Origin of the sequence: Streptomyces capitiformicae (genome assembly GCF_002214185.1) — a bacterium.
Classification (GTDB): Bacteria; Actinomycetota; Actinomycetes; order Streptomycetales; family Streptomycetaceae; genus Streptomyces; species Streptomyces capitiformicae.
In genome coordinates this window covers 1,658,269-1,715,939 of record NZ_CP022161.1, presented here as the reverse complement: position 1 = coordinate 1,715,939, position 57,671 = coordinate 1,658,269, and the positions used below count along the sequence as shown (strand labels likewise).

Here is a 57,671-nt window from a genome sequence, read left to right as displayed (position 1 = left end):
CCGCCAGGAGTGGATCGGCTGCCGAGAAGGCCGAGCGGGCCACGGGCGCCGGCGCTTCCGGGCAGGGCGCCGGCAAGCCGGTGGCCGGGGCCGTCGGGGCGCGTGGCGGGGACGTCGGCGTGGGCAACTCCGTTTCGGCGGGACGGACTTCGGGGTGGCCCCAGATGCCGCCGCCGGATCTGCCGCCGCGGCCCGTGCCCCGGGCGCCGATCACCGATGTGGTGTCGCGGCGGACGTTGGCGCTCATCGCGGTGGCCGTGGTGCTGGTCGTCCTCGGGACCGTACTGGCGCTCAACCTCGGTGGCGACGACGGCAGTTCGGACAACAGCAAGGGCACCGACACCAAGGTCGCCGCGTCCAGCGGGGCGGCCTCGGGGAGCAGCGGCGAGGACGAGAGCAAGGACCAGGACAAGGGGTCCGCTCCCAGTCCTGACGGTCACACGACGCAGGAAGCCGGCGGATCGGCGGGGGTCGCGAGCGGTTCGCCCAGCGCCGGTTCCGGTACGTCGAGCGGGTCGGCGAGCGGCGACGGCTCCGGGGACTCCGGGGACCTCGCCACCGAGACGTACCAGAGCAGCCAGGGGTTCTCCATCGGGCTGCCGCAGGAGTGGAAGTACCAGTCCACCGACGCGGCGGGGGCCCGTTTCACCGGCCCTGACGGACAGAAGCTGCTCGTCGGATGGACGAGCACCCCGAAGGACGACCCGGTCGCGGACTGGAAGAACCAAGAGGGCGCGATGAGGCGCTCGCAGTACCAGCGGATCCGAATAGAGGCGGTGAACTTCCGGGGCTGGAACACGGCCGACTGGGAGTTCACCTATATGGAGAGCGGCACGAAGTACCGGTCGATCGACCGGGGATTCGTCGTCGACTCCCAGCAGGGGTACGCGCTGATGTACACCGCCAAGGCGTCGGAGTGGAGCGGCGAGCTGCGCAAGGACACGTGGCAGACGTTCACGAAGACGTTCGAACCGAAGTCGTGATGCGGCTCGCCCACGGGGTGTGATCCGTGGGGGTGCGTGCGAGGGCATGCGCCCGTGCGACGCCATGCGCCCGTGCGACGCCATGCGCCCGTGCGGTGGCGTGAACGTGGGTGACGGCGGGCCGTCGAGGGCTGCCGGAGGGCCGTTGTGCGCCGGTGCTCATCTCGTTATGGACATGTGAGAGTCCGTGTTTTGGTTCGGGGTGCCGTACAGGGGCGTGTGGGGGCGCGGGGCGGTGTGAGCTCCAGCGATGTGAGTTCGACGTCGGGAGTTGGGGCCGGCGTGTGAGTTCGGAGACGGGTGTTCCGGGGAAGATCGAGGGCGTTCGAGCGCTTTCGAGGCGGGTGAGATGTCGCATCCCCTCAATGCCTGTTGCCTCCGGCACGTATCGTGAATGGCTGCGGACCGTACGCATCCAGAACGGAACGGGACGCGCAGCGAACGGACTTGACCGACCGGGCGGCCGAGGGAGGGCATCGTGGACGAATACGCGGGACGAGTACTCGCGGACCGCTATCGCCTGCCGCTGCCGCCCTCCGACGAGTTCGAACTCGCCGAGACCAGGGCCTTCGACACCTACAGCGGACAGGAAGTCCTGGTACGGCAGGTGCCGTTGCCCGAGGTCGTCGAGGCGGAGGTACTCGACTCCGACGGCTTGCCCGAGGGGTACGTGGCGCGGGACGGCGGGACGCGCCGGAGTGCGGCGCGGACCACGCGCCGCCCGACCGACCCGGCCGTACGACGGGCCATCGAGGCGGCGCAGGCCGCCGCGCAGATCCCCGACCATCCCCGGCTCGACCAGGTCTTCGACGTGTTCGCCGAGGGCGGCTCGCTGTGGATAGTGAGCGAGTTGGTGTCCGCGCGGCCGCTCGCGGCGCTGCTCGCGGAGCAACCGCTGACCCCGTACCGGGCGGCCGAGGTCGCCTCCGACGTACTCACCGCGCTGCGGGCCCTGCACGCCCACGGCTGGGTGCACCGCAACATCACCGCCCGTACGGTGCTCGTCTGCGACGACGGCCGAGTGATGCTCACGGGGCTGGCGGCCGGGGCGGCGGAAGAGGCGCTGTGCGGGTACGACCCGGTGCCGGCACGGGATTTCGAGGGACATTCGGGTTCGGGGGCGCCGCCCGTCGGTGACTCCCGTGGGTCCGGAGGCGTCGCAGGTCCGGGTCCAGGTCCGGGGACGCCCGGTGGTTCCGGCGTGCGCGGGGCTCTGGCTCCCGGTGGTGCACTGCCCGGTGGTGGTGCCGGAGCCGGTGCCGGAGCCGGGGATCCCGAGGCCGCGCGGCGGGCCGCGATAGAGGCGCGGGCGGGCAGCGCGGCGCCGGTCACGGACCCGTCCGGAGGACAGCGCGCGCTGGACGCCGGCGGTGACGCCCGGGCGGCGCGGGCGGGCGCGATCGCCGCGTACCGCGCGGGGGCGAGGGCGGCGGCCCGTGTGAACGTCGACCAACGGGGCGGCAGCGGCACGGGGTTGCCGGCGCAGCGCCCGGCACCAGGGGCGGGCCAGGACGGAACGGGGCCGTCGACCACCGGATACACCGGCGCCCTGAACTCCGGCGCCCTGAACCCCGGCCTGGAGACGACACCCGTACCGCCGGGCCAGATCGCCGACCCGTACGGCGTCGGCTCGCGCGGCGGTGCCCCGAAGGCCTGGCACGGTGCGGGGCCGCGCGGCGGTAACGGGCCGAACGGCCCGGCGCTTCCCGCCGCCAACGACACCTTCACCCTCGACGGCCATGGCAACACCCCTGTCGGCACCCCCGCGCAGGGCAACGGGGCTCCGGTGAGCGACGCTCCCGTCCCCGCCGGTGGCGCGGACGGCACCCCCTGGGACCGGGGCGTCGGCGGTGCTGCACCCCGGAGGGGTCCCGCCACCGCGCTCGCCGCCGAGCGGGCCCGGCAGGCGCGGATGGCCGTGGTCGGGCCCGTGACGGAGCGGTGGGCGCCGGAGCAGGCCGGGCCGGTGCACGAGAACTGGCAGCTGGCGGCGCCGATCGGGCCCGCGACGGACCTGTGGGCGCTGGGGGCGTTGCTGTTCCGCGCCGTGCAGGGGCATGCGCCGTACCCGGAGGAGAACACCGCCGAGCTGGTGGAGATGGTGTGCTCGGAGCCGCCCGCGTTCGCCGAGGAGTGCGGACCGCTCCGGCCGGTCGTGGAGTCGCTGCTGCGGCAGGACCCCACCGAGCGGCTGGACTTCGAGGAGCTGCGCGGCTGGCTGCGCTCTCTCGTGCGGTCGGCGCCGGAGCCCGAGGCCGGCACGCATGTCATCGCGGCACCGCCTGTCGACGCGAGCCGGCTGCCGATCGTACGGCGCCGGGGCGAGCTCGTCCGCCGGCGCCGGGCCGGGCTGCCCGCGACCAGCGCGCACGCCCGTCACCGCCGTGCCCGGGAGAAGCCCCCGCAGCCCCGCAAGCTCGGCCGGAACCTGCTTCTGCTGATCCTGCTCGCGCTGGCCGCGGCGGTCACCTACGCCATGGTGTTCATGCCCAAGGCCCAGCCGAGCAGCGGAGCCGACAGCGGTACGGGCACGCGTACGGACACCGCCGCGCAGCCGAGCGCCGAGCCGGAGGCGAGCAGCCAGGCGCGGCCCGACCAGAACTCCAGCTCGCCCGACGGGGGCGAGAGCGAGGCCAGCCCCTCGGAGTCGTCCGGCTCGACGCAGGCACAGACCGGCAACTCCGACGTGGCCCAGGGGTTCACCCTGCGCAAGGACGCCGAGGGCTTCGAAGTGGCCGTCGCCAACGGGTGGGACCGCAGCCCCAAGAACGGGCGCGGCCAGGTCGTGTACTCCCAGGGCGACTTCGAGCTGATCCTCGTGCCCGGGCGGGACAGCGCGCAGAGCTACGGCAGCGATCCGCTGAAGTACCAGCGGGAGGACGAGCGTGAGTTGCAGCCGTTCCGCGACTCGTCGTGGGCCACATCCGGAGGGATGCGGCTGATCGAGGTCGGCGGAGTGACCAGCGCCGAGGGGCAGTTCACCTGGCAGGACGCCGAGGGGCGCGGCATCTTCGTACGGAATCTCGCGATGCTCCTCGACGGGCGTTACCACGTGGTGCAGTTGCGCGGGCCGGAGGCCGAGCGGGACGAGGTGACGCGGTTGTTCGAGCAGGCGTCGGCGACGTATCGGGTGACCGGCTGAGCCGGCTGTGCACCGCTTCGGCGGCGGTGTCCGACCGGCGTGTATCGCCCAGGCGCCGGAAGGTTGCGCTCCGTTGGCGGAAGCGATAACCGTCACAGTGCGGTCTCTGTGCGGGCGGGCCGGTTTCCCGGGGTGACGGCCGCTCCTTAATCTGACCCTGTCAAGAACATTGCGGGGCAACGTGAATCAGATGCAGGGCCTGCTCCTCGCGGAGCGTTACCGGCTTGTCGACACGATCGGCAGCGGCGGTATGGGCAGGGTGTGGCGCGCGCACGATGTGGTGCTGCACCGGGCCGTCGCGGTCAAGGAGCTGACGGCGGCGCTCTACGTCTCGGAGAACGAGCGGACCGTCCTGCTGAAGCGGACCCGGGCCGAGGCGCGCGCGGCGGCGCGGATCAACCACTCGGCCGTCGTCACCGTGCACGACGTGCTGGAGCACGACAACCGGCCGTGGATCGTCATGGAGCTGGTCGAGGGTGTCTCGCTGGCCGACGCGGTCAGGGAGCAGGGGCGCGTCGAGCCGCGCGAGGCGGCGCGGATCGGCATGTGGGTGCTGCGCGCGCTCCGGGCCGCCCACGGGGCCGGTGTACTGCACCGCGACGTGAAGCCGGGCAACGTGCTGCTCGCCGAGGACGGCAGGGTCATGCTGACCGACTTCGGCATCGCCCAGGTCGAGGGCGACACCACCATCACGCGGACCGGGGAGATCGTCGGTTCCGTCGACTACATCGCCCCCGAACGGGTGCGCGGACAGGAGCCCGGGCACGCCTCCGACCTGTGGTCGTTGGGCGCCACGCTGTACACGGCGGTGGAGGGCAAGTCGCCGTTCCGGCGCACCACACCGCTCACCACCATGCAGGCAGTGGTGAGCGAGGAGGTCGCCGAGCCGGTGGCCGCGGGGCCGCTCGGGCCCGTCATCACCGCGCTGCTGTGCAAGGACCCCGCCGTACGGCCCGGTGCGGAGGAGGCCGAGCAGATGCTCGCCGAGGCGGCGGAGGGGCGGCGGCCGCGGATGGCTCAGGCGTACGTGCCCACGCAGGCCACGCAGGCCACGCAGGCCACGCGGGAACAGGCGGGGGACGCGGGGGGAGCGTCGGGGCGGCACACGTCGCCCGTGACCGCCGCCGGGGACGACGCGTCCGCGGCCCCCGGCACGCCCGTCACTCCGTTGGTCACCGTCCACCGGGGCGACGCTGCCGCGCCTGCTCCCGCTTCTGTCGCCAAGCGGCGCCGGTGGGTCCGTACGATCGCTCTCGTCGTCCTGTTGGCCGCGCTTGTCGGGGCCGGGGGCGCCGCCGCGATGTACTACGCGAACGAGTGGCGTCGGGGGGACAGTTCCGCCCAGGGGGAGCAGCCGACCGACGGCGTTCCCGAGGGGTGGGTTCGGGTCGAGGACCCGGAGGGTTTCAGCCTTGCGCTGCCCGAGGGCTGGAAGCGGCAGGTGGAGGGCGCGCAGATCGACTACACGCCCGACAACGGTGAGCACTTCCTCCGGGTCGCCGTGGACGACTCGCCGGACTTCGACAGCCCGTACCACCACCAGCTCGACCTGGAGGAGCAGGTGAAGGTGCGGTCCGAGTACCGGCGGGTGCATCTGGAGGAGAACATCTACCGCGACCGGCCGGGCGCGCTGTGGGACTTCACCTGGACCGCGGTGGCGAAGGACACGAAGTTCCCCGGGCCGCGCCGGGCGATCGAGCAGATGTATCTCGCCCGGGACGGCGTCGAGTACACGATCTACATGTCCGCGCCGGCGGCGGACTGGGAGACGGCGGAGGAGCAGTTCTACGCGGTGCTGCGCAGCTGGCGGCCGACGCGGTAGCGACGGCAGCGGGCACCACGGCTCCCGCGCGCCGCTCGTGAGACGTGCGTACGTCGCTTGTCGGCCAGCCCGTGACCGGGCACCGGAGGGTTCCGGTCCGGTGGGGCATGATGGGGCGCATGGGGACCGAGGGGGAAAACGTCCGTGTCGTAGCGGGTCGTTACCGGCTGGAGGCCAGGATCGGCCGGGGCGGTATGGGCATCGTGTGGCGTGCCACCGACGAACTCCTCGGCCGTCAGGTGGCGGTCAAGGAGCTGGCCCTCGATTCGTCGCTGCCGGAGGAGGAGTCCCGGCAGCTGCGCGAGCGCACCCTGCGGGAGGCCCGGGCGGTCGCAGGGCTGAGCCACCCGCACATCATCGTCGTGCACGACGTCGTCGAGCAGGACGAACGCCCGTACATCGTGATGGAGTTGATCGACGGCGGCTCGCTCGCGGAGCGGATCGCGAACCATGGTCCGGTCGACGCGCGCGAGGCCGCCCGGATCGGCCTCGACCTGCTGGCCGCACTGCGGCGGGCGCACGACGCCGGGGTGCTGCACCGTGACCTCAAACCCGCGAACGTCCTGCTGGAGGCGGGCACCGACCGTGTCGTCCTGACCGACTTCGGCATCGCCCAGGTCGCGGGCGCGACCACGCTCACCGAGACCGGGTCCTTCGTCGGCTCACCGGAGTACACCGCGCCCGAACGGATGTCCGGGGTCCGCGCCGGGCCGGAGTCCGACCTGTGGTCGCTGGGCGCGCTGCTGTGCGCCGTGCTGAGCGGGGAATCGCCGTTCCACCGGGACTCGTTGGGCGGCGTCCTGCACGCCGTCGTCTTCGACGAGATCCGCCCGCCGACGCAGGCCATGCCGCTGCTCCCCGTCGTACGCGGGCTGCTGGAGCGCGACCCGGACCGACGGCTCGACGCGGCGGAGGCGGAACGGCTGCTGCGGGCGTTCCGGGAGACGGGCCGTACGCCGACGTCGTCCATGGCACCGAGGGCATCGACCGGTTACACGCCGACCCGGCGGGACGTGCCGCACACGCCCGCGGCCGGGGCTCTTCAGGACGCGCCGCCGGCCGGGCAGCCGGGGCCGCCCGCACCGGACCGGGTGGCGGCCCTGCGCGAGCAACCCGCGGAGCGGCCGCCGGCGCGCTCCACCCGGAGCGTGCTGCTCGCGGCCGCGCTGGTGGCGGCGATGGCCGGGGCAGGGGTGTCGGCGGCGGCGCTGCTGATGCAGGACGGCGGCGACGGGGGCGGCGGTACGACGCCGACGAGTTCGGCACCGCGTACGCCGGGGACGACCGGGACCGTCGGTACGCCGGGGGTCTCCGACGAGCCGAGTACGCCCACCGTCACGCGCTCGCGGGCCGCAACCGCGCCGACCGTGCCCTCCGGGTACCGACTCGCCGAGGACGAGCGGGGCTTCAGTCTGGCCGTGCCGGAGGGCTTCACGCGGGAGCCGCAGGGGGAACGCGTCTTCTACGAGTCGCCGGGGAACGCGATCCGGATCGGGATCAAGCTCGGCGACGCGAAGGAGGGCGGGCCGCTCGCGGTGATGCGGCGTGCGCACGAGAGGGGGCCCTCCACCAACCCCGGCTATCGGTACGGGCGGGTCGCCGAAACCACGCACGACGGATGGAACGCCGCGCTCTGGGAGTTCACCTGGGACGGCTTCAGCGCGACGGAGGGACCCAGACACACGTACGACCTGTGCTGGGAGCAGGACGGACGCCTGTATGACGTGTGGGTGTCGGCGCCGGTCGGGGACGTGAGCGAGGCGAAGGAGTACTTCGACGTTGCGGTCGACACGTTCGTACGTAACTGAGGGACGTAACTGAGGGACGTAACTGAGGGACGTAACTGAGGGAGACGTAGCTGAAGGACACCGCTGAAAGACGTACCAAACGGGAGATAAGCGGTGTTCCGCGTCACGGGTCTGTGACCGGAAAGCGACCGGGGTGGAAGCTCAAGGGCTTGCCGCGATACAGATAAACGTATGAGCAGCAACGGGGGAGCCCCTTACGGATCCGGCTATGGACCCGGCTACGGAGCCGACGAACCGACGAGTTTCGGACTGCAACCGCCGCAGCCGGGTGTGCAGTACCCGGGCAACCCGTACGCGCAGCCCACCCAGGTGGTCCAGCAACCGGCACCCACGCCCCCGCAGGCCTCGCCCGACCCCGGCACCGGCCGCCTGATAGCGGGCCGTTACCGGTTGCTTGCCAAGCTCGGCCACGGCGGCATGGGCACCGTGTGGCGGGCGAAGGACGAGACGGTGGACCGTGAGGTCGCCGTCAAGGAGCCCCGCGTACCGGACCATCTTCCCGAGCGTGAACGGGCCAACGCCTTCGAGCGGATGCGCCGTGAGGCACGCGCGGCGGCCAGGCTCGATCACCCGGCGGTCGTGAACGTGCACGATGTGGCGGTCGTGGACGGCCAGCCGTGGATCGTGATGGAGCTGGTGCAGGGGCGTTCGCTGGGCGACGCGCTCCAGGAGGGCACCCTCGGGGTGCGTGACGCGGCGAGAATCGGCCTTGAGGTGTTCGGCGCGCTGGAGGCCGCGCACGCGGCGGGCATCCTGCACCGTGACGTCAAGCCCGACAACGTCCTCCTCGGCCGCCACGACCGCGTCGTCCTCACCGACTTCGGCATCGCCCAGATCGAGGGCGAGACCAACCTGACGGACACCGGTGGCTTCGTCGGATCGCCCGAGTACATCGCCCCCGAGCGGGTGCTGGGCCAGCGTCCCGGCCCCGCGTCGGACCTCTGGTCGCTCGGTGTCGTCCTCTACGCGGCCACGGAGGGGGTCTCGCCCTTCCGCCGCAGCAACACCCCCGCGACCCTGCAGTCGGTGCTCAACGCCACGCCCGCGCCGCCCGCTTCGGCACGCGGCCCGCTGGCCGAGGTCATCAACGGCCTCCTGGAGAAGGACCCCGCGCGTCGCCCGACCGCCGCCCGGGTCCGTGAGCTGCTTCAGGCGGCCGCGAACCCGCCGGCTCCGGCGCCCACCCAGGTGGTCCACCAGGCCGCCGCCGGGCAGGCTGTCGCGTCGGCTGCCGGCAAGGGCGTACACCTCGGCCCCAAGGCGCTCGTCGGCCTGGGCGCGGCGGTCGTCGCGGCGGCGGTGACGGCGTACCTGGTGATCGCGAAGCCGTTCGCGGGTCCGCTGCCCGAGGGATGGAAGCAGCGGAACCTCGGTCCGAAGGTCGCTGCGAGCGTCGGCGTGCCCGACGGGTTCGTGAAGTACAAGTTCGAGCCGGACGAGATGGACGGCCCCGCCGCGCGGTTCGTCGACCCGAGCGGCCTGATATGGATCACCGTCGACCGCGACGTCAAGAAGAACGACAAGAAGAACGACAAGGAGAACGAGATCCCGGGCGCCGCGCTGGACAAGGCGTACGTGGACTGGGGGCTGCTCAAGGACGGCGAGTACAGCTGGGACATCGCCGACGAGCCCGCGCCCAAGGGCGAGCCGCACGAGACCACGTTCCAGGACCGCAAGGCCGCCGAGAACACCATCGTCTACACGACGACGGACAGTCAGAACCCGCGGGTGCGGGAGGCCCGGGTCCTCTACTACCGGGCGAGCAACGGCGACATGTACCGGCTGTGGGTCGACTACCCGGGCAAGGGCCACTTCACCGAACAGGGCCGCGAGATCGCCGGTACGGCGCTCGCGACCCTGGAGATCGACAACTTGTAGAAGATGTCCGCCGGGATGTCGTGCTGGGCACACGCCCGGCGCCCATCGCTTTCTCGCGCCCTCTGGCCCTAACATGCCGTGTCAAGTGCATGATCGGCGGGAGTGAGAAGGGCCAGCGCGCGTGGGCATCGAACATTTCGACGTACGGGCTCACGCCAGACAACGCTGGGCGGCCCGGGTCGCACTGGCCTGTGCGGTGTCCGCCGTACTGCTGCCGCTCGGTTACGCGCGCGAGGCGAGTCTCTTCCTCGTCGCGGGAGTCCTCGTGGGCGTCGGCGTCACGGCGGCCTCCCTCTGGTGGGTGCTGACCCACCGGGGCGCCGCCCGGATCGCGGCGGGCGCGCTGGCCGTGGCCGCGCCGGTCGCCGTCATCTGGTGGTTCGCCACCGTCAACCTGTTGTGGGTCGTGGTCGTGTCCGCGGCGCTGTGGGGCGCCGCCGTCTGGTTGGGCAAGTTCACCCTCAGCAGCACCAAGTCCCACCAGGTCGACGTACCGGAGCACCCCACGCCCGCGCCCACCCGGCCGTTCCTCATCATGAACCCGAAGTCCGGCGGCGGAAAGGTCGACCGGTTCCGGCTGAAGGAGAAGGCCGAGCGGCTCGGCGCCACCGTCCATCTGCTCGACCCCTCCCACCCCGAGGACGTCGCCGTGCTGGCCCGGGACGCCGTCCGCGCCGGCGCCGACCTGCTCGGGGTGGCGGGCGGCGACGGCACCCAGGCCCAGGTGGCCGCCATCGCGGCGGCGTACGACGTCCCCCTACTCGTCATCTCCGCCGGCACCCGCAACCACTTCGCCATGGACCTCGGGCTGGACCGCGACAACCCGGCCGCCTGCCTCGACGCCCTCACCGACAAGGGTGTCGAGCTCCACGTGGACCTCGGGTATGCGAGCGGCCACCCCTTCGTCAACAACGCCTCCTTCGGCGCGTACGCCGCCGTCGTACAGAGCCCCGCGTACCGCGACGACAAGGTCCGCACCACCCTGGAGCTGCTGCCCGAACTGCTCACGCACCAGCGGGGCCCGAGGCTCACCGCGCGAATCGGGGACGCCGTCATCGACGCGCCCCAGGCCGTGCTCGTCAGCAACAACGTCTACCGCAGCGACGATCTCGTCGGCCTCGGCCGCCGGGAGCGCCTGGACGCCGGGGTGCTCGGGGTGGTCGGCATCCGGGTCGACAGCGCCGCCGAGGCCGCCGGACTGGTCCTCGGCCCGAACGCCCCCGGGCTCAGCCTCCTGATCGCCGACGAGATCGTCGTCGAGGCCGACCGGCCGGAGATCGAGGTCGGGATCGACGGCGAGGCCCTCGTCCTGCCCACCCCCGTCCACTGCCGGGTCTCGCAGAAGGCGCTGCGCGTGCGGGTGCCACGCGACCGCCCCGGCGTCCCCGAGCCCAAACCGCCCCTCGACTGGCGCCGGTTGCGCAAGCTCGCCGCCGCGGTCGGCCGTACGGCCCTGCCCAAGCACCGCGAACGGTACGGGTGGCTGCAGGACCTGTGGAACCGGTGGCGCTAGCACTTGTCAGAACTCGTCGAGGCCCTGTCGCGTCCTGGCGATACGTCGACAACTTCCGCCCCCGCACGGTACTGATGTGGCATGAAGGACGACGGTGAACATCCGTACGGTGGACTCCTGGACGACGACCGCCCGGAGGAAGCGGTACGGGAGAGCGGAGTTCGGGAGAGCGGAAGCCCGGAGAACGGACGACGCCCGGAGAGCGGAGTCCCACGTGGCGGTCGGCTGATCGGCGGCCGTTACCGACTCGCCGAACGCATCGGCTCCGGCGGTATGGGCACCGTCTGGCGAGCCGTCGACGAACTCGTGGACCGGGAAGTCGCCGTCAAGCAGCCGAAGTTGCCCGGTGACGCCGACGACCCGGACGGCCCCGAGGGCGAGATGCGCCAGCGGGCCGCCAACCGGCTCCACCGCGAGGCCCGCGCCGCCGCCCGTGTCGATCACCCTTCGGCCGTCACCATCCACGATGTCGTGGTCGAGGACGGATATCCGTGGATCGTCATGGAACTCGTCCGCGGCGAATCCCTCCACGAGGTGCTCAAGCGCGGTGCCCTTCCTCCCGCCGAGTCCGCCCGTATCGGTCTCGCCGTCGTCGGCGCCCTGCGCGCCGCGCACTCCGTCGGCATCGTGCACCGCGACGTCAAACCCGCCAACGTCCTGCTCGGACCGCACGGCCAGGTCGTCCTCACCGACTTCGGCATCGCCCATGTCCAGGGCGAGGAATCGCTCACCGTGACGGGCGAGTTCATCGGATCGCTCGAGTTCGTCGCCCCCGAGCGCATGTCCGGGCCCGGCGCCGCCGGTCCGCCCTCCGACCTGTGGTCGCTCGGCGTCCTCCTGTACGCCGCCGTCGAGGGCTGGTCCCCCTTCCGCCGTACGACGCTGGAGTCCACCCTTGCCGCGATCCTCTCCACCGAGCCCCCGACGCCCGAGCGCGCGGGCCCTCTCGGCCCTCTCGTCGTACGGCTGTTGACCAAGGAACCGGCGGCGCGCCCCGACGCCGAAGAGGCCGCCAGGATCCTGGCGGACGTGGCGGAGGACCGGGTCCCGGAGATTCAGAGCCCGTCCGATCTCCAGCAACTGGGCGAGGACGTGGGGACGGTACGGCTCGGGGGCGAGCTCTCCCGGGCGGCCGCGGGATCGGGTGGCGCAGAGAGCGGTGAGCCGGAGGCCGCGCGCGGGACTGCCGTCGTGCGCCCCGGCCCCGGGTGGAAGCCGGGCCGGCGTGGTTCCCGGCGGCTTCTCGTCGTCGCGGCCGTCGCCGGAGCCCTGCTGGCCGGCGGGGGAGTCTGGGTCGGGACGTACCTCGGCGGGGGCGGTGTCTACGCGGTCGCCGAGCCCGAGATCGGGTCATTTCCTGCCCGGAGCGAACCCAGCTCCAGCGCCAGTGGGACGACCGCTGCCGACTGGGTGGCCCACAACGAGAAGGCCATGAACGCCGTCCTCTCCCTCCCGCGCCCCTACGAACGGCTCCGCGCGCAGGGCGGGAAGAACGACCAGCCCCGCACGGTCACCTACGACGGCGAGGACGTCATCCAGGTGCGGCTCACCCAGTGGGACAAGGCGCCGGCGACCCCCATGGCCCAGGCCAAGGACTCCACCGACATCGTGGAGGGCGACGGGAAGGTCGGCGCCCAGTACACACGCACCAGCTTCCAGGAGCAGGAGGCCGTCCTCGCCGACACCACCCACTACCTGGACGGCACGCCCACCCGGGTCATGGAGCTGATCATCCGCACCGACGACAGCCGGATGTACGAGCTGCGCGTGGACATGCCGAAGGGGACGGCGGACGAGAAGAAGGGCACGGCGGTGTTCAAGGGCGCCCGGGAGCGACTGAAGATCCTCGGGATGTGACCAATCCCGCGATCACCTGCACAACGAGCTGATCAGCGTATTCATGCCACTGATCACTGGCGTGGTGTGCGCGCCCGGTGAAAGCCTGTTACCGCCGGGTATCCAAAGTCGTCCGCTCCGGAATACCCTGCGCGTCATGACGGACTCGCAGGCCCCCGAAAAGACCGGCACGGTACGGACGACCGGCACCAACCCCCTCGCGCCCGCCCCCGCCGGCGCCCGTACGGCCGCCGACGTGGTCACCCCCGAACTGGTCGCCCAGCTCACCAAAGGCGTGGTCGGATCCGGCCGGACCGCCAACCACACGCCGTTCACCGGCGAGAAGCTCGCCGACCTGCCCGAGTCCACTCCCGAGGACGTGGTGAAGGCCTACGAGCGGGCCCGCGCCGCCCAGGCCGTCTGGGCCCAGGTGCCCGTGCGTGAACGCGCCGCCGTACTCCTCCGCTTCCACGACCTGGTGCTCGAACGCCAGGCCGAGGTCCTCGACCTGATCCAGCTGGAGACCGGCAAAGCCCGTCTGCACGCGCATGAGGAGGTCCAGGCCGTCGCGGTCGCCACCCGCCACTACGGCCGCAAGGCCCCCTTCTATCTGAAGCCGAAGCGGCACGCGGGCGCGATGCCGACCCTCACGAAGGTCACGGAACTCCGCCACCCGCGCGGTGTGGTCGGCCAGATCGCCCCCTGGAACTACCCCCTCGAACTCTCCGTCGGCGACGCCATCCCCGCCTTCGTCGCGGGCAACGCGGTGGTGATGAAGCCCGACACGGAGACGTGCCTCACCGCGCTCTGGGCCCGTGACCTCCTCATCGAGGCCGGTCTGCCCGCCGAGGTCTTCCAGGTCGTCATCGGCGAGGGCCCCGTCGTCGGCCCCGAGGTCGTCAAGCACGCCGACTACGTCTCCTTCACCGGCTCCACCCGCACCGGCCGCGAGGTCGCCCAGGGCGCCGCCGCCCGTCTCGTCGGCGTCTCCCTCGAACTCGGCGGCAAGAACGCCATGCTGGTCCTGGAGGACGCCGACATAGAGAAGGCGGCCGCGGGAGCAGTCCGCGCCTGCTTCTCCTCCGCAGGTCAACTCTGCATCTCGATCGAGCGGTTGTACGTCCACGAGTCCATCGCCGACGCCTTCCTGGAGCGCTTCGCCGCCCGCACCAAGGCCATGCGCCTCGGCAAGTCCCTCGCGTACGGCGCCGAGATGGGCTCCCTCGTCGGCGACCGTCAGCTGGAGACCGTCACGAGGCACGTCGACGAGGCCGTGGCGAAGGGCGCGAAGGTGGTGGCCGGCGGAGTGGCCCGCCCGGACATCGGCCCCTACTTCTACGAGCCCACGATCCTCGACGGCGTCTCGGAACCCATGTCCGTCTGCACGGAGGAGACCTTCGGCCCGGTCGTCTCCATCTACCGTTTCAAGGACGAGGACGCCGCGGTCGAGGAGGCCAACTCCACCGCGTACGGTCTCAACGCCTCCGTCTGGACCAAGGACGGCCGCCGGGGCCGCGCCGTCGCCGCCCGCCTGCGCGCCGGCACCGTCAACGTCAACGAGGGCTACGCCTCCGCCTACGGCAGCGTCCAGTCCCCCATGGGCGGAATGAAGGACTCCGGCCTGGGCCGCCGCCACGGCTCGGAGGGCATCCTCAAGTACACGGAGGCCCAGACGGTCGCCCAGCAACGGCTGTTGCCGATGGCCCCGTCGCTCGGGATGGACGACGAGAAGTACGCGCAGGTCATGAGCCGCAGCCTGAGGGCGATGAAGGCACTCCGTCTCAGGTAAGGCTTTGCCCGCACGGACACTCAACGAGGAGCACACGTGCCCCAGGACGCTTACGACTACGACGTCATCGTCGTCGGCTCCGGCTTCGGCGGCAGCGTGACCGCCCTGCGCCTGACCGAGAAGGGCTACCGAGTCGGCGTCCTGGAAGCGGGCCGCCGCTTCACCCGGCAGTCGCTCCCCAGGAACTCCTGGGACCTGAAGAACTACCTCTGGGCCCCGGCCCTCGGCATGTACGGCATCCAGCGCATCCACCTGCTGGGCAATGTCATGGTCCTGGCCGGGGCCGGTGTGGGCGGCGGCTCCCTCAACTACGCCAACACCCTCTACGTACCGCCGAAGCCCTTCTTCGAAGACCCTCAGTGGAAGGACATCACCGACTGGCAGGAGGAGCTGAAGCCGTACTACGACCAGGCCCGCCGCATGCTCGGCGTACGGCTCAACCCGACGATGACCCCGTCGGACGTGCACCTCAAGGCCACAGCGGAGCGTATGGGCGTCGGTGACAGCTTCCACCTCGCCCCGGTCGGCGTCTTCTTCGGTGACGGCGAGGACGCGGACGGACAGGCGAAGGCCGCGCCCGGCGATCAGGTCGCGGACCCGTACTTCGGCGGCGCGGGCCCCGCCCGCAACGCCTGCACCGAGTGCGGCGAGTGCATGACCGGTTGCCGCCACGGCGCGAAGAACACCCTCAACGAGAACTACCTCTACCTCGCCGAGAAGGCGGGCGCGGTCGTCCATCCGATGACGACGGTCGTCGCGCTCACCGAGGACTCGCAGGGCGGCTACGCCGTCACGACCCTCCCGACCGACGACCGCCGCAAGGGTGAGTCCCGTGTGCTGAAGGCCCGCCGGGTCGTCCTCGCGGCCGGCACCTACGGCACGCAGACCCTGCTGCACCGCATGAAGGCGAACGGCCAACTGCCGTACATCTCGGACCGTCTGGGCATGCTGACCCGCACCAACTCCGAGGCCCTGGTCGGCGCCCAGACCGACAACCGCCGCTACCGCAAGGCCCATGGCGCGCCCGAGGTCGACTTCACCCGCGGTGTGGCGATCACCTCCTCCATCCACCCCGACGAGAACACCCACATCGAACCGGTGCGCTACGGCAAGGGCTCGAATGCGATGGGCGGCCTGTCGATCCTCCAGGTCCCGTACGCGGGCGGTACCGCGTCGGGCACGTCACGCGTCCTGGGCTGGCTGGCCCACGCGGCCAAACACCCCTGGCTGGTGGCCCGTTCCCTCTCCAACCGCCGCTGGTCGGAGCGGACCATCATCGGCCTGGTGATGCAGTCCCTGGACAACTCCCTCACCACTCAGTTGAAGCAGAAAGGGCCGGGCAAGGGCCTGTTGACGGCACGTCAGGGCCATGGCGCCCCCAACCCCAAGCAGATCGAGGCCGCTTCGACGGCCGCGTCGGCACTCGCCGCCGAGATCAACGGTTTCGCCGGCAGCAACGTCGGTGAACTCATGGGCACCCCGCTCACCGCGCACTTCCTCGGCGGCTGCCCCATCGGCGCCACCGCCGACGACGGCGTCATCGACCCGTACCACCGCCTCTACGGCCACCCCGGCATCTCCGTCGTCGACGGCGCCGCGGTCTCCGCGAACCTGGGCGTGAACCCGTCCCTGACGATCACCGCCCAGGCCGAGCGCGCGATGTCGTACTGGCCCAACAAGGGCGAGCCCGACCACCGCCCCGCCCCCGGAACGGCGTACGAACGCCTCCGCCCGGTGGAGCCCCTGAATCCGGCGGTCCCGGCGGACGCCTTCGGCGCGCTGCGGCTGCCGCTGATGCCGGTGCCCACGGTGCCGCCGAAGAAGCACCGGTCATGAAGAAGTGAAGCCATAGGGGGGAAGGACCCGCACCCCCCTCCGAGCGCGGGTTCTTCCCCCGTGTGCGATGTGTGACCGGCGAGTGGAGGCAAGGGTTGCCCTCGTGATCACACTTTTCTTGTGTGTTCTGGGTCACAGGTGAATAGGTGGGGCGCGTGGTGTCGCGTCCATGATGAGATGGCCCCTGGCCTAAACATGACTGTCTGTGGCCTGAGAACCCCTTGTGGAACGCGCAGGGGTTACTTGTGATGCGTGAAGCGAAGTTTGTGAGGGTGGGGAACGTGAAGTCGAAGATGTCGCGAGCAGCGGTGGCCGTCTCGGTAGTGGCCACGCTGGGGCTCACCGCGGCGTGCGGTGGGGGCGGCGACGAGGTCAAAGAGGCGGAGAAGAAGCCGTCGGCGTCCGCCTCGGCCTCCGAGAAGGCGAAGGACACGGCCGGGCAGGCCGCGCTGACCGAGGCCCAGCTGAAGAAGGCCGCCCTCGTGGACGGCGAGGTCAAGGGCTACACGATCGCCGACATGCCCGCCGACGAGATGCCCGCCGACACCGTGCCCGCGGAGCCGGCCGCCTGCCAGTCCATCGCGAACATGTTCTTCTTCACGTCGGACCCGAAGGCGAAGGCCCGCGTCGGCCGCACCGTCACCCCGAAGGACGAGCTCTCTGGCAGCGTCATCTCCCTCGCCCTCGCCGCGCACGAGCAGAGCGACGCCGAGAAGGTGATGGCCGAGCTGCGCACGGCGACCGAGAACTGCACGAAGTACGAGCACGTCGGCAACAAGTACTCCGGCATCGAGGCCCTCACGGCCCCCGAGCAGGGCGACGAGGCCGTCTCGTACAAGATGAAGGGCGACATCGAGGGCACCAAGATCCCGATGTCCTTCACGGTGGTCCGCAGCGGCTCGACGCTCATCGGCTTCTACTCGATGAACATGCTCGACGCGGACAAGGCGCAGGTGCCGGCGGAGGTGCTGGAGGCGCAGGTCGCGAAGCTGGAGAAGGCAGCCGGCTGAGCCACCGGCCACTGGCTTCCGGCCACCGGCTGAGGCCGGTTCGGACTGGCGTGACGAAGGGCCCCGCGGGACGGAAGTCGCGGGGCCCTTCTGCGTCAGCACCGACGTCAGGGCAGCGCCGGTGCCTCGAAGCAGCGCCGGGGGGTTGCGCCGCTGGCTCGGGGTGGATCTGGGGCTGGGCTGGTGCCGGGGCTGTGGTTTTGCGGTGGTGTGGACCAATGGTCGCGATCTGTTCCGGCATCGTGCTGGACCGACAACGGCCTCCGCAACCGTTTCGACCACCCTTGAACAGATTCCGCCGGTCGGCCCCGGGCGTCCCCGGAGCCGACCGTTCTCTTGAGTGACCGGGCTGCTGTCCCCTGCCGTCCGGTCACATCCCTGGAGCGAGGTCCCACGGCGCACGGCACGATCCGTGCGCCTCATCGCTCCAGCGGAGCCACGCGTGGTTCTTCGGGCCCGGACCTGGCTGGCCCGGACACCGCTACCAACGAAGCGTGTCGTACGGCGGTCACGCGCCGTACGGGTGAGACGGCAGGCGCACGTACGTCCGCCGGTCAGATGCGCCCCCGGCACAACTCCAGCAGGGTCATGGCGAGCGCGGTGCCGGGCTTGCCCAGAGCGTCCCTGTAGTGGGCGAGGACCTCCATCTCCCGGGAAAGGTTCACCCGGCGGCCGCCCGACTCGATCCGCGCCTCCTGGATCACGGCCGACACCGCCATCCGCTCCTGCATCAGCCCGATGATGCGGTCGTCGAGCGCGTCGATCCGTTCCCGGGCGCCGCTGATCACATCGGCGGCCTCCGCGGTGTGCGCGCCTGTCCTGTCGCTGGTGGTGACGGTCATGTCGGGGCTCCTCATCGGTTCGGTCGGCGCCCCGGCTCGACAAGCCCCGAAAACGCCAGGCGCCCCGGACCTTGTCGGCCCGGGGCGCCTGGGGAAGTCGCTTGTCAGTAGCTCAAGCAGCACGACCATGGCAGCCGGTGGGCCGGTCGCCATAGGTAAAGAGGAAGGTCGAGTGCGCGAGCATGGGGGTCAGTATGCCACGGCTGGGCATGGGGGCGGAGTCCTCAGTGGGCCAGCACCACAAGTGGGCGCCCCGGTAGAATCGGCCACACAGACCCCCGCCCGACCGCCGGAAGGCACCCCGTGTCATCAGCGACCCCCGCTGCCGCCGCCCCCGACACCGTCCTGGTCGTCGACTTCGGCGCGCAGTACGCCCAGCTCATCGCCCGTCGCGTCCGCGAGGCCCGGGTCTACAGCGAGATCGTGCCGAGCACCATGCCGGTCGCGGAGATGCTCGCCAAGAACCCGGCGGCGATCATCCTCTCCGGCGGCCCTTCCTCGGTCTACGCCGAGGGCGCCCCCCGCCTCGACCGCGCACTCTTCGAGTCCGGCGTCCCGATCTTCGGCATGTGCTACGGCTTCCAGCTGATGGCCACCGCCCTCGGCGGCACCGTCGACAACACCGGCGCGCGCGAGTACGGCCGTACGCCCCTCCACGTAACGAAGTCCGGCTCCACCCTCTTCGAGGGCACCCCCGACGAGCAGTCGGTGTGGATGTCCCACGGCGACGCCTGCTCCGCCGCCCCCGAGGGCTTCACCGTCACGGCCTCCACCGACGTCGTACCGGTCGCCGCCTTCGAGAACGACGAGAAGAAGCTGTACGGCGTCCAGTACCACCCGGAGGTCATGCACTCCACGCACGGCCAGCAGGTCCTGGAGCACTTCCTCTACCGGGGCGCGGGCATCACCCCGAACTGGACCACCGGCAACGTGATCGAGGAGCAGGTCGCGGCCATCCGCGAGCTGGTCGGCGACAGGCGTGCGATCTGCGGCCTCTCCGGCGGCGTGGACTCCGCGGTCGCCGCGGCCCTCGTCCAGAAGGCCATCGGCTCCCAGCTGACCTGCGTGTACGTCGACCACGGCCTGATGCGCAAGAACGAGACCGAGCAGGTCGAGAAGGACTTCGTCGCGGCCACCGGCGTACAGCTGAAGGTCGTCGACGCGGAGGAGCGGTTCCTCAAGGCGCTCGCCGGGGTGTCCGACCCCGAGGAGAAGCGGAAGGTCATCGGCCGCGAGTTCATCCGGGTCTTCGAGCAGGCGCAAGCGGAGATCATCGCGGACGAGGGCCCGGCGGTGGAGTTCCTCGTCCAGGGCACCCTCTACCCGGATGTGGTCGAGTCCGGCGGTGGCACCGGCACGGCCAACATCAAGTCCCACCACAACGTGGGCGGCCTCCCCGAGGACCTGGAGTTCAAGCTCATCGAGCCGCTCCGCAAGCTCTTCAAGGACGAGGTGCGGATGGTCGGCCAGGAGCTCGGGCTCCCGGAGGAGATCGTCCAGCGCCAGCCCTTCCCGGGCCCGGGCCTCGGCATCCGTATCGTCGGCGAGGTCACCAAGGACCGCCTCGACCTGCTTCGCGAGGCCGACGCCATCGCCCGCGAGGAGCTGACGGCGGCCGGCCTCGACCGTGACATCTGGCAGTGCCCGGTCGTCCTGCTCGCGGACGTCCGCAGCGTCGGCGTCCAGGGCGACGGCCGCACCTACGGCCACCCGATCGTGCTCCGGCCCGTCTCCTCCGAGGACGCCATGACCGCCGACTGGTCGAGGCTGCCGTACGACGTCCTGGCGAAGATCTCGACCCGGATCACCAACGAGGTCGCCGACGTCAACCGGGTCGTCCTCGACGTGACGTCGAAGCCGCCGGGCACCATCGAGTGGGAGTGAGCCGTTTTTGAAGGGGCTCAGGTCCGCTTGAGAGTCCGCACCGGCTCTCCGGGCTTCCAGACCTGGACGACCAGGTACGTGTCGTCCTCGATGTAGGTCCGTACGACCTCCGTCAGCTCGGTGCGGAAGAGGTGGAACGGCTCCGGCGGTTCCACCTCTTCGCCGTATGCGGCCTTGACCGCGGGATCGTCGACCTCGATCGCCCGCCCGCTGATCCGTACGTCACCCCCGCCCATCTCCGTACCGGGGCCCGGATTGGCCTGCAACGCGAAGCGCGGGTCGCGGCGCAGGTCGAGCGCCTTGAGCGAGTCCGGCATCATCCCCAGCCAGAGCTCGCCGTTGTGGAACCTGACCTCCAGCCCGGTCGTACGCGGGGAGCCGTCCTTGCGGAGCGTGGCGAGGATGTGATGCGTGAACGCGCCGAAGCGGGCCTCGACGGTGGCGGCGAGACCGGGTTCGGCGGCGGCGAAGGCCGCCCAGTTGTCCGATGGCATACGGCGAGTCTCGCGCGGATACCCGACAAGCTCTGTCCGGTTGCCCCGAGCGACTCATGGCTCGACCCGAATGTGGCCGAGCATGCCCGAGCACCGTACCGCTGGCGCGTTTCTGTGACTTGCGTAACGGTTGCGTACCCTCTTCACGGGACGGACCTGTTCTGCGTGGGCGACCGACGGTAACTTCCGCTTCGTAAAGGAAGTCAGTCTGGAGGACACATGCACGGGCCCACACCGCCCCTGCCGCTACCCACCGACCAGCTGCGGTTCGCCATGCCGCCGATGCACGAGTCGGCGGCGGCCGAGCGGCGACACCGCAAAGAACGGCTGGCCGGGGCATTGAGGATCTTCGGGCGACTGGGATTCGAGGACGGGGTCTCGGGACACATCACCGCGCGCGACCCCGAGTTCAGCGACTGCTTCTGGGTCAATCCGTTCGGGATGCCGTTCAAGCACGTCACGGTGAGTGACCTCGTCCTCGCCAACCAGGACGGGCAGGTGATCGAGGGCAACTACCACGTGAACCAGGCGGCCTTCACCGTGCACGCCCAGGTGCACGCCGCCCGCCCCGACGTCGTCGCCGTCGCGCACTGCCACTCCGTGCACGGCCGCGCCCTCGCCGCCCTCGGCGACCTGATCGAGCCGATCACCCAGGAGTCCTGCGCCTTCTACGAGGACCACGCGCTCTACGACCACTACACGGGTGTCGCCGTGGACGCGGACGAGGGGCGCCGGATCGCGGCGGTGCTGGGCAGCCGTAAGGCTCTTGTGCTGCGCAACCATGGGCTGCTGACGGTCGGCGACTCGGTCGACGCGGCGGCGTGGTGGTTCCTGTCGATGGAACGCTCCGCGCAGGTCCAGCTGACCGCGAAGGCGGCGGGGCGACCGCTCCTCATCGAACACCGGTTGGCTGTGGCGACGCGGGAGCAGGCGGGCGGGGACCTGGTGGCGTGGATCAACTATCAGCCGCTGTGGCAGGACATCAGCCGGAGCGAGCCGGACCTGTTGAGCTGAAGGAAGTCCGGCCGGGGCTCAGGAGTCTTGCCCGGACTCAGAAGTTGCGTAGAACCGCTGCCTTTGTCACCGCGAACTCCTCGTCCGTCAGTACTCCGTCGCGGTTCAGTTCGCCCAACTCGCGCAGGCGGCGGAGGAGCACGTCGTGTGGGTCGGCGGACTGGGGCGGGGCGGCGGCTTCGGTGGGCCGAGGGCGAGCCGCGTGGTCGGCCGCATGTGTGGACGGATGGGGGAGCCGGGCCGTGACCGCCGTGGCGACCAGGGCCGTGAGCAGGTCGCGGCGGGTGCTGCCCCACAGGTCCAGGGCGAACGGGTCCTTCTCCGGCGGGAGTTTGGAGAACGCCGTCTCGCGTGTCACGAACCGCAGGAAGCCGTCCTCGTAACCGGAGTTGGGCAGCCACTCCACCTGGACGAGGTCGCCGATGTCGATGATCCGCGGGCCGGTCGCGCGCTTGACCCGGTCGGAGGTGTCGTTCCAGTCGATCCTGACCCGCGTACCGTCGAAGGAGACCGTGCCGTCGCTCGACCGGACGGACACCGGCACGGGTGGCCCGGGCAGGAGGTAGGTGGTGGCGGGCTCCTTCGGGGTCTGTTCGAGGAGCATGGCCTGCCGTATCTCCTCGGCCACGTACTCGGCGATCCCCGAGCGCTCGAGGTCGACCGTCAGCCGGTACGGGTCGGCCGCGTCCGGCAGCCGCCCGCCGGTGGCCCGGAGCAGCGGATCGCTGCCCTCGCGGAGCCGTAAGCGGAGCCGTCCGCGCTTGCGTTCGGGCTCGTAGACGACCCCGGACACCGCTTCCAGGGGCACCGCGATCTCCCCGTACGTCTGCCGGAACAGCGCCACGGAACGGTGCAGGCCAGGTGTGATCCGGACCGTGCTGCCGTCGAAGGCCCAGGTCCCGTCCTGCTGGATGATCTCGGCCATACGAAGATTCTCGCAGCCGGGTCAACACAAGGACCCGTACTTCACCCCGCGCTCTCCTTGCCCTCAGTGTCCCTGCCGGGCGCGGGCCGTGTTCCGTACGGCACAATTCGCTGTCATCGCGGGGCAGCCGTGCGGCCGCACGGCTGTGGTAGTGAGCGGACGGACATACGACGCCCGGCGATGGCGGTGAGGACGCCGATGACGGCGGCGGTGGCGGTGTCGGTGACGACGTCGGTGTCGGTCTCGGTGGCGGTGACGGCGAATGTCGAGGAAGCGGACGCAGATGCGGACGCGGTGCGGGAAGGCGGGCTCGGGCGTGGCGGTGCAGGAGGCGAGAGGCGGCATGGGCGCGAGTGCCCATGCCGGCGGGTGCACGTGCGGGGACTGCCCGCACGGGGCGCGCACGGGACATCGGCGCGCCGTCGCCGAGTTCCTGCTGAAGCGGGAGGAGTTCGCGTCCGGGCTGGGGCTGCCCGCGGCCGTCGCGCACTCGGCGTCCGCCTCCCGGCAGTGGGTCTCCGACGAACTCACCCAGTCCGCCGCCCTCGTCGCCGAACGCAGCCGGGTCGAGGGCGAGGCCTGGCTCGGCCGACTGTGGCTGCGCACGGCCGTCGTCGTCTGGGCCGCCGTCGTGACCCTGCTCCTCGTCCAGTCCCTCACCGCGATCGGCGCGGGCTGGACGACCGCCCGCACGGCCGGCCTCATCGCCGCTCTGCTGGTGGCCGTGGCACTGACCGGCGCCGGCTATCTGCACCGGGCACGCGGCGGCGCCCTCGCCCCCGTCATCGGTGAGGACAACCGTCTCTCCACCTCCCGTGCGGTCGCCGTCAGTTGGGTGCTGTTCGTGGTCTTCGCGATCCTCGTCCTGGTCGGCCGCCTGGCCGCCGCCTCCGACCACCGAGAACGCGACGCCCTCATCGCCGGCCTCGAACTCGCCCGCGGCGCCGGCATCGTGACCGTCCTCGCCGTCGTCTGCGGAATCGCGGTACTCGTCCGCCGCGTCGTCGGCCTCCGCGTCCTCTCCCAACGCCTCCAAAAGGTCCGCGCCCACCGCCCCCGCGCCGCCGACCTCCTCACCGACGACTCGGGCCGAGGCAGCTTCACCGACGTCCAGTACGTCGTCATCTGCACCGTCGCCCTCGCCTTCGCGGCGGTACGCCTGGCCCGCCGCCCCGACCAACTCCCCGACCTCCCGTGGGGTTTGGCCCTCCTCGTCCTCGTCTCGGCCGCCACCTACGTCGCCGGCAAGTACGCCGAGGGCGGCCGCCCCGTCATCCTCTCCGTCGTCCGCGCCCGCGAGGCCGGCGACCTCGACGCCCCCATCCGCAACGGCGACGACATCGAGATCCGCGGCGCCGGCTTCGTCCCCCCGGGCGCCCAGACCGCCGACCGCCTCTCCCGCATGGTCGTCCGCATCGGCCCCGTCCACGTCCACGTCCCCCTTGTCCCCGTGACCGGCGGCTTCGACAACCCCACCGACACCGTCCTCACCGTCCCCGTCCCCGCCGACGTAGAACCCGGCCAAACCGAGGTCCAGGTCATCACCGCAGCCGGCGTAGAAACCAACCGCTACGTGATCGAGGTCTCGGCGGACTGAGGGGTCGGTGGGGGGCCAGGGAGCGCAGCGCCCCTGGCGGGGTCCGGTGCGAGAAGGAGATGAGCCCGGGGACGAGCCACCCAGACCCGGAAAAAGTCGGTCGCACCATTGAGCACCCCCACCCCTCCGAACGTACCGTTCTGTTGAGGGGTCAACGGCACGGCGGACAAGAGGCGGCGCAGACTGATGACTCACGGCACTCGCACGGACTCCTACCCTCACTATCTCGACGGCGGCCGCGACTGGCGGGACACAGCCACCCGCTACGCCCTGCTGCCCCTGCGTGTCTTCCTCGGCATCACCTTCATCTACGCCGGCTTGGACAAACTCACCGACAGCGCGTTCATGGCGGACTCCGGCTCCGGCTCGATCGGCGACATGATGAGCGCCGCCCGCGACGCCTCCGCCATCCCGGCCATGATCGACATGGCGCTCAAGAACCCCGTCGGCTTCGGCTACGCCATCGCCATCGGTGAACTCGCCGTCGGCATCGGTACCCTCCTTGGTCTCCTCACCCGCCTCGCCGCCGTCGGCGGTGCCCTCATCTCCCTCAGCCTCTGGCTGACGGTCAGCTGGTCCGCGAGCCCGTACTACTACGGCAACGACCTCCCCTACCTCATGGCCTGGCTCCCCCTGATCCTTGCCGGAGCCCCGGTGCTCTCCGTGGACGCCGCCATCCGATCCCGACGCGGCAGCAGCAGGCACCGAGCGGCTGGCTACCGGTGACGCCCACCGCCCCCTACGGCCTGCGCCTTGGCGTGGCCGACCGACCTGGCCCGACCTGACCTGCCTGGGCCATCCCCGGCCGGGCGGCGCGTGCGGTTGTTGGCTCTGGTCGGGGGGAGGACCTGTGCCAGGTCAGCCCCGCCCGCCCGAGTCCGGCGCCTGGGTATTCCCCGGTATTCGTCCCGCCTGTCCTGCCGGGTCCATACGCCCTGTCGGTCCCAGTGGTCCTGCGTGTCCTGTCGGGCCTGCCGGTCCCATCGGCCCCGCAGGACCCATCGGTCCCACCGGCCCCATCGGTCCCATAGGTCCGGCAGGTCCCACCCGGCCGCCCGGCCGCCCCGACGCCCGGCGGCCCCGTATCGCGTGGTTCAGGAAGGCCACGGCGCCCGCGAGGCACAGTCCGGAGACGACGAGCGGTATCACTATGAACCACGGTGTCTCCCACGCATCGCCCGCGTCGCCGAGATAGACGACACCGGCGAGGATGAGGAAGCAGCCGGCGACGAACTTGCCCGGCTTGAACTCATGCCGCAGCACGGGCCACCTCCGCCTGCCCCAGACCGACCTCGAGGTCGATGGTGATCGTGCCACCGCTGTCCGCTCCCTTCGCCGGAGACAGCGTCAGCTGATCGCTCGTGTCCGGTGCCACGTCCACGTCCTCCTTGTCGTCACCCGGCAACTGGATGTCACCGAGGCCCACTTCGATGTCGAGCCGCACGGTGACGTCCGGCGGAACCACCACCTTCACCTTGCCCGCGCCCACGTCCACACTCGTGGCCAGCGTCTGCCCCTTCGCCACGTTCACCTTCGTCAGGTCCAGGGTGCCCACGCCCGTGCCCAGCGCGTACTGGTCGGCCACACCCGCGGCGTTCCGCGGTGTCCACTCCGTACGGACCCAGTCCGTGGTGATGTTCGTCGGGAGCGCCGCAGTGCACGCCAGGAGTCCCGCCGTGACCACGGCCAGGAAGATCGACCCTGCTCCCGTACGGCCCAGGAACGCGCTCACGGCTATGCCCAGGCCGAACACGACCAGCGCGCAGGCCAGACCGGTCTGCAGGCTGGCGGCCAGCGCGCGGTCCTCCCATGTCGCTCCCGTGCCGAGGCCGCCGGCCAGCAACGCGAGCAGGAAGACCCAGCCGCCTATCCAGCGCGGTGTGCGCGGCTTGGGCCCGCGTGCGGTGCGTATGCCCTGTTGGGTGGGCATGCCCCGGGCGATATTGACCGCCGCGGCGATGTCCCGGTCGCGTGCCTCCCACGGGCCCCACAGATAGCCCGTGCCGCCCACGTGCGTGCCGTCCTTGACTATCGGGTCGCGCCACCAGGAGGGATAGGAGGCGGCCACGGGTGGCGCCTGGGCCTCCGGCGGGGCGTCGGCGACGGCCTGTGCGGCGAGAGGGTCCGGGTCGGGGGCGCCGCGCTGCTGCGACCAGTACCCCGCGCCGGCCAGGAGCAGGGAGACGACCACGGAGAAGGTCAGGGCCGTGTTGTTGCCCAGCATGGTGAGGAACACGCCGCAGCCGACGAGCGCGAAGAGCACGGCGGTCAGGGCATGGCCGTCGACCCGGCCCGTCAGCAGCTTGCGTACCTCGTTCTCCTCCTCGTCGTCGTACGGCACGAGCAGCCAGGCGAAGCCATAGAAGATGAGGCCGAGGCCGCCGGTCGCGGAGAGCACCACGAGCACGATCCGGAAGATCACCGGATCCATGTCGCACTGCCGCCCGAGCCCGGCACAGACACCGCCCAGCATCTTGTACCGCCGGTCACGGCGGAACTTGCGCGGAACGGGGGCGTCGGCCGGATCACCGGGAGAGGCGTCCTCTGCGGCGCCGCTGGAACCGGCGGGGGCGGGTTGGTTCGTCATATCGCCCGTGCCGTGGGCGTTGCCTCGGCCTGTCATGTCGGCGGAATCGTGCGGGTCGGCCTGCTCAGGCCTGTCGGCCGAACCGTCGGCGCCACCCTTGTGTGTGGGCGCGCCCATGTGCGCACCTGCCCGCGTGCCCGTGCCCGTGCCCGTGCCCGTGCCCGTGCTCGCATGCGTGTGTGCGCCCGCGCCTTCGTGTGCGCGCGGCTTCTTCGCCGTGCCCGGTGGGGGCACGGCGTCCTGCGGCTTGTTGGTCGGCCGCCGGTCGGGACCCGAGCTGGGGCCCGGCTCCGATGCCGCGTGCTGGTGATCCGTCATGCGTCCATCGTGACCGCCGAGCCGTTCCGATGGCAGTCGGGATGACCCTGGTCGAACCCTGATATCGGCCCGGGGATGCGTTCGATCATGACCCGGCCGAAGATCAGGGGCGTCTCGGGGGTCGACCCTGATGCCTCGATCCGCCGTGCGTGTGAACATCGATGGCATGCCGGAAGCCGCAGCACTGCCAGTCGACACTCCGCGGCCCCCGCGCAAGCTCTACCGCAGCAGCGACGGTCGCTGGCTCGGAGGCGTGGCGCGAGGGCTCGCCGGACATCTCGGCCTGCCCGTGACCTGGGTGCGGCTCGTCTTCGCCGGCCTGTTCATGGCGGACGGCCTGGGCGCCCTGGTCTACGCGGCGTTCTGGTTCTTCGTGCCGCTCGGCGTGGGCGGGGTCGACAACCAGCGGCCCCCGGCCATCGCCGCCGAGACCTTGCCCGACGGCCGCCGCAGACTGGTGGCCCGCAAACCGGACCGGGGCCAGATCGTCGCCCTTCTCCTCATGGTCGTCGTGGCCATGGTCTTCGTCGGCAATGTGAATCTCGGCGACGGCGCCAGAGCGTATCTCTGGCCCACTGTGCTCGTCGCGGCCGGCGTGGCCCTGGTCTGGCGGCAGGCGGACAACGCCCGGCGGGCCCGCTGGGCCGAGGTCGGCCGCCGTCGGCGCACGATCACCCTGCTCCGCTCGGTGGGCGGAGTCCTGCTGGTCACCGCGGGCGTCTCCGGGATCTTCGTACTGCAGGGCTCCGCCGCCCACCTCGGCTCGGTGCTGCAGGCGGCGCTCGCGGTCCTCGTCGGTATAACGCTCCTGGCGGGCCCGTACCTCGTCCGTATGACCCAGGACCTGTCCGAGGAGCGCCTGATGCGCATCCGCGCCCAGGAGCGCGCGGAGGTCGCGGCCCACGTTCACGACTCGGTGCTGCACACGCTGACGCTGATACAACGCAACGCCGACAACCCGAACGAGGTCCGCCGCCTCGCCCGCGCCCAGGAGCGCGACCTGCGCACCTGGCTGTACAAACCCGAGGGCACCGGCAAGGACGAGGAGGACGAGCCCGACACCCTCGCCGAGGCCGTGCGGCGCAACGCGGCGGAGGTCGAGGACAAGCACGGCGTCCCGATAGAGGTGGTCGTCGTCGGTGACTGTCCTCTCGACGAAGGGCTGACCGCGCAGATGCAGGCCGCGCGTGAGGCGATGGTGAACGCCGCCAAGTACGGTGGCGAGGGCGGCGCAGTACAGGTTTTCGCCGAAGTCGAGGGCAGGACGGTCTTCGTGTCCGTCCGTGACCGAGGCCCCGGCTTCGACCTCGATGCGATACCCGCCGACCGCATGGGCGTCAGAGAATCGATCATCGGCCGCATGGAGCGCAATGGCGGTACGGCACGGCTCCGCGCCGTACCGGACGGCGGCACGGAGGTCGAGTTGGAGATGGAGAGGGCGGAGACGACGTCATGAGCGACGCGAACCGGGCGAACGACCTTGCCGTACAGGGCGGTTCGGGCACGGGGCCGACCGAGGGCCAGGGAGGACCGGCCGAGCCTGGACCCGGGCAGGGACCTCGGCCGGGAGCCGCGCCGGGGACCGGACCCGCCGAGGGCGAGCCCAACGCGGCCGCAGCGTCCGGTGTGTTGGGCGATTCCGGCGCGACCGATGCGGCTTCGTCCGAGGTGCCCGACGCGTCCGCGTCCGGCGAGCCGGCGGGCACTGGGGGCTCCGGGCCCGGCGCCTCCGGGCTCGGTCGGCATGTTCGGGTCGTGCTGGTTGACGATCACCGTATGTTCCGTACGGGAGTGCAGGCCGAGATCGGGCAGACGGACCGTACGGGCGTGGAGGTCGTCGGGGAGGCACCCGATGTCGACCAGGCGGTTTCGGTGATCACGAGCACACGGCCCGAGGTGGTGCTCCTCGATGTCCATCTGCCCGGTGGCGGTGGTGTCGAAGTGCTGCGCCGCTGCTCGGCGTTGATGGCGGACTCCGAGCAGCCTGTTCGGTTCCTCGCACTGTCCGTCTCGGACGCGGCGGAGGACGTCATCGGAGTGATCCGGGGCGGTGCGCGGGGCTATGTCACCAAGACGATCACCGGGTCGGACCTGGTCGACTCCATCTTCCGGGTCCAGGACGGCGACGCGGTCTTCTCCCCGCGACTGGCCGGCTTCGTCCTCGACGCCTTCGCCTCGACCGACGCCCCGCCTGTGGACGAGGACCTCGACCGTCTCACCCAGCGCGAGCGTGAGGTGCTGCGTCTCATCGCCCGTGGCTACGCGTACAAGGAGATCGCCAAGCAGCTCTTCATCTCGGTGAAGACGGTGGAGTCCCATGTCTCCGCCGTACTGCGGAAGTTGCAGTTGTCCAACCGGCATGAGCTGACGAGGTGGGCGACGGCACGACGGCTGGTGTGAGCGTCATACGGGTGTGACCTGGGGGCGACGGCCTCGCCCTCGGCGTGATGGCGCCCGGCTGGCCCTGGGCCGGGCCCGGCCCAGGGCAGCGCTCAGTTCGCAGCCGTTCGCTGCTCCGCCAGGCCGTTGAGGAGGGCCCGGAGGCCGAGTTCGAAGGTCTGCTCGGGGGTGGCGTTGTACTCGGTGGCGGCGAGGGAGTCCAGGCGGGTGCGGAGACGGGGGAAGGCCATGGCGACCTCGGCTGCCTTGGCCATGGTGTGCCGCATCAGCTCTTCGGGGTCGCCGCCGTCGCGGTGCAGGCGGCGGGTGAGCGAGGCCGTGGCGGAGGCGCCCAACGCGCTGCCGAGTACGAAGGTGAGGACGGCGGCGGCAGCGCGGTCCGCCTCGGGGCCGGTGAAGCCGCCCGCTTCGTAGACGGCGAGGCTGTGGTCGTCGTAGCGGGACTTGCCGGGGCCGTAGAAGAGGTAGGAACCGAAGGCCTGGACGAGCCACGGGTGGCGGGTGAGCATCGTGTACAGGTCGGTGGCCAGGGTGGTGGCCGCGGTGTGCCAGCCGACCGTGGTGACGTCGGGCAGGGGGATCTCGTCCCATACCGTGTCGCCGACGAGCAGGACCAGATCGTCCTTGTTCTTGACGTGCCAGTAGACGGCTGTGGCGGCGGTGCCGAGCCGCTTGCCCAGGCTGCGCATGTTCAGGCCCTCCAGACCCTCCTCGTCGAGCAGTTCGATGGCGGTCCGGATGATCTGTTCCCGGGTCAGCGTGTCGCGTGGCATGGCGTCACGATAGGGCACGCGAGAGGGACTTGTACAAAGTTCAGGAGCTTGGACTGTACTTAGTTCAACTTACCTCGGCCGCACGCTTGCACTTAGTTCAGGTTCTGCCCTACCTTCGAATTGCACTTAGTTCAGGAAGTGCTGTGGCCCTCACTTGAACTAAGTGCAACACCTGACAGGCCCAGACAGGCCCAGACAGTCAAGGGAGTCGACCGTGAACGTCCTCATCGCCGTACTGCAACTGCTCGTCGCCGCGGCCTTCGTGAGCATCCCGGTGGTGCGCCACTGCTACGGAGCCGCCGCGATGGCGGGCGCCGAGGCGGAGCTGGAACGGCAAGGGGTCCGAAGGACGGCGCTGGCCGAGAACGGGATGAGGTTCGATGCCGGGGGCCATGAGACGGCGGCTCCCGTCTCCGTTGCCGTGATCATGACGGCCCTGGCCGGGCTCAACCTGGCGGACAGCTCCTGGGCGGGGACCCTGACCTGGGTCTTCCAGTCGCTCGTCCTCCTCGGCAACTGCGTGATCCTCTACAGCCAGTTGACCGCAGAGCAGTCCGTGCGGTCCGCCTTCGCGCGCAAGGGCGACCCGATGCTGGCGCGTGTCGACGTCGAGGCGCTGCTCAAGGCGGCCGAGGTCGCCTTCCCCGCCTGGGTCTGGACCCTGCAGAACGTGCGCCACGCGGTGGTGTTCGGAGCCTCCGCCCTCGCGCTGCTGACGCTCGCCGTCGCGTGACGGGCCCCCTCACCCCGACCACTCCCCGACACCCGTCGGAGGTTCATCATGCCGATCGCCGTTCTCATCGCGGCCACACTGCAACTCCTGCTCGCGGTGACGTTTCTCGTCATCCCCGTCGCCGTATGGAAGACCGGAGGTGCGGCTCAGCGGGCGGCCGAAGCGGAGGTCGTGCGGCAGGGGCGGCCGCCCGAGGTTCTCGCTCGGCACGGGATCAGGTTCAAGGAGGAGGTGCGGGAGTTCGCGCTGGCGCTCGGTATCGCCGCGACGCTGACGGTGCTGGGGTCGCTCAACCTCGCGGGGATCGGGGCCGGTCGGGTGCTGTCGTGGATCCTCGAACCGGTCGTGCTGGTCGGGGTCGGACTGGTGACCGCCGGACAGGTGTTCGCCGCGCGCTACACCGAGGCCACGTTCAGCAAGTCCGACGACGCTGCCGTACGGGACCTGGACGGACGGGCCGTGATCGCCGCGGCGAGCGCCCGGTTCCCGTTCTGGCTACGGCCGTTGGTGCTGGTGCGCTTTTCACTGGCGACGCTGGGCTCGCTCCTCGTCATCGTTCTGCTGTCGACACCGGCGGCCGGAACGTACTTCCGCTAGGGCCTGTCGTCACATTCCCGTCGTCACATTCGCGTCGTCACATTCCCGTCGTCGCCCGGCGGGCGGCCTCGCGCCCGCCGCGGCAGCGGCTGCTGGGGGAGCGTGCATGGCGTCGCGGGGCAGACGGGAATGTGACGACAGGCCCTGGGCCCGGCCGGGAACTCGGGCTCAAGCCACCCGCGTGGCCCCGGCGAAGGGCATCTCGTCCAGGGGGGCCACGCGGACCGGAGCGGAGGGGTTCGGGGCGTGGATCATCTGGCCGTTGCCGACGTAGATGCCCACGTGGCTGATGCCGGAATAGAAGAAGACCAGGTCGCCGGGGCGGAGTTCGGAGCGGGCGACGCGGCGGCCGGCGTTGATCTGGGAGTAGGTCGTGCGGGGGAGCGAGACACCGGCGGAGCGGTACGCGGCCTGGGTCAGCCCCGAGCAGTCGAAGGCGTTGGGGCCGGTGGCGCCCCAGACGTAGGGGCTGCCGAGCTTGGAGTAGGCGTAGGAGATGGCGGCGGCGGCACGGGAGTTGGGGGCGTCGGCGGTGGCGGAGGCGGGCGAGACCGGTCCGGTGAGGCCGCGCTGGGACGAGGCGGAGGAGCGCGAGGCGTGGCCCGTGCCGCCGCCCGCGGTGTCGAGCCGGGCCCGGTCCCCGGTGGTGAGCCGGTCGAGCAGTTGTCGCGCCTCGGTCAGCTTCGTGGTGACGGACTTCTTGTGGCGCTTCAGCTCCGTCTGCCGGGTCTTGAACGTGCCCAGTTCGACGCGGGCGGCACCGCGCAGCCGTTCGATCTCCTGCAACTGCTGCCGTACGCTCGCCACGTCCGCCGCCTGTCTGCCGCCGACCCGCTCGGCGAGGGCCGCGCGGTCCAGGTACTGGTCCGGATCGCCGGAGAGCGCCAGTTGCCACGAGGGATCCATGCCCCCGTTCCGGTACTGCGCCGCCGCCAGCGAACCCAGCTCGTCCCGAGCCGAGTTGAGCCTGTCGGTGCGGCGGGCCGCCTGGTCGCGGAGCTCCTCCAGGTTCTCCTGCGCCTTGTCGGCCTTCTCCTTCGCGCCGTTGTACTTCTCGGTGGAGACCTCGGCCTCCTCGTACAGCTTGTTCACCTTGGCCTTGACCTGGTCCGGCGTGAGCTGTGGATCGGCGTGCCCGATGCCGTCGAACCCGGTCGCCGTCGCCGCGCTCGCGAGGGCGAAGGTCGCGGCGGTGCGGAACGTATGGCCGCCGAGCGAGCGCTGTCTGGGCTTGCGGTGCGCTGCCACGTGGACTCCATGTCCTCTCGTACGACCGCCGTCCGTACGTCGGTGCGCACGGACCGCCTGGGGGAACGGTTACGCGTCCGGCGGCGGCCCGCACAGGGGGGAGCGGGACACCGCCGGACCTTCTCGGCGGTGGTGTCCGACTGCCGCCCCTGGCCCGGGCGGCGGTGGGGAGCCGGCCACCTGGTGGAGGACGCTAAGCCTGGCTGTGTCCACCTGGTAACGCTTTGTGCGGAAGTGGCGTGCACCGACCGTGACATGACCGTATGTGACCGTGATCCAGCCCTGGCGTCGCCGACTTCACGCTCTGCGATGACCGATGCGGTGATTTCGAGCCGGACGGGGGTGAAGTGGTGCTATGGAGCGCATATATGCAAGATCGTCGGGGCGTGATCGGAGGTGCTGCTTACGCTGCGCAGCCTGCCCCGGTGCCCGGCGGAACCCGGTCCTCTCATTAGGCTCCGCCCATGGACGTACTCATCCACCTCTTCGTCGCCCTCCACATCATCGGCATCGCCGCCCTCCTCGGCGGTTTCCTCACGCAGATGAAGGCGATGGGCCAGGGCACCGCCCGCTTCGTCCCCGCGATGCTCCACGGCGCCCTCACCATGCTGGTCACCGGCGCCGTCCTCGTCGGCCTCAACCAGGCCGACGGCCAGCCCGTCAACAACATCAAGATCGGCGTGAAGCTGGCCCTGCTGGTCGTGATCCTGGGGCTGGTGTACGTGAAGCGGGACGAGGAGGCGGTGGAGAAGCCGCTCTTCGGCCTGGTCGGCCTGCTGACGACCGCGAACATCTTCATCGCGGTGCTCTGGACGTGAGGCCCTGAGGTCTTTTTCGGACCTACGCCGGCCGCACCACGCTGTGGATCGACGACTCCCCGTCGTAGAACACCGACTCCTCCCGCACATACGTTCCCGGCTTCGGCGCGTGGATCATCATGCCGTTGCCGATGTAGAGGCCGACATGGCCGATGTTGTCGTAGAAGAAGATGAGATCGCCGGGCTTCGCGTTCGCGAGGGAGACGGTGGTGCCCGCGTTGACCTGGTCGTAGGTCGTGCGGGGGAGGTCGACGCCGGCGGCCTTCCAGGCGGCCTGGGTGAGGCCGGAGCAGTCGTAGGAGCCGGGGCCGGTGGCGCCCCAGACGTACGGCTTGCCGATCTGCTCGCGGGCGAAGGTGAGGGCCTTGGCGGCCTTCGAAGCGTACGTCGAGTCCTCGACCGTCGTGGTCGTGGACGTGTTCGTCTCGGGGGCCGTGGCGGTGGAGGTCTCCTGCTGGGCCTCCTGAGTCTGCTGGGAAGACTGGGCCGCCTGGGCCGCCGCCTGCTGACGCGCCAGCTCCTCCGCCTTGCGGTCGGCCTCCTCCTGCTTGCGCTGCTCGATCGCGGCGAGCCGGGCCTTCTCCTCGGCGGTCAGCTGCGACAGCAGTTCACGGGCCTCGGCGAGCTTCGCCTGGACCTTGGCCTTGCTGGACTTGAGGGTGTTCTGCGACTCGGTGAGCTGCTCAAGGCTCTCGGTCGCCTTCTGGCGCTGCTCGGTCGCTTCGGCCTGCTGCGTGATGTAGTCGTCGACGGCGCCCTTCTGGCGGTCCGTCAGCCGGTCCATCAGCTGGTTCTGGTCGAAGTAGTCCTGCGGGTTGTCCGCCAGGAGCAGCGACGCCGCGTCGGGGGAGGCCGCCCCCGTGCGGTACTGGGCGGCCGCGAACGAACCCAGTTGCTCCCGCGCCTGGTTGAGCTTCTCCGTGCGCTCGGCGACATCGTCGAGGAGGGCATCGACCTTCTTCTTCTGCTTGGTCGTCTTCTCCTTGACCGAGTTGTAGTTCTCGGTCGCCGACTCCGCCTGACGGTAGAGGTCGTCTACCTTCTTCTCGACCTCCTCCAGGCTCGGCTTGTCGTCGGCCGAGGGGGCGGCGTTGGCCGACTGGGAGAGCAGGGCCACTGAGGTGAGGGCGGCCGTGGCGAGGGCCGGGGTGCGTATGCCCGCGCGTGTTCGGGCCGGACGCGGCTTGCGGTGCGGCGCCATGGTTCGGCGTCTCCTTCCGTAATCCGCCTACCGAGTTAGCTGTCGGGTTCGGGCGCGTGCTTCGGAAGGTTTGCCCTACGACCCTTGCCGCGCATGGCAGTCGGGTCGATTCACCCCAGAGGTCGGTGGGTCCCCGGCTCCGGCAGCCAGGAGAGGCGTACCGGACTCGGCGGAGGCCGTGCGGCCCGGCGACGTTCGCCGGTTGGGTCGTACGGCCCGGCGAAACGCTAGCCAACACATGTGGCCCTTGTGAAGGTTGATGTTCGATATGCCCGATACGTTTTCGTGACCTTAGCCTCTCGGACGCGATAAGCGCTACGATCGATCGCTTACCGTTGTGAGGTGGGTGCGGTGGGTGATGTGCATCGACTTCCCGGGGCGGCCCCTCGCTGTCAGTGGGGGCGCCTAGACTCGGAGAGCGATGAGCAGCCTCTTTGACGACAGCTTCCTGGCGGACCTCCAGGCCCCCCGCGGCCACGAGGAGGAGCACCCGCCACCGCCCGAGGACGATCACGCTCCGGAGCCGGTTCCGGACGATCTGTTCGGCGGGAAGTTCGACGTGCCGCCGGACCGGGACGCCTACTACCGCGACGGCGCGCCCCGCCCCGCCATCGACCCGGCGGCGCTCCTGGACGGGCTGAACGAGAACCAGCGCGCGGCCGTCGTGCACGCCGGCTCCCCGCTGCTCATCGTGGCCGGCGCCGGCTCCGGCAAGACCCGTGTGCTCACCCACCGCATCGCCCATCTGCTCGGCGAGCGGAACGTGCACCCGGGCCAGATCCTCGCGATCACCTTCACCAACAAGGCCGCGGGCGAGATGAAGGAGCGCGTCGAGCAGCTCGTCGGCCCGCGCGCCAACGCGATGTGGGTGATGACGTTCCACAGCGCCTGCGTCCGCATCCTGCGCCGCGAGAGCAAGAAGCTCGGCTTCACGTCGTCCTTCTCGATCTACGACGCCGCTGACAGCAAGCGCCTCATGGCTCTCGTCTGCCGTGACCTGGACCTCGACCCCAAGCGCTTCCCGCCCAAGTCCTTCAGCGCCAAGATCTCGAACCTCAAGAACGAGCTGATCGACGAGGAGGACTTCGCCGCCCAGGCATCCGACGGCTTCGAGAAGACCCTCGCCCAGGCCTACGCGCTCTACCAGTCCCGCCTCCGTGAGGCCAACGCGCTCGACTTCGACGACCTGATCATGACGACGGTCAACCTGCTGCGCGCCTTCCCGGACGTCGCCGAGCACTACCGCCGTCGCTTCCGCCACGTCCTCGTCGACGAGTACCAGGACACCAACCACGCCCAGTACGCCCTGGTCAGAGAGTTGGTCGGCACCTCCGAGCATCCCGTGGACGTACCGCCCAGCGAGTACGACGTACCGCCCGCCGAGCTCTGCGTCGTGGGTGACGCCGACCAGTCGATCTACGCCTTCCGCGGTGCGACGATCCGCAACATCCTCCAGTTCGAGGAGGACTACCCGGACGCGACGACGATCCTGCTGGAGCAGAACTACCGCTCCACGCAGACGATTCTCTCCGCGGCCAACGCGGTCATCGAGCGCAACGAGTCCCGCCGCCCCAAGAACCTGTGGACCAACGCGGGCGCGGGTGCGCAGATCACCGGCTATGTCGCCGACACCGAGCACGACGAGGCCCAGTTCGTCGCCGACGAGATAGACCGGCTGACGGACGCGGGCGAGGCGAAGGCGGGCGACGTCGCCGTCTTCTACCGTACGAACGCCCAGTCCCGTGTCTTCGAAGAGGTCTTCATCCGCGTCGGCCTGCCCTACAAGGTCGTCGGTGGCGTCCGCTTCTACGAGCGCAAGGAGGTCCGGGACGTTCTCGCGTATCTGCGCGTCCTGGCCAACCCGGAGGACTCGGTTCCGCTGCGACGCATCCTCAATGTGCCGAAGCGCGGCATCGGGGAGCGTGCCGAGGCGATGATCGACGCCCTCTCCCAGCGGGAGAAGATCAGCTTCCCGCAGGCGCTGAAGCGCGTCGACGAGGCATACGGCATGGCGGCCCGCTCGACGAACGCCGTCAAGCGGTTCAACGTGCTGATGGAGGAGCTCCGGACCATCGTCGAGTCCGGTGCCGGTCCTGCGACGGTCCTGGAAGCGGTTCTCGAACGCACCGGCTACCTCGCCGAGTTGCAGGCCTCCACCGACCCGCAGGACGAGACCCGCATCGAGAACCTCCAGGAACTCGCGGCCGTCGCCCTGGAGTTCGAGCAGGAGACGGGCGAGGGCGAGGCCTCGGGCTCGCTCTCCGACTTCCTGGAGCGGGTCGCCCTGGTCGCTGACTCCGACCAGATCCCCGACGAGGAGGAGGACGGCTCGGGCGTCATCACGCTCATGACCCTCCACACTGCCAAGGGTCTGGAGTTCCCGGTCGTCTTCCTGACCGGCATGGAGGACGGCGTCTTCCCGCACATGCGTGCCCTCGGCCAGACCAAGGAGCTGGAGGAGGAGCGTCGCCTCGCGTATGTGGGCATCACCCGCGCGCGTGAACGGCTCTACCTCACCCGATCCTCGATGCGCAGCGCCTGGGGCCAGCCCTCGTACAACCCGCCGTCCCGGTTCCTGGAGGAGATCCCGGCCACCCATCTGGAGTGGAAGCGGACGGGAGCCTCCGCACCGGTGTCCTCGGGTCCGGCCGCCGGAATCGCGTCCTCGCTGTCGTCGTCCCGCTCCCGTTCCTCGGCCTCGGGCGCGTCCGGCTTCGCGACCCGCCGCACCAACGAGAAGCCGGTGGTCTCCGTGGCCGTGGGCGACCGTGTCACCCATGACCAGTTCGGTCTCGGTACGGTCGTCGCCGTCAAGGGCACGGGCGGGAACGCGGAGGCGACGATCGACTTCGGCGACGCGAAGCCGAAGCGGCTGCTGCTGCGGTACGCGCCGGTGGAGAAGCTCTAGAGACGAGTTGGGCCCCTGCTGCGGAGCAGGGGCCCAACTCGTCTTCGTGTCTGTTATGTCGGGTTGTGCCGGGTTGTTTCGGGTTACGTCGGGTCCAACCCATGGCTGCGCAGCCACGACAGCGGGTCTATGGCGGAGCCACCGGCGGGGTGCACCTCGAAGTGCAGATGCGGGCCGGTCGAGTTGCCCGAGTTGCCGGAGTACGCGATGACATCGCCGGCCTTGACGGTCGTACCGGAGGCGACCTTGTACGTGGAGAGGTGGCAGTACCAGGTCTCGGTGCCGTCCTTGGCGGTCACGATGACCATGTTGCCGTAGGCGGCGTTCCACTGCGTCCGTACGGTGCCGTCCGTCGCGGCCATCACCGGGGTGCCGTACGCGACGGGGAAGTCGATGCCGGTGTGCAGGGACATCCAGTTGATGCCGGACTGCCCGTAGTACGCGCTGAGCCCCTGCTGCGAGACCGGCAGCGCGAACTTCGGGCGCAGCCGCTCCTTGCGGGCCGCCTCGGCCGCCGCCTTCTTCTGCTCCAGCTCCTGCTGGGCCTTGAGGTCGATGCGCTCCTGGGTGCGGCTCGCCCGGTCGGCGAAGTCGTCCGCCTCGGCGGAGAGACTCTCGAGCTGGGTGTCGAGCTGGTTGTTGGCCGTGGACGGCTGCACCGGGGTGGCGTCCGACTTGGTGGCCGCCGTCGTCTCCGTGTCGTCGCCGCCGATGCCGACGGAGGCCGCCGCGATCCCGGCGACCCCCATGACACAGGCCGACGGAACGGCCACGGTCAGCAGGGCGGAACGTTTGGCCGGAGCGCGCCGCCTCGAACGCGAGGCCGCGCGGGTGGCCGCCCGCCCGGGGCTCGCGCTCCTGGCGTTGGGCGCCGGGGCGACCTCCTCCTCGCCGTCGAGCAGTGCGGCGCGGTCCGCGCCGTCGTCGTCGAGACCCTCGGTCTCGAACTCGCCGTCCGCGGGGAGGGGTTGGTCCTGGTCGTACGAGGTGATCTGCTCGAACGCGGCGGTCGCCTGCTGGGCGAAGTCCACGGCCTCGGCCGAGGGACGCTCGTGGGCGTCGTACGATTCGGGGGCGCTGCCGCCGTGCTCGTACGACTCGGAGGTGGTGCTGCCGTCGCCGTGGTCGTCGGTGGCGGACTGGGCGCCGTCGCTGTTCCACTGCGTGGCGTCGAACACGCCTGTCGCGAAGTGCTGGATGCCGACCCACTGCTGGGTCTGGTCGGCGCCCAACTGGTCCGCCTGGTCGAGCTGTTCCGCCCGCAGCCAGCCGCTCGCGTCCCACTGGCCGCTGGAATCGGGGCCCGTGGACTGCGCCGGGACCTGGGCGAGGTGCTCGTAACCGGCCGACCAGCACGTCGTGTCGTAGCTGCCCGTGTCGAGCGCGGCCTGGTGCTGCGCGGCGTACGGGTCGTAGTTCAGCGTCTGGTGGCTGCCCGTCGACCACTGCGAGGCGTCGTAGGAGCCGGTACCGGCGTCGTTGCCCGGCATGTCACCGAAGAGTGGGTCGGTCGCGAACGTGGCGGTCGCGTGCGCGCTGGTGCCGGAGTCGAAACCGGACTCAAAACCCGTGGCGGCGTAGTCGCCGTACGTGGTGAAGTCGCCGAGAGTGGCTCCCTGGTGGCCGTACGACGCGTAATGCGCCGCGTCGGCATCGGAAGCCGGAGCCGGGGATGTTGCGGTCCCCGACGGGTGACGATCGTTCACCAACTTCTCTTTCGCCTCGACGACAGGGGCTGGCAGAGCAGTGCGGTGACTGTACCCGGCGGTACGCGGGCGCGACAATCTTCAACGGGTTTCGCGGCCGCAGGAAACGGGCATTCGAGCGTCTTTCGGGGGACTGCAGGCACGACTTTGGCTTTGTGTTCGAAGGTTGTTCGATAGCGGGCGGCCGTGTGGGGGTTGTGGGGCGGCCGAGTTGTGGGGGTCGGGACCGTCCTCGGCGTGACGGCGTGCCGGTGGTGGGGCGCGTGGTTGCTGTCGGGTGGGTGTCGCGGGCCGGGCGTGTGGCGGGGGCGCGTGGGGGTGTGTCGGGTTTATGTCGCGATCAGCCGTTTTGCACCCCCGTCGGTCCGTGCGTCTACGCCACGGTCAGGCCGCCGGGGCGGGTGGCCGTGCGGGCTCCCGTGCGGGCCGTGTCGAGTGCCTCGCGGATTCCGGTGGCGACGGCGGGGTGCACGGGCAGAGCGAGGTGGCCGATGCCGGTGACCTGGACGTTCTGCACCATCAGGTCCGGGTGGTCGATGGAGGCGGTCTCCACCGGAGCCATCACATGGTCGAAGTCGCTCCAGAACGCCACGAAGTGCGTACGGCACCCCGGCGCCGGTGCGCGCAACTCCTCCAGCACCTCCGAACCCGGGCGCATCTGCCGGACGATCGGGTGGGCGTTCGCGAGCGGTATGGCCTGGGTGCCGCCGTGCGGGGTGCCGAGCGTGACGAGCGTACGGACGCGGTGGTCGCCGCCGAGTCGCTGCACGTAGTACCGCGCTATCAGTCCGCCGAGGCTGTGCCCGACGATATCCACCTGTTCCTGCCCCGTGCGCTCGCAGATGTCCTCGATGTGCCGGCCGAGCAGGTCGGCGGCGGTGCGGATGTCGCAGGTGAGGGGCGAGTAGTTGAGGGACTCGATATGCCGGTGGCCGTGCTGGGCGAGGGAGCGGCGCAGCAGGACGAACACGGAGCGGTTGTCGATGAAACCGTGCAGCAGGACGACCGGCGGCCTGTCCTCGGTCGGGAGCCGGGGTGCGTCGGGCGGAGGGAGCGTGGGCGTGGTCCGGCGCTCGGAGACGATCCCGGACGGGTAGAGCAGCAGATGCCCGGCGAGGATCGCCAGCTCCAGGGCGGTCGCCTTGACGAGGTCCATCGAGAGCCCCACCAGCCTGGCGGGCAGGAACCGCTCACAGAGCGGAACAAAAGGGGCTATCGCCCCGGTGACCTTCATGCCCGACCTCCCGTCGGCACACGGGGGGCGGCTCTGTCCCCCGTGCGCCCTCATGGAGAGCCGAGGTCGCGGGCGGCGGACGACGGGTGGCGGAGGGCGGGCGGTGCTTGCGATGCGTGTGACGTACGGGGTCCTCCCTGACTCCCCCCGCTGTTGTTGCCCTCTGCTGTCTGTCGATGTCTGCCTGCGCCGATGAGTCCCGCCACCGCGATCTCCCGCGGACGGTGGGGTGTACGGCCCCTGCAACGGCTCTCCTCGTGCGCGACGCTCCTGCCTCCTGGCACGCGCGCCACGGCGGTCGAGGCGATCGGCGCGGATGCCGCGATCGCCTCGTCCCCGCGACGCGTGAGCCGCAGAAACGGGAACGGTGCGCGGCGAACGTGTCCCACCGTGTGATTTCCCCCTCGCTCACCACCGCGAAACTGCCGGGTGCGGGATGCTGGAGATAACGTTCGTTCACTTCGCCGGTGTGTGGTGCGGGTAGCTGTTCGGTGCAGTCGTTTCATGGAGGCAGTGATGGGTGTGGCAGCCGGTCCGATCCGTGTGGTGGTGGCCAAGCCGGGGCTCGACGGCCACGATCGCGGGGCCAAGGTGATCGCGCGGGCGCTGCGTGACGCCGGAATGGAGGTCATCTACACCGGCCTCCACCAGACGCCGGAGCAGATCGTCGACACGGCGATCCAGGAGGACGCCGACGCGATCGGGCTCTCCATCCTCTCCGGCGCCCACAACACGCTCTTCGCGGCCGTCATCGCACTCCTCAAGGACCGTGACGCCGAGGACATCCTCGTCTTCGGTGGCGGCATCATCCCCGAGGCCGACATCCCACCCCTCAAGGAGAAGGGCGTCGCCGAGATCTTCACCCCGGGGGCCACGACCGCGTCCATCGTGGACTGGGTTCGAACGAACGTGCGACAGCCGGCCGAGACCTGAGCCCAGCGCTTGCGGTGCGTTTGTACGTGCGGGGTGTCACAGCGGCGCCAGCTCTGCCTGCATGGCGGCCCGCAACCGCAACGTGCTCGTAAGCCGCTGAAACGCCTCAGCCCAGTACCCACCCGCCCCCGGCGCCGCATTCTCCGGCTCCTCCGCCGCAGCAGCGAGAGGATCGAGCCGAACCGCCTCCACCGGGTCCAGGCACCGCTCGGCCAACCCCATCACCCCACTGAAGCTCCAGGGATAACTCCCCGCGTCCCGCGCGATATCGAGCGCGTCCACAACGGCCCGCCCCAGCGGCGGAGCCCACGGCACCGCACACACCCCCAGCAGCTGAAACGCCTCCGACAACCCATGCGTGCCGATGAACCCCGCCACCCACTCGGCCCGCTCCCCGGCATCGATCGTCGCCAGCAGCTTGGCCCGCTCGGCCAGAGACACGGCTCCGGGCCCGCCGGCCTCGGGCGTGGACGGCGCCCCCAGCAGCGCCCGCGACCACCCGGCATCACGCTGCCGCACCGCCGCCCTGCACCACGCCCCATGCAACTCCCCCTGCCAGTCGTCCGCGACCGGCAACGCCACGATCTCCTCCGGAGTGCGCCCTCCGAACCGCCGCGACCACGCCCCGAGCGGCGCCGCCTCCACCAACTGGCCCAGCCACCACGACCGTTCTCCCCGCCCGGCGGGAGCCTTGGGTTGCACACCGTCGCGTTCCATGCCCGGATCACACTCATGCGGGGCCTCGACCACGAGTGTGGGCGTGCCGCGCGTGTGGTCGACGGCCACACACGCGGTCGCCCGCCGCGCCATCCGACCCGCGAGCGCCGAGGAGGGCAGCGCGGACAGCAACTCCGCGGCCGTGGCCCGCACATTCCGGCTGCGGTCCGCCAACGCGCCCTCCAGGAACGGCTCGTCCTCCGCCGCCAGCCCCGCCCGGAGGGCGTCGAGGAACATGAGCCGGTCCTCGGCCCGTTCCGTCGGCCATGTGGATGCCAGCAACTCACGTGCGGTGCCGGGATCGTGGGCCCGCAGCGCGGTGAGCAGCGCCACCCGCTCCGCGAACAGGCCCTCCTGCCAGAGACGCCGGACCCGTTCCGGCTCGCCCGGGCCGGGCAGCGCCGCACCGCCGCCCGGCGCGGCACGCAGCGCGAAACGCCAGTCCGGGTTCAACCGGGCCAGCCACAATGCCCGCACACCCGCGAAGGCCAATGCGGCCGGCCGTAGATCGGTACGGCCGCGCGCCGCGTCGAGCAACGCGGGCAGCGCCTCCGGCGGCGCCGCGTAACCGTACGCGTTCGCCAGCGCCAGCCACTGCGGCAGCAGCTCCATCAGGTCGGGCGCCGTACCCCGGCGACCGCCACCCGCGCCGGGCCGGTCGGCCAGCAGCGTCGCCAGTCTGCGTGTCGCGGCGGGCGGCAGCGGAGGGCGCCCGTCCGCCGGCGCAGGCTCCGGCCGCACCGCCGCCCGCACGGGACGTATCCCCGCCCGGCGCCGCACCGTCTCCACCGCCGCCGCGTCCAACAGAGCCACGGGCGCCTCCCGGCCGGACCCCGACCCCGGAGGCGTACGACGATCCGTGCCGAGCAACGCCGTCGTGACGAGTTCCTCCCAGGAGAGCCCCGAGGAAGCGGCCGAAGAGGTGCTGGTCATGAGGGTTCCTTCCATAGGGCAAGGGGACGGCGGTGAACAGGGCGGTGAGTTACCGGTGTTGGGCGGGCCGGGTGAGTCGGGTGTGGCGCTGCGCCTCCGCTCAGCACAGCGCCACCGCCTGCCCGGACGCCCCGTCGGTTCTCTCCGCCCATGCCGTCAGCGGGCTGAAGCCCCGGTGGTCGCATTCGCCGAAGACCGTGACGGGGGCGCCGCCGGAGAGGGCGGCGAGGCGCCACAGGCCCGGGCGGGAGCGCGCGGACGGATTGATGGCGAGGGCCAGGTCGCTGTCCGCGTCGGCCAGTTGCCAGGACTCGCCGTCCGGGACCGGTATGACGCGGGCGAGCGTGACCGGATACGAGTCCAGCCAGGGGTCGTCCCGCAGGGCCTCGCCGTAGCGGGCCGCCGCCGCGGCCGGCGTCACCCCCGGCGGCCGTATGGCGGCGGGCTCGGGTGCCGTGAACCGCTCGCCCAGGGCCGCCCGCAGCTGCCCCGCGCCCGGGTACGCCGACACCTCCGCCTCGAACGCCAGGCCCACCGGGAGTGATAGCTCGGGTGCGCGGCCGGCGGCCCCGTAAGAGAGGAGCAGGGCCGTACGGCCGGACTCGGCGCCGTGGAGCCAGATGCGGCGGGTGGTGAGGTGGGAGTCCGATGTGTCGTACTGGGCGAGGGCGAGCCAGCGGTCGCGGACCGGCGGTCCGTCCGGTGAGCCGGACAGGCCGACTCGGGAGCGGACCGTCGCCGCGAGGCCGTCCGGGAGTTGCTCGCGGCGCAACCAGCCCTGGTCGAGAAGGTGGAGGAGGGCGCATTCCTCCAGCAGACGGACCGGCCAGCCCGGGCCCGATCCCGGTACGGCCCCCAACTCCCGTACCCGCGCTGCGAGTCCGGGAGCCTGCGCGTCGACCATGCGGGCCGCCGTCTCCTCCCACAGCCCGTAGCCCGCCTGCTCCGCGGCGGCGAGGCCGCCGCGGAGCAGGTCGGTCAGGCGCTGCTCGAGCTCCGTCGCGCCCGCGGTGATCCGCTCGGCGCGCCGCTCGGCACGGCGGCGCGCCGCCTCGGGGTCAGCGGACGCGGCCCCAGATGCCGCGCCCGTCCTCGTCGTCCTCTCCGCCGCACGCGCGCGGCGGCCGGACAACCACTGCTCCGCCCAGTCCGGTGCCTGCCCAGGCGGCACCGCACCGTCGTCGCCCGCCCAGAGCAGCAGCAGCCCCAACGCGTGCTTGCACGGGAACTTGCGGCTCGGACAACTGCACTTGTACGCGGGCCCTGCGGAGTCCGCGACGTCCACGATCGTTTGATACGGCTTGCTTCCACTTCCCTTGCACAGTCCCCACACCGTCCCCTCGTCCGAAGTGCCCGCCTGCGACCACGGTCCGGCCACGGCGAGTTTGCTTCCGGCTTTGCGCGACGCTGCGTCAGGCGCCAGTGCCAGCACCTGCTCAGCCGTCCAGCGCACCCCCTGCTGAGTCATGTTCTGAAGGTAGATCCCACCACTGACAATTGGCTTGCGCCAGCCTATTTCCGCAGGTCAGACTGGATTGTCAGTGGCTTGGTGCAGTCTGGTGACCAGATCCGAACCGGCCGAGCTGGAGGGGGACTCAGCCATGCCTGCGTCTGTTGAAACGACCACTGTCGACCCGACCCACAACCAGTCCGCGCCCGCGAACGCGCACACGCCCGTGCACACGGACGCGGGCGTAGGCGTGCGTACGGACGCGAGCGTGCGGGGAGCGGGAGAGCCGGCCGGCGACGAGGCGCTGCGGCCGCACGCCGAGCAGGCCTTCGCAGCTGAACTCGCCGCGTTGGCCGAGCAGGACGACCGGCCCCGTCCGGCCCGATGGAAGTTGTCGCCGTGGGCCGTCGCCACCTATCTGCTCGGCGGCACACTGCCGGACGGCACGATCATCACACCCAAGTACGTGGGTCCGCGACGCATTATCGAGGTCGCCGTCACCACCCTCGCCACCGATCGCGCCCTGCTCCTGCTCGGCGTCCCCGGCACCGCCAAGACCTGGGTGTCGGAGCACCTGGCGGCCGCCGTCAGCGGTGACTCGACGCTGCTCGTCCAGGGCACGGCCGGCACACCGGAGGAGGCGATCCGCTACGGCTGGAACTACGCGCGGCTGCTCGCCCACGGCCCGAGCCGCGACGCCCTCGTGCCCAGCCCCGTCATGCGGGCCATGGCGGAGGGCATGACCGCCCGGGTCGAGGAGCTGACCCGCATCCCGGCCGACGTGCAGGACACCCTGATCACGATCCTGTCCGAGAAGACGCTGCCGATCCCGGAGTTGGGGCAGGAGGTGCAGGCCGTCCGCGGCTTCAATCTCATCGCCACGGCCAACGACCGCGACCGCGGGGTCAACGACCTGTCGAGCGCCCTGCGCCGCCGTTTCAACACGGTAGTGCTGCCGCTGCCGGAGAGCGCCGACGCCGAGGTGGACATCGTCTCGCGCCGAGTCGACCAGATCGGACGCTCCCTCGATCTGCCGACCACACCCGACGCCATCGACGAGATCCGCCGCGTCGTCACCGTCTTCCGCGAACTGCGCGACGGTGTCACGGCGGACGGCCGTACGAAGCTGAAGTCGCCCAGCGGCACACTGTCGACGGCCGAGGCGATCTCCGTGGTCACCAACGGGCTCGCCCTCGCCGCCCACTTCGGCGACGGCGTCCTGCGCCCCTCCGACGTCGCCGCCGGGATCCTCGGCGCCGTCGTCCGCGACCCGGCCGCCGACCGCGTCATCTGGCAGGAGTACCTGGAGGCCGTCGTCCGCGAGCGAGACGGCTGGACGGACTTCTACCGCGCCTGCCGCGAGGTGAGCGCGTGACCGGACACGAGGAGTATCAGCAGCAGGTGCGGCCGTCCGGCGGCGGGCCGCTGCTGCTCGGCGTACGGCATCACGGGCCGGGGTCGGCGCGGGCGGTGCGGGCCGCGCTGGAGGCGGCCCGGCCCCGGGTCGTGCTGATCGAGGGGCCACCGGAGGCGGACGCCCTGATCCCGCTGGCCGCCGACGAGGACATGCGGCCCCCGGTCGCCCTCCTCGCCCACGCGGTGGACGAGCCCGGCCGCTCGGCGTTCTGGCCCTTCGCCGAGTTCTCCCCGGAGTGGGTGGCCATCCGGTGGGCCCTGAGCCACGGCGTCCCGGCCCGCTTCATCGACCTTCCGGCGACGCACACGCTGGCCTGGGGCAAGGAGGAGGCCGTGACCGCCGAGCCGGAGGGGCCGACCGCGCAGCCGGAGGGGGCGGCTGAGGAGTCGGCCGCGGATGAGGCGGTTCGGGTCGATCCGCTGGGCGCGCTCGCCGAAGCCGCCGGGCATGACGATCCCGAGCGCTGGTGGGAGGACGTGGTCGAGCACCGGGGGACGGGCGGGGACGTCTTCGCGCCGTTCACCGTGCTGGAGGAGGCCATGGGGGCGCTGCGGGAGGTGTACGGGGACGGAGGGCATGACCGCGACCCCGTGCGCGAGGCGTACATGCGGTTGCAGGTGCGGGCCGCGCAGAAGGAGTTCGGGGACGACGAGGTGGCCGTGGTGTGCGGGGCCTGGCATGTGCCCGCGCTGCGGGAGAAGCGGACCATGGCCGCCGACCGGGCGCTGCTGAAGGGGCTGCCCAAGGTCAAGGCAGACATGACCTGGGTGCCGTGGACGCACCGGCGGCTGGCCCGGGCCGGCGGCTACGGGGCGGGGATCGACTCGCCGGGCTGGTACGGGCATCTGTTCGGCGCGCCCGACCGCCCCGTCGAGCGGTGGCTGACCAAGGTGGCCGGGCTGCTGCGCGAGGAGGACCGGATCGTCTCCTCCGCGCATGTCATCGAGGCGGTACGGCTCGCCGAGACGTTGGCCGCGATGCGCGGGCGACCGCTGCCGGGCCTCACCGAGACCACCGACGCCGTACGGGCGGTGATGTGCGAGGGCTCGGACGTGCCGCTGTCGCTGGTGCACGATCGGCTGGTGGTCGGCGATGTGCTGGGCGAGGTGCCCACGTCGGCGCCGGCGGTGCCGTTGCAGCGGGACCTCACGCGGTCGCAGCGGAGGCTGCGGCTCAAGCCGGAGGCACTGGAGCGGGAGTTGGAGCTCGACCTGCGCAAGGAGAACGACGCCGAGCGCAGCCGACTCCTGCACCGGTTGGGGCTGCTCGGCATCGCGTGGGGCGAGCCCGCCGCCTCGCGCGGCAGTACGGGGACGTTCCGGGAGACCTGGCGACTGCGCTGGGAGCCCGAGCTGTCGGTGCGGGTCGCCGAGGCCGGGGTGTGGGGGACCACCGTGCTCTCGGCGGCGACCGCGAAGGCCGAGGCGGACGCCCTGTCGGCCCAGTCGCTCGCCGACATCACCGGACTAGCCGAGCGCTGCCTCCTCGCCGAACTCCCGGACGCCCTGCCGGTGGTGATGCGGGTCCTCGCCGACCGCGCCGCCCTCGACGCCGACGTAGGCCACCTCGCCCAGGCGCTCCCGGCCCTGGTCCGCTCCCTCCGCTACGGCGACGTCCGCGCCACCGACACCCGGGCGCTGGCCGAGGTCGCGGCCGGGCTCGCCGAGCGAGTCTTCGTCGGCCTCCCGCCCGCGTGCGCCGCCCTCGACGCGGACGCGGCCCAGGAGATGCGCCGCCATGTGGACGCGGTGCACGGCGCGGTGGGGCTGCTGGGCGACGCCGTCACAGGGGAGCGGGACGGAAAGATGCGGGGCGGCATCCGGGCCCGCTGGCACTCCGTGCTCCACGTCCTGTCGGAGCGGGACACCGTGCCGGGCGTCATTCGGGGGCGGGCCGTGCGACTGCTGCTGGACGACGGGGAGTTGGCGCAGGACGAGGCCGCCCGGCTCATGGGGCTCGTGCTCTCGCCGGGTACGGCGCCGGCCGACGCGGCGGCGTGGATCGAGGGGTTCGTCGGGGGCGGCTCCGGCGGCGGAATACTGCTGGTGCACGACGAGCGGCTGCTCGGGCTGGTGGACGCCTGGCTGACCGGGGTTCCGGGGGACGCATTCACCGACGTACTGCCGTTGCTGCGGCGCACGTTCTCGGCGTACGAGCCGGGGGTGCGCAGGACCCTCGGCGAACTGGTGCGCCGGGGACCGGGAACAGCGGGAAGCGGTGGTGCGGTCGGCTCGGGCATACCGGGCTTCGCCGACGAGCTGGACGCCGAGCGCGCCGACGCCGTACTGCCGGTGCTGCGGCTGCTGCTCGGCCTTGAGAGCGACCAGGAAAACGCCGACGACAACAACCTTGTGGGGGTGGCGGGATGACGACCGAGGAACTGAGGGAGCCGAGGCAGGCCGCCGAAGCGGTGGACGCCAAGGACAGGCGAGGGCGCGGCCACGGGCGCCGCTCGGACGACGGCCCGACGACGACCGTGCCGGTGATCCCGCTCTGGGACCGGCCTCGTACGGAGGTGCGCGGATGACGACGGGGACAACAGGGGTGGACACGGCCGCGGCCGACGAGCGGCTCAGGCGGTGGCGGCTCGTGCTGGGCGGGGACTCGGCGGACGGTACCGGGCGTGTCCTGAGCGGGCAGGACGCGGCGATGGACCAGGCGTTGACCGCGCTGTACGGGAAGGGGGACAAGCCGCAGACGGGGCGGGAGCGTTCGGCGGGGCTCGGGGCGTCGGCGCCGTCGGTGGCGCGGTGGCTCGGGGATATCCGGACGTACTTCCCCTCCTCCGTCGTCCAGGTCATGCAGCGAGACGCCATCGACCGGCTGGGCCTGTCGGCGCTGCTGCTGGAGCCGGAGATGCTGGAGGCGGTGGAGGCCGACGTCCACCTCGTCGGCACGCTGCTGTCGCTCAACAAGGCCATGCCGGAGACGACCAAGGAGACCGCGCGTGCCGTCGTGCGCAAGGTCGTCGAAGACCTGGAGAAGCGGCTCGCCACCCGCACCCGGGCCACCCTCACCGGCGCCCTCGACCGCAGCGCCCGTGTCAACCGGCCGCGCCACCACGACATCGACTGGAACCGCACGATCTCGGCCAACCTCAAGAACTACCTGCCGGAGTACCGGACGGTGGTGCCCGAGCGGCTGATCGGGTACGGGCGGGCCTCGCAGTCGGTGAAGAAGGACGTCGTCCTCTGCATCGACCAGTCGGGATCGATGGCGGCGTCCGTCGTCTACGCGTCCGTGTTCGGGGCGGTGCTGGCGTCCATGCGGTCCATCAGCACCCGGCTTGTCGTCTTCGACACGGCCGTCGTCGATCTCACCGACCAGCTCGACGACCCGGTCGACGTCCTCTTCGGCACCCAGCTCGGCGGTGGCACGGACATCAACAGGGCGCTCGCGTACTGCCAGTCGCAGATCACCCGGCCCGCGGACACGGTGGTCGTGCTGATCAGCGACCTCTACGAGGGCGGGATACGCGACGAGATGCTGAAGCGGGTGGCGGCGATGAAGGCGTCGGGGGTGCAGTTCGTGACGTTGCTCGCGCTCTCCGACGAGGGGGCGCCCGCGTACGACCGCGAGCATGCGGCGGCGCTCGCGGCCCTCGGCGCACCGGCGTTCGCCTGCACGCCCGATCTCTTCCCCGAGGTGATGGCGGCGGCGATCGAGAAACGGCCATTGCCGATACCGGATGGTGTCTGACCGTCAGCGCCTGACCGTCAGACCCGCCTGACCGCCTGACCGCCAGCGCACGGCCGTGCGGGTGGATGGCAGGTTACCGGGGCCGTCGCGGGAGTTGAGAACCGGACAAGGAGGGTTGAAAAGCGGACATGACAACGCGTCGGTGACAGGGGGCTTGCGTGACCGCGGGCGTCCCGTGCGAGGATCGTCAGCACTTCACAGCCTTCACACGGGTGTTCGCATCTCGCGCAACTTCGCCCCGTACTTCGTCGTTCCGCCGCACGGAAGGACCCTCCCCGCTTTGTCCTCAGCAGCCGCGCCGCTCGGTGCCGGTGCCGCTCCGCGCGTGATGCGCGGGGCCGCCGGGCGGCGTGTGGTGCAAGTGGTGCTGCTGGTGGGTGGGTTGTTCGTGCTGGGGGTTCTCTGCGGGGAGCGGGCGAGCGCCGCGGAGGGGGTTCCGACCTCACCGCTCGCCTCGATCACCAGCGAGGTCCAGGAGATCACCGCTTCGGCGGCCTCCGTCGAGCATGCGTCCGACGGCGCGCCCGACACCTCACGCGACACCACGCCCGATCCCGTACCCCGTCCGACGGCCGCCGTCTCGGACACCGTCACCGACGCCACCGGCCCGGTCGCCCGGGTGGTGCAGCCGGTCGGCGAACACGTCGTCGAGCCGGTCACGCGGCACGTCGTCGAGCCGACCGCCGAGCAGGTCGTTCGGCCGGTGAGCGAGGATCTCGTGCGGCCGGTCACTGACGACGTCGTGCGGCCGGTCACCGAGGGCCTCGTGCGGCCGGTCACCGAGGGCCTTGTGCGGCCGGTCACCGAGGGCCTTGTGCGGCCGGTCACCGAGGGCCTCGTGCAGCCCGTCGCCGAAGGGGTCGTGCGGCCGATCGGTGATGTGGTGGAGTCGGTGACCGAGGGGCTGGTCGGGGCGCCGTCGCAGTTTCCGCCGGTGACCGAGTTGCCGTCGCCGCCCGGGCTTCCGCAGTGGCCGGACCTGCCCGGGCTGCCGGTGTGGCCCGTGTTGCCGGGAGAGACTCTGCCGGCCGACGTGACGCCGCAGGTGCCGGGCGGGGCGGAGTCCGAGCGGCCGGGCGCGATCGTGGACGGTGGCCGTGAGCGGGCCGTCGTCCCGGAGCCCGTCGTCCACGGGCCGCATGTCGGCGCCGACAGCGGTGCGGTGGCCGTGCCGGTGGCTCACCGGGCCGCCGGTACCGGGGACGCGCGAGTCGCGCGGACGCCCGTACAGCAGGGCCCCGACGGACTTCCGACCGGCGCGCTCCGCGGGCGCTCCGCGGTCGACAACGGCGGGCCGCGCCACGCCGAGCCGCACGCCGTCACCTCTCTTCACCAGGCGCCGCTGAGCCTCGTGCCCGGCGCCACCGCGGCCGACGCCGCGTACGGGACCCGGGACCACCACCGGGACATCCCCGAGTTCCCCGGCTAGGGCAGGCCTTCACCCCGCCAGACCTGTAGCGCGGGGGCGGAACAGGTATGCCCGCCGTCCGGGCGTCCCTCCCCTTCCCCGGAGCCCCGGACGACACCGGTGCCGCCGCTTCCGTTGGGTCGCGGTTCCGGCCCCGCCGGTGCCACCGGCGCAGAGGGCGTCGCCGACTCGGTCACCACGAGCTACGTACCGCGCGGTATCTGACCGCCGCAGGACACGTGGCAACAACTTGACCCTCCGCCGGAGGAAATCCGGACGGCCGAAATCCGTCGGTCGTGTCCGGGCGGATGCCGGCGGATGGTGGCGGGTGATCCCATTGGGGAGGAGATCACCCGCCGCGGGCCCTTCACAGCCATGGGAGGGCCTTGGAGGAGCCTCACCGGGCGCACCCCCGTCCGGTGAGGCTCCGCACTCGCGGCACGCCGTGCCAGTGAGTGCGGCATCATGTGACAGGTATCACCGCTCAGGTGTGACCTGCGATTTAGGGGGCTCCCTAAAGCAGCGATAACCTGCGAGACGGACATGCCGCGCGCTCGGACACCGTGTGCGCACCCCTTGTGACACATGCGGTCGTCACGTTGCCCTCGCGGCACGCCCACGCATCCAACGAACCGCGAGATCACTGATAGGGACGGAAGCGCGTGGACCTGTTCGAGTACCAGGCGAGGGACCTCTTCGCCAAGCACGATGTACCGGTGCTGGCCGGTGAAGTCATCGACACGCCTGAGGCGGCGCGCGAGATCACTGAGCGTCTGGGCGGCAAGTCCGTCGTCAAGGCGCAGGTGAAGGTCGGTGGTCGAGGCAAGGCCGGCGGCGTCAAGCTCGCCGCCACCCCGGACGAGGCCGTCGCCCGCGCGACGGACATCCTCGGCATGGACATCAAGGGCCACACGGTCCACAAGGTGATGATCGCCGAGACCGCTCCGGAGATCGTCGAGGAGTACTACGTCTCCTTCCTCCTCGACCGCACCAACCGCACCTTCCTCTCCATCGCCTCCGTCGAGGGTGGCATGGAGATCGAGGAGGTGGCGGCCACCCGCCCCGAGGCCGTCGCCAAGACCCCGATCGACGCCAACGAGGGCGTGACCCCCGAGAAGGCGCGCGAGATCGTCGAGGCCGCGAACTTCCCGGCCGAGGTCGCCGACAAGGTCGCCGACATCCTCGTCACCCTGTGGAAGACCTTCGTCGCCGAGGACGCGCTCCTCGTCGAGGTCAACCCGCTGGCGAAGGTCGCCTCCGGTGACGTCATCGCCCTCGACGGCAAGGTCTCCCTGGACGAGAACGCCGAGTTCCGTCAGCCGGAGCACGAGGCGCTCGTCGACCACGCGTCGGCGAACCCCCTCGAGGCCGCGGCCAAGGAGAAGAACCTCAACTACGTCAAGCTCGACGGTGAGGTCGGCATCATCGGCAACGGCGCGGGTCTCGTCATGAGCACCCTGGACGTCGTGGCGTACGCCGGTGAGGCGCACGGTGGCGTCAAGCCCGCCAACTTCCTCGACATCGGCGGTGGCGCCTCCGCCGCCGTCATGGCGAACGGCCTGGAGATCATCCTCGGCGACCCGGACGTCAAGTCCGTGTTCGTCAACGTCTTCGGTGGCATCACCGCCTGTGACGAGGTCGCCAACGGCATCGTGCAGGCGCTGCAGCTGCTCGCGGACCGCGGTGAGGAAGTCACCAAGCCGCTGGTCGTCCGTCTGGACGGCAACAACGCCGAGCTGGGTCGCAAGATCCTCTCCGACGCCAACCACCCGCTGGTGCAGCGTGTGGACACCATGGACGGCGCGGCCGACAAGGCCGCCGAGCTCGCGGCTGCGAAGTAAGGAAGAGGGACTCAGACAGCCATGGCTATCTTCCTCAACAAGGACTCCAAGGTCATCGTCCAGGGCATGACCGGTGCCACGGGCATGAAGCACACCAAGCTCATGCTGGCCGACGGCACGAACATCGTCGGTGGCGTGAACCCGCGCAAGGCGGGCACGACCGTCGACGTCGACGGCACCGAGATCCCGGTCTTCGGCACCGTCGCCGAGGCGATGGAGAAGACGGGCGCGAACGTATCCGTCCTCTTCGTGCCGCCGGCCTTCGCCAGGGCCGCCGTCGTCGAGGCGATCGAAGCGGAGATTCCGCTGGCCGTCGTCATCACCGAGGGCATCGCGGTGCACGACTCCGCCGCGTTCTACGCGTACGCGGTCGAGAAGGGCAACAAGACCCGCATCATCGGTCCGAACTGCCCGGGTCTGATCACCCCCGGTCAGTCGAACGCCGGCATCATCCCCGGTGACATCACCAAGCCGGGGCGTATCGGTCTGGTGTCGAAGTCCGGCACGCTGACGTACCAGATGATGTACGAGCTGCGTGACATCGGCTTCTCGTCGGCCGTCGGTATCGGTGGCGACCCGGTCATCGGTACGACGCACATCGACGCGCTCGCCGCGTTCGAGGCCGACCCCGACACCGACCTCATCGTGATGATCGGTGAGATCGGTGGTGACGCGGAGGAGCGGGCCGCCGACTTCATCAAGGCGAACGTGAAGAAGCCGGTCGTCGGTTACGTCGCGGGCTTCACCGCGCCCGAGGGCAAGACGATGGGTCACGCCGGTGCCATCGTGTCCGGGTCCTCCGGTACGGCCGCCGCGAAGAAGGAGGCCCTCGAGGCCGCCGGTGTCAAGGTCGGCAAGACCCCGACCGAGACGGCGAAGCTGGCGCGGGAGATCCTGGGCGGCTGAGGCGAGGCGCTCCACCAGGCCTCGGCTGAACGTCGGACGGGCCCGTACCCCTTTGTGGGTGCGGGCCCGCTGGCGTTCGTGGGCACCCGGCTCGGTTGTACGGCACCCGGCGCCGGTGCTGGGCGGGAGTGGGCTGCGCAACTCTCCGCAGCTACGCATGGGCTCATTGGGCTTCCGGGTGTAGGCGTTCTGGGCCTGCCGCTGACTCTGATCTGAGTTTTGCGCGGAGTTGCCGTTGGGGCTCGGAGAGGGGGCCGGGGGCTGTTCTCGGGGGTACTCCGCGGATGGGGGTGCCTTGGGGGATCGGGGGTTCGTAGTGGTCGGGGGCGGTGTGGAGGGTCAGGGCGGTGGTGGTGAGGAGGAGGGTGGTGAAGGCGATGGCGGCGTGGATCCACCGGCGGGCGCGGAGGTCGGCTCGGGCGCGGAGCGCGATCGGTTTGGTGGGGCGGGGTCGGATCCCGGCGGGGAGTTCGGCCAAGAGGCGGTGCAGCGTGCCGGGCGCGACCGGTTCCGGGAGGTGGGCGGCCACCGTCGCGCGCGCGTACAAGAGGCGACCCGCCGTGGCGGCTGTGCTCGCCTCCGTCTCGGCGGCCGTTTCGGGCAGGTCGAGGCCGAGACCGTCGTAGAGGACGAGGGTACGCCGGTACGGGGGCGGCAGTTTCATCAGTACGTCGAGCAGAGCGCGGCCGGTGGGGTCGTCCGGCCGTGGCTCCGGGTGGCGGAAGGGGAGGGGGACGCGGGGGCGTAGTCGGTGCCAGGGGGAGAGCGCGAACTCGTGTGCCGTCGCCCGCACCCACCCGGCCGGGTCGCGGTCGATGGCCACCTCCGGCCAGCGCTGCCAGGCAAGTTGGAAGGCGCGTTCCACCGCGTCGCGGGCCTGTTGGCGCCGCCCGGTGAGCAGGTAGGTCTGCTGTACGAGGGCCGGGGCGCAGTACGCGTAGAGCGCGTCGAAGGCCTGGGCGGGCGTCAGGGGCTTGGGCGCCAGGTCGGGATCGTGGGCGTCGGCGTCCGTGCGGAGGGGCTGCAGGTACCACTCGGGCCCGCCCTGGGCCGATCGCTCATCGACTGACTGCTCACCGGGGGCCCCGGTCACCGGTTCGCCTCGCGTGTCGCTGGCCCTCGTACGAAAAAACACATAAGCACATATTGGGCGACACGTGCGTGAATCCATTGTTACGCCGGTAAAGCGCGTGTCGTTGGGAGCATGGCCGCGTGACGCACGTGAACGACCGAAAAGACCCAAACAACCCAAAAGGAGCGCTTGGCCGCAACGGCCCGAACGATCCGATCGCCGCGCCGGACCACCCCGCCGACCACGGTTGGCCGGCGCCGCGCCGGCAGTCCAAGCTGGTCGCCGGGGTGCTCGGCGGGATGCTGGCGGCGGGGCTCGGGCTCGGGGCGTTCGCCGCGCTCGTGACGCTGCTGTGGATCAGTTCGCCGTACCCGGACAGCGGGCCGGAGGGGGCGCTGCACGTGGCGGCGGCGCTGTGGCTCCTGTCCCACGGCGTGGAGCTGATCCGCGCCGACACGCTCTCGGGCGACCCCGCCCCGGTGGGCCTCGTCCCCCTGCTGCTGCTCGCCCTGCCGACCGTCCTGCTGCACCGTTCGGCCCGCGACCACGCGAACGCCGGCCTCGGGACGACGGCCCGTATGACATGGGTCGGTCTCGTCATCGGCTACACGGTCGTCGGCGGCGCCGTCACCCTGTACGCCTCGGGTGGGGCGCTGCGGCCCTCGTGGCTGTGGGCCATCGTCTGCGTACCGCTGCTGGCGGCGCTCGCGGCGGGCACGGGGATGTGGATGGCGCGCGGGCGCCCCCAACTGCGCCTGCCCGCCTCTCTGGGCGGCGCTCCGGAGACAGAGTGGCGACTGCGGCTGATGGCTGCCGCCGGACGTGCCGCCGGGGCGGGCGTGCTGGTGCTGGTCGGCGGCGGTGCCCTGCTCGTGGCGGTTTCCCTGGTGTGGCACGGAGACGTCGCCCGCGGTTCCTTCCCCCAGCTCACCGAGGGGTGGTCGGGCCGTTTCGCCGTACTGCTGCTGTGCGTGACCCTGGTCCCGAACGCGGCGGTGTGGGGGGCGGCCTACGCGCTCGGCCCGGGGTTCGTCCTGGGCGCCGGGCATGTCGTCGGGCCCTTGGTCGCGGCGGCTCCGGCCGCCACCCTGCTGCCGCCGTTGCCGTTGCTCGCCGCGGTGCCGGGGGGCGTGCCCACGCCGGTGACCTGGGCGGTGGGGGCGGTACCCCTGGCCGCAGGGGTGACGGTGGGCTGCTTCACGGCGGCCCGGGCCGCCGTGAAGCCGGGCGCACCCTGGTCCGTCCGGCGCACAACCGCCGCGACCCTTCTCGCCGCCGCCGTCTGCGCCCTGGCCTTCGCCTTCCTCACCCTCCTCGCCGCCGGCCCCCTCGGCCTCGCCGCCCTCGCCCACTTCGGCCCCCTCTGGTGGCAGACGGGCGGCGCCGCCGGGGCCTGGGTGGGTGCGGTGGGGCTGCCGGTGTCCCTCGCGGCCCGCTGGTGGCACGTACGGCAACGGAAGGGGTCGACGACGAGGACGGCGACGGCACCACAGAAGCCCCGGGGCGAGCGGAAGGCGACCGAGGGAGGCGTGTTCCGGCGAGGGTGGAAGGCGACCGAGGGAGGCGTGTTCCGGCGAGGGTGGAAGGCGACCGAGGGAGGCGTGTTCCGGCGAGGGCGGAAGGCGTCGGAGGGCGGGGTGCTCCGGCGACGGCGGAACGCGACGGAGGCGGAAGCGGACAGCGCGGAGCGGACAGACAGGGCGGACAAGGGCAGACGGTTCCGAGGGTTCCGGCGGAAGCCGGGAGTGGCGTCGGCCGTGACGCGCCACGACAAGCGGGAAGCAACTGCACTCAGCTCCGGCATTCATCAGGGCGAGCCGGGAGCGGCCGGACTCACCCAGTCCGAGCCGACCTCGGGAACCCGACCCGGGCCCGGAACCGGAGCCGGACCGGACGTCGGATCCGCCCTCGACCCCGAGGAAGCAACCGGCGAGGCCCGGGAACAAGCCTCCTGACCCTGCCCCCGCGGCTCGCGCACCGGCGTCGCCCCAGTTGCCGCGCCGCACCGACGGCGCGTCCCCTCCCGAGGACCGCTCAGCGGGCGTTGCCCAGCAGCTCCCGTACCGGTCCCTCGGGCAGGAGTTCCTTGCAGGACTTCTCCGACGCCGTGGTGAGGGCGTCGTTGACGCAGGTGTAGTAGTCCCGGTACACGAACTGGGTCGTGAAGACGGCGGCGACCATGGCGAGGGCCAGGGACGAGGTCACCAGGCCGCTGATGGCCGCGGTCTTCTGGGGGCGCCCGCTCGGCTCGGGGGCCGCCGACCGGGTCGGGTCCGGGGCGGCGGGCTTGGCGCGCAGGGAACTGATGGCCCAGTACATGGCCAGGGAGCCGAGCAGCAGGGCCATGTACGGCCAGGCGAAGAGCGCGAAGAAGAAGGCCCACATGCCGGAGAGCAGCG

At 71.2% G+C, this 57,671-nt stretch carries 42 protein-coding genes and 1 riboswitch (2 of these 43 only partly in view); of the genes, 29 read left to right on the top strand and 13 right to left on the bottom strand.

Features of this window, described 5'->3' with window-relative positions:
• The 10 genes from CES90_RS07635 to CES90_RS07590 all read left to right on the top strand — a co-directional run.
• On the top strand, positions 1 to 983 hold the 3' portion of the coding sequence (locus CES90_RS07635) for a serine/threonine-protein kinase (RefSeq protein ID WP_189782255.1). Its footprint begins 1,249 nt before the window's first position; only the last 983 of its 2,232 coding nucleotides appear in the window; its start codon lies off the left edge, out of view; its stop codon occupies positions 981 to 983.
• A 478-nt stretch (positions 984 to 1,461) separates the two neighbouring features.
• A complete protein-coding gene (locus CES90_RS07630) occupies positions 1,462 to 4,125 on the top strand; it encodes a protein kinase (protein ID WP_189782256.1) in 2,664 nt (887 codons plus the stop codon).
• Positions 4,126 to 4,315: 190 nt separating this feature from the next.
• A complete protein-coding gene (locus tag CES90_RS07625; RefSeq protein WP_189782419.1) occupies positions 4,316 to 5,947 on the top strand; it encodes a serine/threonine-protein kinase in 1,632 nt (543 codons plus the stop codon).
• A 119-nt stretch (positions 5,948 to 6,066) separates the two neighbouring features.
• Positions 6,067 to 7,755, top strand: coding sequence for a serine/threonine-protein kinase (locus CES90_RS07620; protein WP_189782257.1), 1,689 nt, complete (start codon positions 6,067 to 6,069; stop codon positions 7,753 to 7,755).
• Positions 7,756 to 7,926: 171 nt separating this feature from the next.
• Complete coding sequence (locus tag CES90_RS07615; RefSeq protein ID WP_189782258.1) at positions 7,927 to 9,633, top strand: serine/threonine-protein kinase; 1,707 nt, start codon at positions 7,927 to 7,929, stop codon at positions 9,631 to 9,633.
• A 121-nt stretch (positions 9,634 to 9,754) separates the two neighbouring features.
• The gene (locus tag CES90_RS07610; protein ID WP_189782259.1) at positions 9,755 to 11,146 is read left to right on the top strand and encodes a diacylglycerol/lipid kinase family protein; all 1,392 of its coding nucleotides are present in this window, start codon (positions 9,755 to 9,757) and stop codon (positions 11,144 to 11,146) included.
• An 81-nt stretch (positions 11,147 to 11,227) separates the two neighbouring features.
• Entirely contained in the window at positions 11,228 to 13,003 is a 1,776-nt protein-coding gene (locus tag CES90_RS07605; RefSeq protein WP_189782260.1) for a serine/threonine-protein kinase, read from the top strand.
• 136 nt (positions 13,004 to 13,139) lie between these two features.
• A complete protein-coding gene (locus CES90_RS07600) occupies positions 13,140 to 14,771 on the top strand; it encodes a succinic semialdehyde dehydrogenase (RefSeq protein WP_189782261.1) in 1,632 nt (543 codons plus the stop codon).
• A 36-nt stretch (positions 14,772 to 14,807) separates the two neighbouring features.
• Positions 14,808 to 16,607, top strand: coding sequence for a GMC family oxidoreductase (locus tag CES90_RS07595; RefSeq protein WP_189782262.1), 1,800 nt, complete (start codon positions 14,808 to 14,810; stop codon positions 16,605 to 16,607).
• A gap of 281 nt (positions 16,608 to 16,888) precedes the next feature.
• Positions 16,889 to 17,617 carry a hypothetical protein gene (locus CES90_RS07590; RefSeq protein WP_229913725.1) on the top strand — a complete coding sequence of 243 codons (729 nt, stop codon included), beginning with the start codon at positions 16,889 to 16,891 and terminating at the stop codon, positions 17,615 to 17,617.
• Positions 17,618 to 18,171: 554 nt separating this feature from the next.
• Here the strand turns inward: CES90_RS07590 and CES90_RS07585 are convergent.
• A complete protein-coding gene (locus CES90_RS07585) occupies positions 18,172 to 18,474 on the bottom strand; it encodes a chorismate mutase (protein ID WP_189782263.1) in 303 nt (100 codons plus the stop codon).
• 288 nt (positions 18,475 to 18,762) lie between these two features.
• Here CES90_RS07585 and guaA point away from each other — a divergent pair, with 288 nt between their 5' ends.
• Positions 18,763 to 20,343 carry a glutamine-hydrolyzing GMP synthase gene (gene guaA / locus CES90_RS07580; RefSeq protein WP_189782264.1) on the top strand — a complete coding sequence of 527 codons (1,581 nt, stop codon included), beginning with the start codon at positions 18,763 to 18,765 and terminating at the stop codon, positions 20,341 to 20,343.
• Positions 20,344 to 20,360: 17 nt separating this feature from the next.
• On the opposite strand, the gene CES90_RS07575 is transcribed toward guaA, so the two are convergent.
• Complete coding sequence (locus CES90_RS07575; protein ID WP_189782265.1) at positions 20,361 to 20,837, bottom strand: pyridoxamine 5'-phosphate oxidase family protein; 477 nt, start codon at positions 20,835 to 20,837, stop codon at positions 20,361 to 20,363.
• A gap of 219 nt (positions 20,838 to 21,056) precedes the next feature.
• Between CES90_RS07575 and CES90_RS07570 the strand changes: the two genes are divergently transcribed.
• Positions 21,057 to 21,851 (top strand): class II aldolase/adducin family protein, encoded by a 795-nt coding sequence (locus CES90_RS07570; protein ID WP_189782266.1) that lies wholly within the window; start codon positions 21,057 to 21,059, stop codon positions 21,849 to 21,851.
• 37 nt (positions 21,852 to 21,888) lie between these two features.
• On the opposite strand, the gene CES90_RS07565 is transcribed toward CES90_RS07570, so the two are convergent.
• Positions 21,889 to 22,776 (bottom strand): DUF4429 domain-containing protein, encoded by an 888-nt coding sequence (locus tag CES90_RS07565; RefSeq protein ID WP_189782267.1) that lies wholly within the window; start codon positions 22,774 to 22,776, stop codon positions 21,889 to 21,891.
• Positions 22,777 to 23,092: 316 nt separating this feature from the next.
• Here CES90_RS07565 and CES90_RS07560 point away from each other — a divergent pair, with 316 nt between their 5' ends.
• Positions 23,093 to 24,373 carry a hypothetical protein gene (locus tag CES90_RS07560; protein ID WP_189782421.1) on the top strand — a complete coding sequence of 427 codons (1,281 nt, stop codon included), beginning with the start codon at positions 23,093 to 23,095 and terminating at the stop codon, positions 24,371 to 24,373.
• Between the two features lie 186 nt (positions 24,374 to 24,559).
• Positions 24,560 to 25,099, top strand: a complete 540-nt coding sequence (locus CES90_RS07555) for a DoxX family membrane protein (protein WP_189782268.1) — start codon at positions 24,560 to 24,562, stop codon at positions 25,097 to 25,099.
• Between the two features lie 523 nt (positions 25,100 to 25,622).
• On the opposite strand, the gene CES90_RS07550 is transcribed toward CES90_RS07555, so the two are convergent.
• Positions 25,623 to 27,278, bottom strand: a complete 1,656-nt coding sequence (locus tag CES90_RS07550) for a PspC domain-containing protein (RefSeq protein WP_189782269.1) — start codon at positions 27,276 to 27,278, stop codon at positions 25,623 to 25,625.
• 166 nt (positions 27,279 to 27,444) lie between these two features.
• On the opposite strand from CES90_RS07550, the gene CES90_RS07545 reads away from it, so the two are divergent.
• Positions 27,445 to 28,734, top strand: coding sequence for an ATP-binding protein (locus CES90_RS07545; protein WP_229913727.1), 1,290 nt, complete (start codon positions 27,445 to 27,447; stop codon positions 28,732 to 28,734).
• Between the two features lie 212 nt (positions 28,735 to 28,946).
• Positions 28,947 to 29,678 carry a LuxR C-terminal-related transcriptional regulator gene (locus CES90_RS07540; RefSeq protein WP_373313311.1) on the top strand — a complete coding sequence of 244 codons (732 nt, stop codon included), beginning with the start codon at positions 28,947 to 28,949 and terminating at the stop codon, positions 29,676 to 29,678.
• Positions 29,679 to 29,770: 92 nt separating this feature from the next.
• On the opposite strand, the gene CES90_RS07535 is transcribed toward CES90_RS07540, so the two are convergent.
• Entirely contained in the window at positions 29,771 to 30,451 is a 681-nt protein-coding gene (locus CES90_RS07535) for a TetR/AcrR family transcriptional regulator C-terminal domain-containing protein (protein ID WP_189782271.1), read from the bottom strand.
• Positions 30,452 to 30,665: 214 nt separating this feature from the next.
• Here CES90_RS07535 and CES90_RS07530 point away from each other — a divergent pair, with 214 nt between their 5' ends.
• Both CES90_RS07530 and CES90_RS07525 read left to right on the top strand, forming a co-directional pair.
• Positions 30,666 to 31,184: a hypothetical protein gene (locus tag CES90_RS07530; RefSeq protein ID WP_189782272.1), complete on the top strand. Its 519-nt coding sequence runs from the start codon at positions 30,666 to 30,668 to the stop codon at positions 31,182 to 31,184.
• A gap of 48 nt (positions 31,185 to 31,232) precedes the next feature.
• Positions 31,233 to 31,781, top strand: a complete 549-nt coding sequence (locus CES90_RS07525) for a hypothetical protein (RefSeq protein ID WP_189782273.1) — start codon at positions 31,233 to 31,235, stop codon at positions 31,779 to 31,781.
• Positions 31,782 to 31,949: 168 nt separating this feature from the next.
• Here the strand turns inward: CES90_RS07525 and CES90_RS07520 are convergent, their stop codons facing one another.
• Entirely contained in the window at positions 31,950 to 33,029 is a 1,080-nt protein-coding gene (locus CES90_RS07520; protein ID WP_189782274.1) for a C40 family peptidase, read from the bottom strand.
• Between the two features lie 464 nt (positions 33,030 to 33,493).
• On the opposite strand from CES90_RS07520, the gene CES90_RS07515 reads away from it, so the two are divergent.
• The gene (locus CES90_RS07515; RefSeq protein WP_189782275.1) at positions 33,494 to 33,847 is read left to right on the top strand and encodes a hypothetical protein; all 354 of its coding nucleotides are present in this window, start codon (positions 33,494 to 33,496) and stop codon (positions 33,845 to 33,847) included.
• Between the two features lie 22 nt (positions 33,848 to 33,869).
• Here CES90_RS07515 and CES90_RS07510 read toward each other — a convergent pair whose 3' ends face one another.
• On the bottom strand, positions 33,870 to 35,048 hold the full coding sequence (locus tag CES90_RS07510) for a C40 family peptidase (protein WP_189782276.1): 1,179 nt from the start codon (positions 35,046 to 35,048) through the stop codon (positions 33,870 to 33,872).
• 9 nt (positions 35,049 to 35,057) lie between these two features.
• Positions 35,058 to 35,230: riboswitch (cyclic di-AMP (ydaO/yuaA leader) on the bottom strand.
• Between the two features lie 239 nt (positions 35,231 to 35,469).
• Here CES90_RS07510 and pcrA point away from each other — a divergent pair.
• Positions 35,470 to 37,956: a DNA helicase PcrA gene (gene pcrA / locus CES90_RS07505; protein WP_189782277.1), complete on the top strand. Its 2,487-nt coding sequence runs from the start codon at positions 35,470 to 35,472 to the stop codon at positions 37,954 to 37,956.
• 83 nt (positions 37,957 to 38,039) lie between these two features.
• Here the strand turns inward: pcrA and CES90_RS07500 are convergent, their stop codons facing one another.
• Together CES90_RS07500 and CES90_RS07495 are read right to left on the bottom strand one after the other, a co-directional pair.
• Positions 38,040 to 39,662, bottom strand: a complete 1,623-nt coding sequence (locus tag CES90_RS07500; protein WP_229913728.1) for a M23 family metallopeptidase — start codon at positions 39,660 to 39,662, stop codon at positions 38,040 to 38,042.
• Positions 39,663 to 40,035: 373 nt separating this feature from the next.
• Positions 40,036 to 40,896 (bottom strand): esterase/lipase family protein, encoded by an 861-nt coding sequence (locus tag CES90_RS07495; protein WP_189782279.1) that lies wholly within the window; start codon positions 40,894 to 40,896, stop codon positions 40,036 to 40,038.
• A gap of 516 nt (positions 40,897 to 41,412) precedes the next feature.
• Here CES90_RS07495 and CES90_RS07490 point away from each other — a divergent pair.
• Positions 41,413 to 41,829: a cobalamin B12-binding domain-containing protein gene (locus CES90_RS07490; RefSeq protein WP_189782280.1), complete on the top strand. Its 417-nt coding sequence runs from the start codon at positions 41,413 to 41,415 to the stop codon at positions 41,827 to 41,829.
• A 36-nt stretch (positions 41,830 to 41,865) separates the two neighbouring features.
• Here the strand turns inward: CES90_RS07490 and CES90_RS07485 are convergent, their stop codons facing one another.
• Both CES90_RS07485 and CES90_RS07480 read right to left on the bottom strand, forming a co-directional pair.
• Positions 41,866 to 43,479 (bottom strand): DUF5691 domain-containing protein, encoded by a 1,614-nt coding sequence (locus tag CES90_RS07485; protein ID WP_189782281.1) that lies wholly within the window; start codon positions 43,477 to 43,479, stop codon positions 41,866 to 41,868.
• A 100-nt stretch (positions 43,480 to 43,579) separates the two neighbouring features.
• Positions 43,580 to 44,947, bottom strand: a complete 1,368-nt coding sequence (locus CES90_RS07480; protein WP_189782282.1) for an SWIM zinc finger family protein — start codon at positions 44,945 to 44,947, stop codon at positions 43,580 to 43,582.
• A 133-nt stretch (positions 44,948 to 45,080) separates the two neighbouring features.
• Between CES90_RS07480 and CES90_RS07475 the strand changes: the two genes are divergently transcribed.
• The 7 genes from CES90_RS07475 (at position 45,081) to sucD (ending at position 54,200) form a co-directional block, all read left to right on the top strand.
• Complete coding sequence (locus CES90_RS07475) at positions 45,081 to 46,304, top strand: ATP-binding protein (protein ID WP_189782283.1); 1,224 nt, start codon at positions 45,081 to 45,083, stop codon at positions 46,302 to 46,304.
• On the top strand, positions 46,301 to 48,715 hold the full coding sequence (locus tag CES90_RS07470) for a DUF5682 family protein (RefSeq protein ID WP_229913729.1): 2,415 nt from the start codon (positions 46,301 to 46,303) through the stop codon (positions 48,713 to 48,715). Before CES90_RS07475 ends, CES90_RS07470 begins: the two co-directional genes overlap by 4 nt.
• Positions 48,712 to 48,873, top strand: coding sequence for a hypothetical protein (locus CES90_RS07465; RefSeq protein ID WP_189782284.1), 162 nt, complete (start codon positions 48,712 to 48,714; stop codon positions 48,871 to 48,873). The genes CES90_RS07470 and CES90_RS07465 overlap by 4 nt, the downstream gene beginning before the upstream one ends.
• Positions 48,870 to 50,045 (top strand): VWA domain-containing protein, encoded by a 1,176-nt coding sequence (locus CES90_RS07460; RefSeq protein WP_189782285.1) that lies wholly within the window; start codon positions 48,870 to 48,872, stop codon positions 50,043 to 50,045. The genes CES90_RS07465 and CES90_RS07460 overlap by 4 nt, the downstream gene beginning before the upstream one ends.
• 280 nt (positions 50,046 to 50,325) lie before the next feature.
• Positions 50,326 to 51,474, top strand: a complete 1,149-nt coding sequence (locus tag CES90_RS07455) for a hypothetical protein (RefSeq protein ID WP_229913730.1) — start codon at positions 50,326 to 50,328, stop codon at positions 51,472 to 51,474.
• A 641-nt stretch (positions 51,475 to 52,115) separates the two neighbouring features.
• A complete protein-coding gene (gene sucC, locus CES90_RS07450) occupies positions 52,116 to 53,294 on the top strand; it encodes an ADP-forming succinate--CoA ligase subunit beta (RefSeq protein ID WP_189782287.1) in 1,179 nt (392 codons plus the stop codon).
• A gap of 21 nt (positions 53,295 to 53,315) precedes the next feature.
• Entirely contained in the window at positions 53,316 to 54,200 is an 885-nt protein-coding gene (gene sucD / locus CES90_RS07445; RefSeq protein WP_189782288.1) for a succinate--CoA ligase subunit alpha, read from the top strand.
• 163 nt (positions 54,201 to 54,363) lie between these two features.
• Here the strand turns inward: sucD and CES90_RS07440 are convergent, their stop codons facing one another.
• The gene (locus CES90_RS07440) at positions 54,364 to 55,293 is read right to left on the bottom strand and encodes a SigE family RNA polymerase sigma factor (protein ID WP_229913731.1); all 930 of its coding nucleotides are present in this window, start codon (positions 55,291 to 55,293) and stop codon (positions 54,364 to 54,366) included.
• Positions 55,294 to 55,412: 119 nt separating this feature from the next.
• Between CES90_RS07440 and CES90_RS07435 the strand changes: the two genes are divergently transcribed.
• The gene (locus CES90_RS07435; protein ID WP_308437848.1) at positions 55,413 to 57,227 is read left to right on the top strand and encodes a cell division protein PerM; all 1,815 of its coding nucleotides are present in this window, start codon (positions 55,413 to 55,415) and stop codon (positions 57,225 to 57,227) included.
• A gap of 79 nt (positions 57,228 to 57,306) precedes the next feature.
• On the opposite strand, the gene CES90_RS07430 is transcribed toward CES90_RS07435, so the two are convergent.
• Positions 57,307 to 57,671 carry the end of a hypothetical protein gene (locus CES90_RS07430; RefSeq protein ID WP_189782289.1) on the bottom strand. It continues 475 nt past the right edge of the window, so the window shows 365 of its 840 coding nt (coding positions 476-840); the start codon falls outside the window, past its right edge; it ends in the stop codon at positions 57,307 to 57,309.

What these genes read in the sequence shown, in the direction of transcription:
- CES90_RS07625 (WP_189782419.1), top strand. Translation starts at nt 4,316, where the DNA reads ATGCAGGGCCTGCTCCTCGCGGAGCGTTACCGGCTTGTCGACACGATC.
- CES90_RS07620 (WP_189782257.1), top strand. Translation starts at nt 6,067, where the DNA reads ATGGGGACCGAGGGGGAAAACGTCCGTGTCGTAGCGGGTCGTTACCGG.
- CES90_RS07615 (WP_189782258.1), top strand. Translation starts at nt 7,927, where the DNA reads ATGAGCAGCAACGGGGGAGCCCCTTACGGATCCGGCTATGGACCCGGC.
- CES90_RS07605 (WP_189782260.1), top strand. Translation starts at nt 11,228, where the DNA reads ATGAAGGACGACGGTGAACATCCGTACGGTGGACTCCTGGACGACGAC.
- CES90_RS07600 (WP_189782261.1), top strand. Translation starts at nt 13,140, where the DNA reads ATGACGGACTCGCAGGCCCCCGAAAAGACCGGCACGGTACGGACGACC.
- CES90_RS07585 (WP_189782263.1), bottom strand. Translation starts at nt 18,474, where the DNA reads ATGAGGAGCCCCGACATGACCGTCACCACCAGCGACAGGACAGGCGCG.
- CES90_RS07575 (WP_189782265.1), bottom strand. Translation starts at nt 20,837, where the DNA reads ATGCCATCGGACAACTGGGCGGCCTTCGCCGCCGCCGAACCCGGTCTC.
- CES90_RS07570 (WP_189782266.1), top strand. Translation starts at nt 21,057, where the DNA reads ATGCACGGGCCCACACCGCCCCTGCCGCTACCCACCGACCAGCTGCGG.
- CES90_RS07565 (WP_189782267.1), bottom strand. Translation starts at nt 22,776, where the DNA reads ATGGCCGAGATCATCCAGCAGGACGGGACCTGGGCCTTCGACGGCAGC.
- CES90_RS07555 (WP_189782268.1), top strand. Translation starts at nt 24,560, where the DNA reads ATGACTCACGGCACTCGCACGGACTCCTACCCTCACTATCTCGACGGC.
- CES90_RS07550 (WP_189782269.1), bottom strand. Translation starts at nt 27,278, where the DNA reads ATGACGGATCACCAGCACGCGGCATCGGAGCCGGGCCCCAGCTCGGGT.
- CES90_RS07545 (WP_229913727.1), top strand. Translation starts at nt 27,445, where the DNA reads ATGCCGGAAGCCGCAGCACTGCCAGTCGACACTCCGCGGCCCCCGCGC.
- CES90_RS07535 (WP_189782271.1), bottom strand. Translation starts at nt 30,451, where the DNA reads ATGCCACGCGACACGCTGACCCGGGAACAGATCATCCGGACCGCCATC.
- CES90_RS07525 (WP_189782273.1), top strand. Translation starts at nt 31,233, where the DNA reads ATGCCGATCGCCGTTCTCATCGCGGCCACACTGCAACTCCTGCTCGCG.
- CES90_RS07515 (WP_189782275.1), top strand. Translation starts at nt 33,494, where the DNA reads ATGGACGTACTCATCCACCTCTTCGTCGCCCTCCACATCATCGGCATC.
- CES90_RS07510 (WP_189782276.1), bottom strand. Translation starts at nt 35,048, where the DNA reads ATGGCGCCGCACCGCAAGCCGCGTCCGGCCCGAACACGCGCGGGCATA.
- pcrA (WP_189782277.1), top strand. Translation starts at nt 35,470, where the DNA reads ATGAGCAGCCTCTTTGACGACAGCTTCCTGGCGGACCTCCAGGCCCCC.
- CES90_RS07495 (WP_189782279.1), bottom strand. Translation starts at nt 40,896, where the DNA reads ATGAAGGTCACCGGGGCGATAGCCCCTTTTGTTCCGCTCTGTGAGCGG.
- CES90_RS07490 (WP_189782280.1), top strand. Translation starts at nt 41,413, where the DNA reads ATGGGTGTGGCAGCCGGTCCGATCCGTGTGGTGGTGGCCAAGCCGGGG.
- CES90_RS07485 (WP_189782281.1), bottom strand. Translation starts at nt 43,479, where the DNA reads ATGACCAGCACCTCTTCGGCCGCTTCCTCGGGGCTCTCCTGGGAGGAA.
- CES90_RS07480 (WP_189782282.1), bottom strand. Translation starts at nt 44,947, where the DNA reads ATGACTCAGCAGGGGGTGCGCTGGACGGCTGAGCAGGTGCTGGCACTG.
- CES90_RS07475 (WP_189782283.1), top strand. Translation starts at nt 45,081, where the DNA reads ATGCCTGCGTCTGTTGAAACGACCACTGTCGACCCGACCCACAACCAG.
- CES90_RS07465 (WP_189782284.1), top strand. Translation starts at nt 48,712, where the DNA reads ATGACGACCGAGGAACTGAGGGAGCCGAGGCAGGCCGCCGAAGCGGTG.
- CES90_RS07460 (WP_189782285.1), top strand. Translation starts at nt 48,870, where the DNA reads ATGACGACGGGGACAACAGGGGTGGACACGGCCGCGGCCGACGAGCGG.
- sucD (WP_189782288.1), top strand. Translation starts at nt 53,316, where the DNA reads ATGGCTATCTTCCTCAACAAGGACTCCAAGGTCATCGTCCAGGGCATG.